Origin of the sequence: Thiomicrospira sp., assembly GCF_014859555.1 — a bacterium.
Classification (GTDB): domain Bacteria; phylum Pseudomonadota; class Gammaproteobacteria; order Thiomicrospirales; family Thiomicrospiraceae; genus Thiomicrospira.
The window spans coordinates 1-42,389 of sequence record NZ_JACUTY010000014.1 but is presented as its reverse complement, the minus strand read 5'-3'; the positions used below and the strand labels follow the sequence as shown (position 1 = coordinate 42,389).

Here is a 42,389-nt window from a genome sequence, read left to right as displayed (position 1 = left end):
AGCCGCGTTAGTTTATAAACAAGCCATGTTGCAGCTCGACCCCCCAACCAAGCCGTAATTTAAGTTAATCGAGCGGCCCCAATTACTAGTTTATTACGCATCATATTGGCAATAAGTGATATAAATTTTGGCGATACAAGGTAACTTAAAACCGCGCAATTTAAAGGAGTTTTTAAGTTTGAAGCTAAATTCCAACAGCCTTTTATACCGTTTTATTCTTGCGATTATATTGATGTTTATTGTAATCATGCTTGTAGTGGCGATAGTCGTAACCGAAAAAGTGAAAAAAGAAAGCCAACAATTACTCTTTGCCCAGCAAAAGGATCTGACTCAGATTGTTGTTCGTCGTTTAGAACGAAGTTTGACAGATGGTAAAAAAATCTTGATGTCGGCAAGTGAACATTTATTTCAAAACCATGACTTGGTTGAATTAGAGGGCATGCAACAGGTGCTAGATAGTCGTGTATTTCTACGTGACTTTTTTAACGGTGGACTGGTCGTATTAAATCTCGATGGTAAGGTAATTGCGGATTCCCCTAAGGTTCCTGATAGATTGAGAGTTCAAGGTGGTCATCTTTCGTATATAAAAACTTTAATAGAATCTAAACAAGCGGTTATAACCCGTCCTCAGCTTTTACCCATTTCAGGGTTACCCGTATTTATCATTAAAGCCCCCATTCTGAACGAGCAAAAAAAATTGCTTGGGTTTCTGTTTGGTATTACACATCTTTCTGAAGACAACATGATTCGTGATATTGCACTTGAGGTGTTTGGCTCTGGTGGGGATCTTTATATTTCTGATCCAAAAAATCGACGACTAGTTACCTCATCACGTCCAGAGCTAGATCATATTCGGTTTGAAGAAACAAGTATGCAACCCTTGTTTGACAAGGTTGCAAGCGGAAAAAGATATGGTATAGCAACTTATCAACATGGCGAAAAAGTCATGTACAACAGTACAAAGCTTGAGCTAATGGATTGGGATATTATTTATACACAACCCTATTCATTGGTAATAGCCAGCGTGAATACGGTGTTGTTGAATATTTTGATGCTGATTTTGATCTTGATACTACCATTGACCCTAGCGATGATTTTCTGGACTCGATTTTTGTTAAAACCATTACAACAAGCCGCTACTAGTATAGATTTGATGGTGGATGGTAAAGATGCAATGCATGCTTTGCCGATAAAGCACAAAGATGAAGTTGGCACACTTGTTAACGCGATTAATCTTTTAATGGAGAAGCAAGCATGCCAAGCTGAAGATTTACAAAAATCCAAACTATCTGCTGAAAAAGCTAACCAAGCTAAATCAGAGTTTTTAGCTAACATGAGCCACGAAATTCGTACGCCAATTAATGGCATTATTGGCTTATGCGAATTGAGCTTAACTGAAAAAAGTCCATATATTCTTAAAAATAACCTGTTCAAAGTTTATCGATCTAGCCGAATATTGTTGAACATAATCAATGACATACTTGACTTCTCAAAAATTGAATCTAGGAAAATGGAAATATATAGGCATCCATTTAATCTACAGGCATTATTTGACAACTTAGGCAGTCTTTACACTCAGATGGCGACAGATAAGGGATTAGTTTTGTCATTTAAATATGACCCCAGTCTTGATAATGTCTACATTGGTGACGAAACGCGTTTACGTCAGGTTTTAACAAACCTTATAAGTAATGCCGTTAAGTTCACCCACCAAGGTGGTGTGCAAGTAGAGGTTAGTAAGGTTAGTCATCCTTCCCACATGGCTTGGTTACGTTTCTCTGTAGTAGATACAGGTATTGGAATGGACACAATTCAACAAGCCAATTTATTCCAGGCTTTTAACCAAGCCGATACTTCTATTACACGTAAATACGGTGGCACAGGGCTTGGACTGGTTATTAGCCAAAGCTTAATACAAGCAATGGGTGGTGATGATATTTTAATTATTACCGAGCCAGGTAAGGGCTCAAGTTTTATTTTTGAACTACCAATGGATATAGCTTCGCGCGAGCAACAAGCCGAGCTACTTGAGCTAAATAATCGGGTTAAAGATCAACATTTAGCCTTCATTGGTGATGTGTTACTAGTAGAAGATAATAAAATAAATCAAGAAGTCGCTCAAAAACAATTAAAACAAATGGGTTTGAATGTCCATCTGGCTGAAAATGGTAAAAAAGCCGTAAATATAATAAAAGAAGGCCAAACTAAAATTGATTTGGTGTTGATGGATATACAGATGCCAGTTATGAGTGGCTATGAAGCTACTCGCATAATCCGCACATTTAATACGCAACTGCCCATTATTGCTCTAACGGCTGCAGCGATGGTAGAAGACCGTAAAAAAGCACTTGATGTTGGCATGAATGGGCATCTCGGTAAGCCGATTGATAAACAAGATTTATATATAGTATTAGCGAAATGGCTTGAGGTCGATGTAAATAAACCACTTGAAATCGAAAGTTTTGCTCAAAGCATACAACATCTTTCAAGTGATCAAATACTGGACAAGCAAGCGGGAGTTAATTTGCTTTGTGATGATCATGTGCACTACCATCAATTACTTGCCAGTTTTATTGATGACCTTAGGCAGGAATCTAATACATTGGACCATGACTTATTATCTTTACAAGCCGATTCTGATAGCCAGGCCTGGTCAGATTTAGAGCAAAAAATCCATGCTTTAAAAGGTATGGCAAGCAATCTGGCCGCTAAAAAATTAGCTAAAGTGTGCGGTGATTTAAGCCAGCACCTTAAACAAAAAAAACAGCCATCACCATCTCTTATTGACATGTTTACGCAGCAACGTCAGGAGCTGATCTCTCATGTTGATGATTATTTTGCTGATATTGACCATAAAATTCGTCAAATTAAAGTTCTGTTAGTAGAAGATAACAAGGTAAGCCAAATAGTAATGATGAAGTTACTTGAAAAGATTGGAGTGACGTTTGAGCTAGCTAAAGATGGATTGAAAGCTATTAATTTTTTAAAATCAAATCATTATGATTTAGTTTTGATGGATTTAAACTTGCCCGAGCAAGGTGGCATAGAGACTACACAGCAGCTCCGTAAACAAACAACATGGCACCAGCCTGTGGTTTTTGCGTTAACCGCGAGCAATGAAGGTGATCTTCGGCAGGTTTGTATTGATGCCGGTATGGATGATTTTGTTGAAAAGCCGTTAACTGAGGACAAGCTCAAGAACCTGCTAATGTCTTATTTCGTTGTGCCAATCAATTAATCGAGATGCCCAATAATTTAAGCCTCTAGAGCGGCTTTAAGAAGTTGTAAACTTTCGCCTGAAAACTGCTCAATTTGATTTATGCAATAGACTGCGTCAAGGGTTTGATTATCTTTTGCCCTATATTCAATACTTTCAAAGACAGCTGTTAATGCCAGAGCACCTACAACACGGGCGCTTCCTTTTAGAGAATGGGCCAGTGTTGCTAGAGAAGCCGTATCATTCCAGTTAACCTTACAATTAAACTCGGCTAATTCTTCTTCAAAGGCTTCAATAGCAAAACAAGTTGAGTCCTTACCAATTGATTCAACCAACTGTTTTAACACACTATTATCTATAACTGACGGCATTTCAGACCTCTAAGCGTTGAGTTGATGAACTATATACTAGGGCACCTAGATTAACCCCAGCTTGAATAACTCTTCCATCTCATAATTTATAAGGGTTCTCGGCCCTGTGTGTCAAGATAATTGTCGCCTAATAGAGTATTAAGAGTTGAGCATCTCGATTAACCTTTAAATTCCAACCTTAGTTTGCAAATAGCCTAAGGTGCCACTAATTAAATAGTTATGTGTTTTTGGTTAGTTTTGATAAAGTATCATTTACGCCTTATATATTAGGGCACCTCGATTAACCCAAATTAAGTTCTGCGTGACTACAGACTACATATTCTAGGCGTGCGTCGCCGAGCTTAGTCATTCTAAGGTCAAGGCGAACAGCAGCGAGTAAGTGGCCGGTAAGTCACGCCCGAAGGGCTTAGCCAAGCTTTGCCTCTCGGTGTTGTGAAGCTTTGCAAGGTCTAGACATTCTTTCAGGATCACGCCTTGATCTGTACGGAACGTGTCAACATACTTCGCGTGGTCATAATCAAACTGAGGTTAATAGAGCCGCCCATAAGTTGTTTATCAGGTTTATTTTTATGATCTCGGGAGAATTTCAATGCAACAGGGTCAAGAGTTCCAACTTTCACCAGACATGGTGATTTTATCCACGTCTGATTTAAAGGGTAATATCGTTGATTATAATGAGGGCTTTCGAGAGGCTTCGGGCTATTCAGATAAAGAGTTAGTTGGCAAACCACATAATATATTGCGCCATGAAGATATGCCTAAAGAGGCGTTTAAGGACTTCTGGCAAACTATACAAGCCGGCAGACCATGGTTTGGAATGGTTAAAAATAAACGAAAAAATGGCGATTATTATTGGGTCGCGGCTAATGCTAGCCCAATAATTGAAAACGGTCAAATAACAGGTTATTTATCGGTGCGTTACCCGGCAACCCAGGAACAAAAGCAATTTGCTCAAAGGTTGTATGCCGATGTTAAGGCAGGTCATAAATCATTTCCTTGGACGACCGCAGAGTCTAAAATAACAAAGTGGCTAAAAACTTTAGTGCCTTTGGGCTTGGCCGCAATGGGCTTTATTGGCTTACTGATTCAAGCTAGTGTAAGCATGGTATCTATAATAAGTACTTTTGTATTTTTAGTGGGCCTAGTCTGGCTTATCTTTAATCAACTTCAAAACCACAGAATTCCATTAATTTTGCGACGTGGGATTGAAGATCTCTCAAACGGCCATTTCAAGAAACCAATTAAATCAAATTCTGACTGGGGCTTTGCCCTCAATATGATTCGTTCAAGAGTTGCTGAGCGAGCCGCACGTAATTATGATGAATTAAAAGCCACTCAAGTTATGTCAACGGCTTTAAATGCAGCAAGTACAAATATAATGGTTGCGGATGCTGATTTTAATATTAAAAGCATGAACAAGTCTTTAGAGCAGATGTTTGCTAAAAACGAACATAAGCTACAACAGGCTTTAATAAACTTTAAAGCCAGTGAGGTGGTCGGGTCAAACATGGATGTGTTCCATAAAGATCGAGCACATCAACGTAAAATGGTGGCTCAAATGGTTGAGCCTTGGACCGGTGAGCTCAAGGTAGCAGGTCTGGTATTAAGATTAACGGTCGTGCCCATTTTGCATAAAAAAGAAAGATTAGGATATGTTGTTGAGTGGCTGGATCGTACGGAAGAAGCCAACATTACCCAAAACATTATAGAAGTAATGGAAATGATGAATGAAGGCTCGTTTGATAGTCGAGTAACAGCGGATGCCGAGGGTGTATTGTTGTTAATGAAAGATAATATCAACAGTTCTATGCAAAGGGTTGCAGAAGCGGTTAACGCAATTAGCGAAGTGGTAGAGGCGCAAGCGGCAGGCGATTTGACCCATGAATTGCCCAAAGACGTATTTAAAGGCCAACTTCATGATTTAAAAAATGCGATTAACTACTCCACTCAAAAAGTGAAGGAGATAGTCAATATTGCTATAGATGCTGCGATAGTGGTAAGCGAAGCTTCGTCTCAAGTATCCCAAGGGGCATCAGATTTGTCTGAGCGTGTGCAATCACAAGCGGCAGCACTCGAGCAAACTAGTGCAACTATGAATGAGATGGCCTCTGCGATTCAAAACAATAGTGAACATTCTCGCAAGGTAGCAGAGTTAGCTTATAAAGTTAAGTCAGACTCAATTGATAGTACAAAAGTCATGCAAGAAACGGTTGACGCAATGTCAGCGATTCAACGGTCTAGTCATCAAATTTCGGATATTGTAACTTTAATTGACAGTATTGCATTTCAAACCAATTTACTAGCATTAAATGCGGCTGTTGAAGCGGCCCGTGCAGGTGATCACGGACGTGGATTTGCGGTTGTAGCTGGTGAAGTTCGTGGACTTGCGCAAAAGTCTGCCGAAGCAGCAAAAGACATCCGTAATTTAATTGAAGACACGGTCAGCAGAGTAGAAAAAGGCACTAGTTTAGCTAAAAAATCGGGCGATAATTTAAATGGAATTACTCACGCTGTCGAAGAAGTAGCCGAGATGATTAACCAAATCGCTCACAGCTCGGCAGAGCAAAGCGAAGGTATTAATCAAGTACATCAAGCGATTGTGCAGATTGATGGTGTCACCCAACAGAATGCCGCCTTAGTTGAGGAAACCACGGCTGCAGCCGAAACCTTAAGTTCAGAAGCGAAGCATTTAAGAGAAACAATGTCTTATTTTAAAACTGAAACGGATCAAAATTGTAATAAATACATAGGGTTGTCGAGCTCAAAAGACAAGTCTAATAAATGACTGGAGATTCTTTAAAAATACTTTTGGTCGATGACAAGTTGATGATGCGTAAAATTCAAGGTGAAATTTTACAAAGTGTCGGCCATCATGTAAATGTCGTTAGTAGTGGTATTTCTGCGTTAGAACAGGTCAAATTGCATTGTTATGACCTGATCCTAATGGATATTCAAATGCCACTAATGGATGGCTTAGAAACAACCAAGCAAATACGAGATGGGGGTATTAACACCCCTATTGTTGCCTTAACAGGCAATGACTCAGTTGAAGAGCGGGAGCGCTGTCGCCATGCGGGTATGGATGGATTTTTAGCTAAACCCATAAACCTAAAACACTTTAACATTCAGATTCAACAGCTTAGCTAATACGCGGTTTCAAGTGATATTTTCTCTTAAATTCAATTAATATTTCAACACCCGCCCTTAAATTCCGAACCCTTAGGACTTCATAGGGCGATTTAAACCCTAATCGCTCTCGGGTGTTGAGTTTATGTTCAACCCACTGGATTTTTCCATCTAAATTTTAGCCCTAAATAACAATAATAGTCATTAACATTTGACATCTATTATTGCGTGCATTAATATGTGACCGTACAATTAAAACTGATTATTATTTGTATTATTGTTTATAACTTGGAGTCTCACATGTCATCATCTCAGCCTGCCAATGAGTCAGCTAACACTAAGGCAAATGCATCCAGTCGCGTTAGAACGCTGGACAGTCAGAGCATTTTAGCTGGCCAAACCCAGGTACGGATACAACATGGCGATATCCAATATCGCTTGTGTTTAACCAAAGAAAACAAATTGATTTTGACCAAGTAGCTCAAGCATGCATAAACAAAACAGCTTAATTAACCTATGGGCACCTCGATTAACCTCTGGTTGATTCTGCGGGACTTAAAGGTCACTTATTCTAGGCGTGCGTCGCCGACCTTAGTCATTCTAAGGTCAAGGCGGACAACAACGAAGAAGTGACCTTTAAGCCCCGCCCGCAGGGGCTTAGCCAAGTTTCTCAGCTCTGCGTTGTGAACCTTTGCAAGGTCTAGACATTCCTTCAGGTTCACGCCTTGATCTGAAAAACTTGGCGTTGCCAGAATAAATCAGGGGTTAATCGAGGTGCCCCTATCACTCTCCAAACAAAAATTAGCTGAGTTGTTTCGTCTTGGGGTGTTTTGTGCGGCCGATCTGAACTGTTCGGATACGCAAAGTCGTGATGCGATATAACGCCTGTGTTTGCAAACCTGCGTAAAAGGCTTGTGCTCACAATGTCCGCATCAAGCACAGGGCCAAAAATCGCGTCATAACTTGACGTTTATGGCGTCAAATATAATTTCGATTGCGCATCATTAAATTTTTATCTGTCACAAAAACACATTAGCCAGCTTTGAAGTCGCCAGCCAAGTGTTGAAAAATTTTCTTAAGGAAATTTATGTCAACTCAAAAACTTGCACTTAAAACCCTGTTTGTCAGTATGGCGGCGATTATGGCAACGCCTGCATACCCCGTCGAAAATAGTCTGCCGCGCATTGATGTCGTCGGTGAAGGCTATGCTGCCGTCGCCAAACAACCCGGCTCGGTCACGGTCATAACTAAAGAAGACCTGCAATTACAACAACCCCTTTCAACTGAAGATGCCTTGCGTCGTGTACCGGGGATTAATATTAAAACCGAAGAAGAGTCGGCGGTTGTCGCGAATATAGGTATGCGCGGCTTAAGTTCTGCGGAGCAGAAATCCCTGATTCTTGAGGATGGTGTGCCAGTCGCGCCAGGTTTATTTATTGGTAATGGTCGTTATTACAATCCCCGTATTCAACGTATGGAAAGTATTGAGGTCGTTAAAGGCGCGGCTTCGTTACGTTATGGCCCGAGCACGATTGGTGGCGTGATTAACTACAAAACTAAAACACCAGATGATGGTGTGTCGCTATCTGGCCGAGTCGGTTCTCATAATATGAAAGAAATCACATTAGAAGCAGGTGGTAGCTCGCCTTCTGGTGATGGGTTTGCGGGTGTGGTTATTACCAAAGCGCAAAGTGATGGTTTTATGGATAAGAGTTATGACATGGAAGATGTCATGATCAAAGCCGGTATGGCGATGGGCGATAACCAAATACTGGGTTTCAAGTTCTCACATAATGCCAATGACGCCAATATTTCGTATCGCGGTTTAATGTTGGATGATTTCAAGACAGGCAAAACCTACAACCCGGCACCAGATGATTGGTATTTACAAGAACGTAAAGCCTTTGATATTAACCACGAAATCCAGCTGAACGATAATGCCAAGTTGCGTACTTTGGTTTACTGGAGTGATGTCAGTCGTGATTATTGGCGTTATGATGTTGATACGGTGGCTTCAAATGCGGCTGGGCGTTGGGTATACGAGGACACGTTAACTGGCAATAACCGTTCTTTTGAACGCATTGGTTTAGATACCCGTTTAAACCTCGACTTTAACGCGTTTGGTATGCAGAACGAAAGTGAATTTGGTTTGCGCGTATTTACCGAAGAATCCAACGACACTCGTATTCGCGCCACACGAGATCAAGATAGAACCGGCGTAAACGATCGACATCGTCAAGATTCAGCCGTTAGCTATGCGGTTTATGGTCAAAACAAATTTATGATTAACGACAAGCTTGCTATAACCCCCGGTTTACGGGTTGAAAGTTATGAGCAAAAACGCATTGTGTTAACAGACAATAATAAAACAACATCGACATCGAATACTGAAGTCCTACCGGGTGTAGGCGCAACCTATCAATTAAATCCGATGGCGCAAGTGTATGGTGGCATGTATCAAGCCTTTTCACCTGCTGAAAACGGTACGTCCTTAACGGGTGATGTAGATCAGAAACTAGAAGCCGAACGTTCAACCAATATTGAGGTTGGCGTACGTGGTGCCAATAATCAAATGTATTATGAGTTAACCGCGTTCCAAATGGACTTTTCTAATCAGGTGGTAGATGGCAACTCTAACCCACTATTAGATAAAGAAAATGCCGGTAAAACACTTCACCAAGGTTTAGAAGCGGCGTTTGGGATTGAGCTTGATGGTGGGGTTAGCATAGATACCAATTTAACCTATATTCCAACTTCAAAATTTGAAGCGGGTGATGACAAGGGTAACCGTATTAGCTATTCACCAGAAATAATGGCTAATTTGATTTTGGGTTATAAAACTGGTGGTTTAAAAACTGGGTTGGTGATGCACCATACAGGAGCGCAGTATGGAGATAGTGCCAATACTAAAGACATTCCTACCGACGCTGCTGGGGGAATCTGGGGCGGTAAATTGGATGCTTATACCACCATGGATTTAAATGCGCACTATACGGTCAACAAACAGTTAAGCGTGTTTGGTGCGGTCAAAAACCTAACCGATGAGCGTTATATCGCTGGTTTACGTCAGGGTATTTATGTAGGTCCAGAGCGTTCATTTGAGCTAGGTGCGAAAGTTAAGTTTTAAACCGAGCTAACCCCTCTTGCGGCTCGGATTTGCATAGCCTGCTCCCCGAGTCGCGCTTTTTCATCTACAATGAACTTTCGGCCTTATGGCCAAGTTTCATTAAGGAGAGTCTCATGTTAAAACCAGAAATGATTGCCAAATTGAATGAACAGATTACGGCCGAAATGTATGCGTCTAATCTGTATTTGCAAATGTCGGCCTGGTGTGAAGATCAAGGTTTGGCTGGTGCGGCGGCGTTTTTTCGTCAACACGTGCCAGAAGAGTTGTTGCACCGCGACAAGTTTATTGATTACTTAATTGAATGTGATGCCCCGGTAACAGTCGGTGCAGTGGCGGCTCCGCCCACTGAGTTTAAAAACTTGGTGGATGTGATTAACAAGGCATTTGAACATGAACTGAAAGTGACGGCCTTGATTAATGCGATGGCAGAAATGGCGCTGGATTCAAAGGATTTTAATACTTTTAATATGCTGCAATTCTTTATCGCCGAACAGCGCGAAGAAGAGGTCTTGTTCCGCGGTATTCTTGATCAAGTTAAATTGGTGGCCTTTAAAGGCGAAACCGGCGAAGCCATGTATCTGATTAATCAGTATTTACAGCGCTTAGCCCAAACCCATAACCCGAACCCATAACCATTAAATTGGTTGGCGATTAGTCGCATCTAGTCCCGCAGAATCAACCAGAGGTTAATCGAGGTGCCCAGTTAGAATACGTTTTAGTGTCACCTCGTTTATCGTTAACAAATGCCGAACCAAATTTGGGTTCGGCTTTTTTGTTTTCATTCCTCTGCGGTAATCGTTTTGTATAATGCCGGTTAGCGTTTTTAAGGAGCACGAATGAAAACAGCTTATTTATCGAGTTTATTAATTTTATTACCAGGCCTGGTATTGGCGTCGGGGCGTCCTAGTTTTAAGCCAAAAATCGAAGTTGAGCATCGTTTTTTAAATTCGACTGGTTTGCAAAACGAGGGCGGCGAGTTTGCGTTTGGCGCAGATAAACTTGAGTTATCCAATGCCTTGGCTAGTTTGTCTTACGAACGTTGGCGTTTAAATTGGAAAGACCTAGACCAGTTACCTTTTGGAGATGGGCAAAATGCCCCCGTTGAACATATGCACTCGGTGCGTTTGGGCGCGCGTTATATGCATAAATGGAGCGATAATGTTCGTTGGTTAAACTCGGTGGGCTTAGGTATGACTTATGAAAAACAAACCCACGATTCAATGAGTTTAAGTTTATTCACTATGTGGATACAACAGCTGGAAGCTGGGTGGGCCGTAAGTTATGGTGTGGCGATGAGTTACCATCCGGTGCGTTCACGTTTTTTGCCGGTGGCGGGTTTTAGTTATCGCATGCATGCGCCATTAGGCTGGAGTGGTTTATTGGGTTATCCACGCAGTTATATTGGCTATGGTTTTACACCGCAATGGCAGTTAAGTGCTGGCTTGGTGAATAATGCGATTATGGCCAAATTAGCTGACGACAGTCGAATTTCGGCCGATGGTTATGGTGAAATTAATGCCTGGCAGGCGGATGTGGCTTTGAAGTATCAGCCGGCAAAACACTGGAGTGTGGCAACGAGTTTACGTTTTTCGCCACTGTATGAGTTTACGGTGTTTGATGCGGATGGGGGTAAACAAGATGTTTATGAGGTGCAATCTACCTGGGGTGCGGCTTTGGCTATCAGTTATCAGTTTTAATCGAGGTGCCCTAGGTTTAATTCAGCATTAAATAAATCGTTAAAACGAAACCGCTAAAGTAAATCAATAAACTAAGTTGTAACATACGCTTGTTGGCTATTTGGCTATTGAATTTATTAAAGCGTGGGCGTTTTCGAAGCTGGATAAATCCAAGCCATAGCAAACCAAGTCCACCAAAAGTCAGAAAGAATCCCCAAAATAAGGCGTTAAGCATCGTGATTGACTCCAAAATACATGATTGTAAATGATCTTAAATCGGCTTGGATGATAGAATTATGACATTAAACCCATCAGGCCTGGTGGGTTGCGAAACCTGAGGAGTTTGCTATGTCAGTGACCAAACCCATTGAACAAAGCCCATTGGGCAAAACCGCTCAATATTGCCAGCAGTATAACCCGGCATTGTTATTCCCAATAGCTCGCCAGCTCAAACGCGATGAACTGGGCTTGACTGGCGCAATGATGCCGTTTCATGGGGCGGATGTTTGGACGGCGTATGAGTTGTCCTGGTTAAATAACAAAGGCAAACCCATGGTGGCGATTGGCGAGTTTGCGTTTCCATCGGACACACCCAATATTATCGAATCTAAGTCTTTCAAACTGTATCTCAATTCGTTTAATGGCACCAAATTTGGTACTCAGGTAGATGTCAAATACCGCTTAGAGCAAGACCTGTCTCAAGCCAGTGGCGGCAAGGTTAAAGTCATTATTCACCCCATCGAGCAAACCCAAACTTTGGTGTCTGACCTGGAGGATGGCATTTGTTTAGATGATCAAGATATTGAGGTTTCTGATTACCAAGTGAACCCAGATCTCTTAACCACGATGGAGCAACAGGTAGAAGAATGTTTATACAGCCACCTGCTAAAATCCAATTGTTTGGTCACCGGCCAACCGGATTGGGCGACGGTGGTGATTCGATATCGCGGTAAACGCATCGAACGTGCGGCGTTGTTGCGCTATATTGTGTCGTTCCGTAATCATAATGAATTCCACGAGCAGTGTGTTGAACGCATCTTTACCGACATAGAAAAAATGTGCGAACCCGATGTGTTAACCGTGTATGCGCGTTACGTGCGCCGCGGTGGTTTGGACATCAATCCCTACCGTTCCAACTTCCAATCCCACTACGCCATGCCACGTTTCGTGCGCCAGTAAAGAGTGTCTCCCCCCTCCCAGCGGGAGGGGGTTAGGGGGAGGGAGAGCCTTATTTGTGGGGTTAAACTTCACCCTCACCCCAGCCCTCTCCCTAAGGGAGAGGGAGTAAAGCTTCGTGTCCTTCGTGGTTAAAAAAAGAAAAACTCATGACCTTACCGATTTCTGCCTTATTACCTCAGATTGTGTCGACCTTAGCCGAACAACCAGGCCTGGTGCTTCAAGCGGAGCCGGGGGCGGGTAAATCGACCGCCGTGCCTTTGGCTTTATTAAAAGCCGATTGGCTCGCAGGCAAGAAAATTGTCATGCTCGAACCTCGGCGGCTGGCGGTGCGTTCGATTGCGAATTATTTAGCCCGTCAATTGGGTGAGAAAGTCGGTCAAACCATTGGTTATCAAATTCGTAACGAACGTAAAATATCATCACAAACTCGGGTGGAAATTGTCACCGAAGGCATCTTAACTCGGCGTTTACAGCAAGACCCGGAACTATCGGATGTGGCATTGGTGATTTTTGATGAGTTTCACGAACGCTCAATTCATGCCGATTTGGCGCTGACCTTGTGTTTAGAAGTGCAATCCGCCTTGCGTGATGATTTAAAACTGCTGGTGATGTCGGCCACCATTGACACTGAACAGGTCAGCGCGTTTTTAAATCACGCACCGATTCTAAAGTCCGAAGGCCGAAGTTTTCCGGTCAACACTCATTATTTACCCCAGCCACTCAACTCTAGCCATCCTAATGATTGGTTGCCAGCGCTAAAACAGCTGATTAACCAAGCGCTCAAAACCACTAGCAAAGATGTGTTGGTGTTTTTGCCAGGACAGGGCGAAATCAAACGCGCGCAAACCTGGTTGCAAGAATCCTTTATTGAAAACAGTCAAGCACCAGGCCTGGTGCTGCGTCCTTTATACGGTCAATTATCCGCCGATCAACAAGAAATCGCCCTTGTGCCTGACCCACAAGGACGGCGCAAAATTGTATTAGCCACCAATATAGCCGAAACCAGTTTGACCATCGAAGGCATCGGCGCCGTCGTCGATTCGGGTTGGGCACGACAAGCAATTTATGATGTTTCCAGCGGTATGACACGTTTAGTCACCCTGCGGATTTCGCAAGCCGCCGCCGAACAACGTAAAGGTCGAGCAGGGCGATTAATGGCGGGGGGGTGTTATCGACTTTGGTCGGAATCCCAGCAACACCAAATGCGCGCATTTGAAACCGAAGAAATTAGCCAAACCGATTTATCGGATTTGTGTTTGGAGTTGGCGCAGTGGGGCGTGAGTTCCCCTGACGAATTACGCTGGATCACCTCGCCGCCGCAAGCGCATTATGCGGCGGCGAAAAACTTGCTAGTGCAGTTGGAATTGTTAACGCCGAATGGCGGCTTGACTGAGTTAGGCAAAGCGGCGCAGGGTTTAGGGCTGAACGCACGTTTGGCGCGCATGTTATTAAGTGTACAAAACCAGTCTGCCGAACAGCAAAGCTTGGCATTGGATATCGCCGCTTTATTAGCCGAAGCGGATATTTTACCGAGCGCGCAGAATGCCGATTTGGTGAAGCGTTTAATGGTGTTGCAAACCTACCGTCAGGATCGACAACAGGCCAAACGTGAATACAGCATTCATATTCCCGCGATCGAACAAGCCTTAAAAAATGCCGATAACTGGCGCAGACAGTTAAACTTTTCAAAGCCAATACGGCTTAGTTTGGCGCAAATGCAAACAAATAGCGGCACGTTAGTCGCTTTAGCCTTTCCGGATCGTATCGCGCAACGTCGACAAGGTGACGAGCCGCGTTATTTAATGAGCAATGGCAAAGGCGCGTTGTTAAAACCAGATGATCCCTTGCGCCACCAGGCCTGGTTGTCGATTGCGAACCTAGACGGACAACGTCAACAAGGCCGAATTTATTTGGCCGCTCCGTTGGATTTAGCCAGCTTGGAACAAACCTTTGCCACACAGATTAAAACCCAGGTAGGATTAAATTTTGACGCCAAAAAACGCGAATTGATCGCCAGTGAGCAGCGCTGCTTGGGTAAACTGGTTTTAAGCGAAAAGCCAGTCGACTCGATTACGCCCGACCAATTCCAAGCCGCGTTAATTGAGGTGTTGGCGGAGAACTTGGATTTATTGCCTTGGACAGAAAAAGCCGAGCATTGGTTAAGCCGTTTACGTTGGCTGGCGAGCTTTAACACCGATTGGCCGAGTTACAACCAGGCCTGGTTGTCAGCGAATATTGTGCATTGGCTATCGCCATATTTGTCGGGGATACGGTCGGTAAAAGCTTTGCAGAAGTTAAATATGCTGACGGTGGTGCAGTCGCTACTGGACTATGAACAACAGCAAGTATTGGAGCGCGAAGCGCCCGCTTTTTATAACGCGCCCTCACAAAAACCCGTGTCGATTATGTATAGCGCCAGCCACGATCCCAAAGTGTCGATTCAACTGCAAGAGGTGTTTGGAGAGCTGAGCTCACCTTTGTTGGCTTGGGGGCAAAAACCGCTCACGTTTGAACTGTTATCACCCGCACGTCGCCCAATTCAAACCACCGCCGACTTAGCGCATTTTTGGCGCAATTCGTATTTTGAGGTGATCAAAGATATGAAAGGCCGTTACCCCAAACACCGCTGGCCGGATAAACCGCTAGAGGAAAAGCCCGGGCGTTCGATTAAAGCGCGGCGTTAGAGTATGGTTTTTTTACCTTTTTACCATTCATATTGGCCAGCAATATAACCGAAGGCCGACATAAACGCGGTTTCTTGATATTTTTTAAGACCGGTTTCGTTAAACGAAATCGGTAAACCGTAGTTTTTCAGATTTAGCTTTTGTTCGCTGGAGGTTATTAAACTCACGTTTAAGTTGGGCGTGACTTGTAATACGCCTTCCAGTTTAAAACCATTTGCGCCACCGGCAAATTTGCCTTTTTTAAGTCGAGCGCGAATCACCACTTGGTCAACCTTGTAGTCTTCGACCAGCTTGGCGAAGGTTTTTTGAAAGTGTTTTAAATCCTCAGATTTGTCGGGGTCGGCGCATTGAATGCGTGTTGTACGACAATCGGGCATATGGAAAATGCCATCTTCAAATTTTAATAAGCAAATGATGGCTTCATTGCTACTTAGTTCTACACCACAAACAATCATGTCGGTTCCTTAGGTTTTTACAGATAAAAGGTTTTTACAGATAAAGTTAAGCTGGCGCAGGCTTACCAGCACCAGGCCTGCTGGTTATTCAAAATAGCCAATTTCGCCCAAAATGCGTTTGATTTGTTCAGCATTAGGACGCTGACTGTCTGGGAAGTCGATTGGATGGCCGTCACTCAGCGCACCAGCACAAACCAAACGCATCACATCCGGCTGGCGATCCGAGGCTAGCTGAAATTCAATTAATTCCATCATTTCAGGCGGGCCATCATTATTAAATGACATGGGAACACCAATATTTATGCCGATACCAAATCGAACATTGGACGCCAACATCACCGATGACTCGTTACGCGCAATGGGTTCAGAATCAAACCGCACGCGCGTGACCTCAAATCGATCCGGCTTAATGGTTTGTGCCGTGTTTTTTAAGCTACGAACCTCAATTCGACAATGTTGCTCTCGGCGCTCAAATTGAGCACGAGTGGTCAGCAGACCTTTTTGAATAAAGCGTCGAGTTTGATCGGGCAAAATTTCAATAGGCTGTTTAAGCACGAAAAATTGACCAGGCTGAATATCAGAGTCTTTTGCCGTTTGAAACTGGCTACAGCCACTTAAGATGGCACCTGCCAATAGCAAACCGAGTATTTTAAACATGTTGAATCCTCCTTGCCATCATCACTAACCCGCCGATCTATTATCTTACACTTGGGCGGGTTTCGCTTTGTGGTAAAATTTCGTTTTCTTGTAAATATTGAATTTTGAGTGATATGGAAGCAACCTTAACCCATTTTGATGTAATTGTTGTTGGTGGCGGACATGCCGGCACCGAAGCCGCCCTGGCTTCGGCGCGCATGGGCGTTAACACCCTGTTGCTAACGCATAATATTGACACTTTGGGGGCGATGTCCTGCAATCCGGCGATTGGCGGCATTGGCAAAGGCCACTTGGTGAAAGAAGTGGATGCCTTGGGCGGCGCGATGGCGCTCGCCACCGATGAAGCCGGTATTCAATTTCGTATCCTAAACGCCTCAAAAGGCCCAGCGGTTCGCGCTACGCGTGCCCAGGCGGATCGAATTTTGTATAAGCAAGCGATCCGTATGCGTTTAGAAAATCAGCCCAATTTGACGATTTTCCAACAGCCAGTTGAGGATTTATTGATTGAAGGCGACCAAGTAATTGGCGTCGCCACCAAAATGAACCTGAATTTTTATGCACGCCAAGTGGTGTTGACCGCCGGTACGTTTTTAGCCGGGCGCATTCATATTGGCTTAGAAAACTACGAAGGCGGCCGCGCGGGTGATGAGCCCGCTAATCGTTTAGCCGCTAAATTGCGTGAACTGGCTTTACCGGTTGGGCGTTTAAAAACCGGTACGCCGCCACGTATTGATGCACGCACGGTCGATTTTTCTAAAATGCAGGTGCAGCCGGGTGACGATCCGGCGCCGGTGTTTTCTTATATGGGATCGCGTGATATGCACCCCAAGCAATTGCCTTGTTATATCACCCACACTAACGAACAAACTCATGAAGCGATTCGTGGCTCGCTGGATCAATCGCCTATGTTTACTGGCGTAATTGAGGGTGTTGGGCCACGTTATTGTCCGTCGATTGAAGACAAGGTGATGCGTTTTGCGGATAAAAATTCGCATCAGGTCTTTATTGAACCGGAAGGTTTAACTACCAATGAGCTTTACCCAAATGGGATTTCGACCAGCTTGCCGTTTGCAACTCAGGTTAAAATTGTACAGTCAATGAAAGGCCTTGAAAACGCGCGTATTATGCGGCCGGGTTATGCGATTGAATACGATTATTTTGATCCACGCGGTTTGCAACCCAGCTTGCAAACCCAAGCAATTAAAGGCTTGTTTTTTGCCGGTCAAATTAACGGCACAACCGGCTATGAAGAAGCGGCCGCCCAAGGTTTGTTGGCCGGTTTAAATGCCGCGCGCCGCGCGCAAGAACAAGATCTTTGGTATCCACGTCGCGATGAAGCTTATATCGGTGTGTTAGTAGACGATTTAATTACGATGGGCACGTTAGAGCCTTACCGTATGTTTACCTCGCGCGCCGAATACCGTTTGTTATTGCGTGAAGACAATGCCGACCAGCGTTTGACGGAAATTGGTCGCTCAATGGGTTTGATCGACGATACACGTTGGGGGGCTTATGAAACCAAGCTTGAAAGTTTGGAGCAAGAGGTGCAACGTTTAAAAGATGTGTGGATTTATCCGGCGCATAAAGAAGCCAAACAAGCCGAAGCTTTGATGCAGTTGCCTTTAAGTAAAGAACACACTTTATTTGATTTATTGCGTCGTCCGAATGTGACTTATCACGCCTTGGCGGAGTTGGACGTATTTGGCGAGTCGGTGACAGATCCAGCGGTAGTTGAGCAAATCGAAATCGAAGCCAAATACGCCGGTTACATTGATCGTCAGTTGATCGAAATCCAAAAATCCAAACGCGAAGAAACCACGCCGATTCCCGATGATTTGGATTTAGATGTGATTTCCGGCTTATCCAATGAGGTAAAACAAAAACTGCGCGCGCATAAACCGGCGACCTTGGGCATGGCGGCACGTATTTCCGGAATTACACCGGCGGCCATCTCGTTGTTGGCGATTTTTATGAAAAAACACCGCGCCGCCAAAGCCAAGTTAGACGCTGAACAAGTATGAGCTTAGAAGCTGAGCTAAAAGCAGGCGCCAGCCAAATGGGCGTGCGCTTAGACCACCAGGCCTGCTCGCAATTGTTGGCGTATTTAGAGCTGTTGCAAAAATGGAATAAGGTCTATAACCTAAGTGCGATTCGTGATCCGCAAGAGATGTTGGTTAAGCATATTCTGGATAGCTTGGCGGTCGTACCTTATATTGAATCCGATGCCCCGGCGACCTTAATTGATGTTGGTACCGGCGGTGGTTTACCCGGCATTCCGTTGGCGATAGTATTCCCGCAAATGACGGTGAGTTTATTAGACAGTAACCAGAAAAAGACCCGTTTTTTAGTTCAGGTTAAAGCCCAGCTAGGTTTAAGCAATGTGCAGGTTTTGCATACACGAGTTGAAGATCATCAGCACCAGTATCAAGCGGTGATATCGCGCGCTTTTACTGCGTTGGATAATTTCGTGAATCTAACTCGCACTTTGTTGGCGCCAAATGGCACTTGGTGGGCGATGAAGTCGCAAAGTTTGCCGGAAGAAATGAAATCCCTACCTGATTGGGTAGAGGTAAAAAACATCTATGAACTGAGCGTACCAGGCCTGGTGGCTGAACGTCGTTTAGTCGCTATGCAACAACGAGGAGACAAGCTGAATGGGTAGAGTGATGGCGGTTGCCAATCAAAAAGGGGGCGTGGGTAAAACCACGACCAGTGTTAACCTGGCCGCCTGTTTAGCCCGTTTAGGTAAAAATGTATTATTAATTGATCTCGATCCACAAGGTAATACCACGGTAGGGCTGGGTGTCGATAAAGATCAGGTCAGACAATCCGCTTATGACATGTTAATGGATGAAGCCTGCGCACAAGATGTGGTGTTAAGCGCCGAGCAAGCTGGGATTGATTTAATTCCTGCCAATGGTGATTTAACCGCCGCAGAAGTGCAGTTGCTCGACGATGATGAAGGCGCCAAAAGCCTGCGTCAAGCGCTGCAAACCATTCGTCAGAACTACGATTTTGTGATTATTGATTGCCCACCAACGTTGAACATGTTGACGCTAAATGCCCTGGTGGCGTCCGATGGTGTGTTGGTGCCGGTGCAATGTGAATATTTTGCACTCGAAGGTTTGTCGGCTTTGATGGATACCCTGCAAACCGTGCAAAAAGAACTTAACCCAGATTTACATATTGATGGTTTATTGCGCACCATGCATGATCGCCGCAACAATTTAGCGAACGATGTATCCAACGAGTTGGTGGCGCACTTTGGCATGAAAGTGTTACAAACAATTATTCCGCGTAACATTCGTTTGGCCGAAGCACCTAGTCATGGTGAATCCATTTTAGACTATGATCCCGCATCAGCCGGTGCCGTGGCTTATTTAGCCTTGGCCAACGAACTGATCCGCAAGACGCGCATTTAAGAGGAAAACTCAGTGGTAAAGAAACGACATTCTGGACTAGGTAAACGCGGTGTTAATGTGCTGATTAGCAGCAAGCAAAAATCCGATGCGCACGTAAATGAGTGGCGGGTTGAAAAGCTCCCCATTGATCAAGTTATTTCAAGTCAATATCAGCCACGCCAACACTTTGATGAGCAAGCCTTGCAAGAGCTGGCGGACTCGATTAAAGCGCAAGGTTTAGTCCAGCCGATTATTGTGAAGTGGTTGGATAATCAGCGCTACGAATTGATTGCTGGTGAACGTCGCTGGCGTGCGGCGCAAATGGCCGGTTTAGAAACCTTGCCGGCGATTGTGCGTGAAGTCGATGATAAACAAACCTTGGCGATGGCCTTAATCGAAAACATTCAGCGAGAAGACTTGAACCCGTTGGAAGAAGCACGTTCGTTACAGCGTTTAATGCAAGAATTCGAATTAACCCAGCAAGAAGTGGCCGAAGCGGTTGGGCGTTCTAGAACAGCCGTGACCAACTTATTACGTTTGTTAAAACTGCCGGAATTGATTCAAGAGTGGTTGCATGAAGACATGTTAAGTATGGGGCATGTGCGCGCTCTATTGACTTTGAACGAAGCCGAGCAAATCAAGCTAGCGCAAAAAGCCATTGATCAGGCCTGGTCAGTGCGCCAGATGGAGCAGGCCGTGCAAACGCAACAATCGCCCTCAGCATCTTCGGTTAAAACATCGATACCCGTTGATCCGAATATCCAGGTGTTACAAAATCGCTTAGCCGATAAGTTGGGTGCCAAAGTAATGATTAATCACGGCGCTAAAGGCAGCGGTAAGCTCGAAATCCGCTATTCAAACCTAGATGAGTTGGATCAGATTCTGCAACGAATTGAACATTAAGCTAAATTAGCGTAAACGCGCCAACCAAAATTTTTAAACACTTTGTATAAAAATTTTGAATGCTGTGATCACAAAATATAGTGGTTGAGTCAAGCTAGTAACTATATATTGAAGTTGGCGGCTTAAATCTAGTAAATCTAACAACAAACGACGCTAGCAATTCGGCTTGTAACAGGATAATATGTGCAGGCTTTGTCGTATGGCTCTGGCTGACAACCCATAAAGTTAGGTTTAATAATGCAACAAGACGCAAACAAAAGTAAACCCAAAGTTGGCATGAATTTTTTGCTAATAGGCTCGGGTCAAATGTTCACCTCAATGGTCATTGCGGGCTTTATTGTGGGGTTTGCGATTGATTACCTGTTAGAAACCACGCCTATCTTTATGATGTTATGTGGTTTGTTAGGTTTAATCGGTGGCAGTCAGAAAGTGCATCGTTTACTGCAGCACATGGACAAAACGCAACAAAAAGAACAAAACAAGGACGCAGATGCAAACTAATATTCTGCGTCCTTTCGTGATACAAGGGTTAATTGGTGTGATAGCACTCAGTGTGTTTGCCTATTACGGCCACACGATTTCATCCTTGTATGGCGTCATGATTGGTTTGGCTAACGTGGCAATGCTTACATTCACGTTTAAACAAGCCAACAAAAGAGCCGCCCAAGATCCGAAGGGCGGCATACTGGTTTTATATATGAGTGCAGTTATACGCTTTGTGCTGTTAGCTGTGTTATTTGTTATTGGGCTGGCGCTCTTGAAATTGGACGCGATGCCAATGGTCATAACCTTTGTGTTAATGACGATTGGGCAAATGTTTAATCTTCAAGGTAAGCGTCGTTTGACTGACTAAGGAGAAGGCTCTTGAGTGCGGAAAAAATGGGTACTGTTGAATATATTCAACATCACTTGACAAACAACTCGGTCGGTAGTGGATTCTGGACATTCCATCTAGACACCATTATTGTGAGTGCGTTATTAGGTATGCTAATTATTGGCGTGGCCATGGTGGTTGGGCGTCAGTTGGAAACAGGCGTGCCTGGTGGTTTTCAAAACTTTATTGAATCGATTTTAGATTTCGTATCCACCAACGTTAGAGATGCCTTTCCTGGTCACAATCCTATTATTGCGCCTTTAGCTCTGACCGTATTTTTATGGATATGGTTAATGAACTTTATGGACTTGATCCCGGTTGATTTACTCCCTTATTTATTCCAGTTAGCGGTGGGCGATTCTCACGCTTATTTGAAAGTAGTACCAACCACGGATTTAAACACCACCTTAGCAATGGCCCTGGTCGTATTTGCTCTAGTTATCTATTACAGCATTAAAACGAAAGGTTTTGGTGGCTACCTAAAAATGTTCCTATTCCACCCTTTCGGTAAATTCTTTGTACCTGTCAACATTGTAATGACTTTCATTGAGGAAGTGGCAAAGCCAATTTCCTTGGCGTTACGTCTATTCGGTAACATGTTTGCAGGTGAACTCGTATTCCTACTAATCGCATTGATTGGTGGAACCTTGGCAGTGGGTGCCGCTGCTCTATTCTGGGCACCTTTACAAGCCATATTGGATCTTGGTTGGGCGATATTTCATATTTTGATTATCACTCTGCAAGCCTTTATCTTTATGGTGCTCACGATTGTTTACTTAGCGATGGCGCATGACGAAGGTCATTAATAAGTAGATAAGCAAGAACAGGTGTTCAGTTTAGGCTGAGCACTAAAAGGGTTTAAGCGCACCTACCACTGGGTAAAAAGCTTTTTTAACTTTAACTTTAAAACTTAGGAGAAAATCAATGGAAGTAACTGCTACTATGATTGCTGATATTTACGCCGCAACTGCGATTGGTGTAGGTGTAATTTTGGCAGCTGCAGGTCTTGGTTCTGCAATCGGTTGGGGTCTAATCTGTTCTAAAACTCTAGAAGGGATTGCTCGTCAACCAGAAATGCGTCCAGCATTAATGACAAACATGTTCATCTTCGCTGGTCTTATGGAATCTTTCCCATTCATTATTTTGGCATTCGCAATGTGGTTCTTGTTCGCTAACCCATTCGTAGGTGCATTGCAAGCTGCTATTGGCGCTTAATAAAGAGTCAATGATTGTAATTTTAACCAACGAATGACGAGGTAACCACTGTGAGTATTAATGCAACCCTAATCATCCAGATGATCGCATTTGTGCTATTAATCTGGTTTGTGAATAAGGTGCTGTGGGGGCCAATGTCTAAGCTAATGGAAGACCGTCAGAAGCGTATTGCTGACGGCCTTTCTGCAGCTGAAAAAGGCAAGCATGAGCTTGAATTGGCTGAAAAACGTGCTAAAGACGTTTTGAAAGACGCCAAACTTCAAGCTCAAAATGTGTTGAGCCAAGCTGAAAAACGCGGCACTGAAATCGTAGAAGATGCGAAAGTAAAAGCAGCGGAAGAGGCTGAACGCATTAAAGCGGCCGCCCAAGCAGATATTGAGCAAGAAATTAGCCGTGCAAGAGAGCACCTTCGTAAAGAAGTCGCCACTTTGGTTGTCTCAGGCGCTGAAAAGATCCTGAGCAAAGAAGTCGATGCTAAGGCTCATAATGAGATGCTTGAAACCTTAGTAAAACAAATCTAAGGAAAATGCTATGGCAGAATTAATCACAACCGCTCGACCTTACGCAGAAGCTGCTTTTAGTTTTGCTACTGAAAACAAGCAATTAGCTGAATGGTCTGAAACATTGAACAACTTGGCGTTAATCGCTGAAGATATTCAAATGAAAAAGTTTATTAGTAACCCAAGTCATTCTGATACTGACAAAGTCAGTATTTTTGAATCGGTGATGGGTTCAAAGCTTTCAGATTCAGTTAAAAACCTATTGGTCGCGCTTGCTGACAACGGACGTTTAAATGCGTTACCTGACGTTGCAAAATTGTTTGATCAATTAAAGGCAACCTCAGAAAAACGTATTAAAGCGACTATAACATCAGCAAGAAAGCCTACGGCTGAGCAAAAAAGTAAATTAAGTGCTGCTTTAAACACTAAGTTTGATGCCGAAGTGGATATTGACTTTGTTGTCGATGAATCTTTAATTTCCGGTATCCGTATTAAAGTCGGTGACTGGGTTGTAGAAAATACAGCTGTCACCCAATTACAAAAACTTGGCGCAGCAATAGCCTATTAATTGAGAGGAAGACACATGCAATTGAATCCCTCTGAAATCAGTGACTTAATCAAAGACCGTATCGCCGGTTTTAAAGTGACTGCAGAGTCTGGCAGTGAAGGCACAGTCGTTAGTATCGCTGACGGTATTGCGCTAATTCACGGCGTGTCAGATGTGATGTATGGTGAGATGGTTCAGTTCGACGAACAAACCTTTGGTATGGCGCTTAACCTTGAGCGCGATTCTGTTGGTGTAGTTGTTCTAGGTGAATATGAGCACATCTCGGAAGGTGATAAAGTAACCTGTACTGGCCGTATTTTAGAAGTACCGGTTGGCCCAGAAATGCTAGGTCGTGTGGTTGACGGTTTAGGTCGTCCAATCGATGGCAAAGGCCCAATCAACACGAAACTGACTTCACCAATCGAGCGTATTGCGCCTGGTGTTATTGATCGTAAATCGGTTGATGAACCTATGATGACGGGTATCAAGTCTATTGACTCGATGATTCCAGTTGGTCGTGGTCAGCGTGAGTTGATCATCGGTGACCGTCAGGTTGGTAAAACCGCTATCGCTATTGATGCCGTTATCAGTCAGAAAAACACCGGTATTAAATGTGTTTACGTAGCGATGGGCCAGAAGGCTTCTACTGTAAACAACATCGTACGTAAGTTAGAAGAATACGGCGCAATGGAAAACACCATTGTTGTTGCGGCTAATGCTTCTGATCCAGCCGCTCTACAGTTCCTAGCGGCTTACGCAGGTTGTTCGATGGGTGAATACTTCCGTGACCGTGGTGAAGACGCGTTGATCATCTATGATGATTTAACTAAGCAAGCGCAAGCTTACCGTCAGATCTCATTGTTGTTACGTCGTCCACCAGGACGTGAAGCTTTCCCAGGTGACGTATTCTATCTACACTCTCGTCTACTTGAGCGTGCCGCTCGCGTAAGCGAAGACTATGTAGAGAAGTTCACTAACGGTGAAGTAAAAGGTAAAACTGGTTCATTAACAGCCTTACCAATTATCGAAACCCAAGCGGGTGACGTTTCTGCATTCGTTCCGACCAACGTAATTTCGATTACCGATGGTCAGATCTTCTTAGAAACTGGTTTATTTGCTCAAGGTATCCGTCCTGCAATTAACGCTGGTTTGTCTGTATCACGTGTTGGTGGTGCGGCTCAAACTAAAGCGATTAAAAAGCTTGGTGGTGGTATTCGTCTTGATTTGGCTCAGTACCGTGAATTGGCGGCTTTCGCTCAGTTTGCATCTGACCTAGACGCAACAACTAAGGCTCAGTTAGAGCGTGGTAAGCGTGTAACCGAGTTGATGAAGCAAAAGCAATATTCTCCTTTGACTATTGCTGAAATGGCGACGTCTCTATACGCGGCTAACGAAGGCTATTTAGATGACGTTGAAGTCAATAAAATCGGTGATTTTGAAGCCGCACTCCACGCCTACATTAATTCTTCTCACGCTGATTTAGTTGCAAAACTAAATGAAAAAGGTGATTGGAATGATGAGATTATTACTGGCGTAAAAGCTGCGATTGAGTCTTTCAAATCAACCGGCGTTTACTAAGGGGATTTGGCCATGGCAGGCGGTAGTAAAGAAATACGTTCGCAAATAGCGTCCGTTAAAAATACCCAAAAGATCACCAAGGCCATGGAAATGGTGGCGGCGTCGAAAATGCGTAGAGCGCAAGCTCGCATGACGGCGACCCGTCCCTATGTAGAGAAGGTGAAACGTGTGATTGATCATGTTTCTGGTGCACACCATGAGTATAAGCATCCTTATACCATTGAGCGTCCAGTTAAACGTGTTGGTTTAATCGTAGTTTCATCTGATCGTGGTTTATGTGGTGGTTTAAATACCAACCTTTTCCGTAGAACTTTGAAAAAGCTACAAGCTTGGCAGAGTGAAAATGTAGAGGTTGAGCTGGCTTTAATTGGCAAGAAAGCTCAAACTTTCTTTAAACATTATGGCGGAAATGTAGTCGCGTCAAAATCCGACATCGGTGACAAACCGCATGTTAGCGATTTAGTTGGCACCATTAAGGTTATGTTAGATCATTTTGAGCAAGGGCAAGTTGATGCTGTTTATGTTGCCTCGAATCAATTTGAATCCGCTATGACTCAAGTGCCTACTATTGAGCAACTTATTCCTTTGCAATCTGAAGGGGATAAAGAAGCGAAATATTGGGATTATCTCTACGAGCCGGATGCGAAAGAAGCATTGGATACCTTAATGGTACGTTTTGTAGAGAGCACCGTGTTTGGTGCAGTTGTGGAAAACGTAGCTTGTGAGCAATCTGCGCGTATGGTGGCCATGAAAAGTGCTTCTGATAACGCAGGTAATATGATTAAAGAACTTAATCTAGCTTACAACAAAGCACGTCAAGCCGCGATTACCCAAGAGCTATCGGAAATTGTCGCAGGTGCTTCTGCGGTTTAGGTTCGTATTTGCAAAAAAAGGTTTAATATCATGAGTGGAAAAATAGTACAAATTATCGGCCCGGTTATCGACGTCGAGTTTAGTGGTGCTGAGTTACCTAAAGTTCATGATGCGTTGATCGTAGATGACGTTGCGCTTACTCTAGAAGTACAGCAGCAAATTGGTGATGGCGTGGTTCGTGCCATCGCGATGGGTTCATCTGATGGTTTAAAGCGTGGTATGCAAGTAACTAATACTGGTGCAGCGATTTCTGTACCCGTTGGTAAAGCCACACTTGGACGTATCTTTGACGTTTTAGGTAATACAATTGACAACGCGGGCCCAGTTGACACTGAGGAGCGTGCGGGTATTCACCGTAAAGCACCTAAGTTTGATGAACTAGCCGCGTCTCAAGAACTTCTTGAAACCGGTGTTAAAGTTATCGACTTGATTTGCCCTTTCGCAAAAGGTGGTAAAGTTGGTTTGTTCGGTGGTGCCGGTGTTGGTAAAACCGTAAACATGATGGAATTGATTCGTAACATCGCGATGGAACACGCAGGCTTCTCAGTATTTGCTGGTGTAGGTGAGCGTACTCGTGAAGGTAACGATTTCTATCACGAAATGGCTGAATCTGGCGTATTAGACAAGGTTGCCCTTGTTTATGGTCAGATGAACGAGCCACCCGGAAACCGTTTACGTGTGGCCCTAACCGGTCTAACCATGGCGGAATATTTCCGTGATGAAGGTCGTGACGTATTGTTCTTTGTTGATAACATTTACCGTTATACCCTAGCGGGTACTGAAGTATCGGCTCTATTGGGTCGTATGCCTTCTGCGGTAGGTTATCAGCCAACTTTGGCTCAGGAAATGGGTGAAGTTCAAGAGCGTATTACCTCTACCAAGACCGGTTCTATCACGTCTATCCAGGCCGTTTACGTTCCTGCGGATGACTTGACTGACCCGTCACCAGCTACAACTTTTGCTCACTTGGACGCAACGGTTGTATTGAACCGTTCGATCGCTGAAACAGGTATTTATCCTGCCATCGATCCGCTTGATTCTACTTCACGCCAGCTAGATCCTTTAGTTGTTGGTGTTGAGCATTATCAAGTAGCTAACGGTGTACAGCAAACATTACAGCGTTACAAAGAGCTAAAAGATATTATCGCTATCCTAGGGATGGATGAGCTTTCAGAAGAAGACCGTGCGTTAGTAGCGCGTGCTCGTAAGATGCAACGTTTCTTCTCTCAGCCTTACTTCGTTGCGAAAGTGTTTACAGGTGAAGATGGCCGTTACGTACCATTAGCTGAAACTATCCGTGGTTTCAAAATGATTCTTAACGGTGAAATGGATGACGTGCCTGAGCAAGCATTCATGTACTGTGGCGGGATCGATGAAGTTATCGAGAAAGCACAGAAATATAAGGGGTAATAAGTTATGGCAGTCTCTATGCAAGTAGATATCGTAAGTGCGGAAGGTGAGATTTTCTCTGGAAAAGCCGATATGCTTTTCGCGCAGGCTGCCAATGGAGAGGTAGGTATTTTGCCTTTCCATACCCAGTTTTTGAGTCAGTTAAGACCTGGCGAAGTACGTGTGAAAAGTGGTGACGAAGAAGATGCATTCTACGTCAACAGTGGCACAATTGAAGTCCAGCCACATGTGGTGACCATTTTGGCCGACACCTGTGTGCGTTCTAAAGACTTAGACGAAGCGCTAGCACTGGAAGCAAAACAACGTGCTGTAGAAGCAATGGACAACGCGAAAACTGATGTTGATATTGCGCGTGCGCAAATTGATTTAGCGGAAGCGGTGGCCCAAATTCAAACGATTACGAAACTACGTGATCGTTTGGAAAAAACTGGGATGGCTTAATTTAGTCCCCCGAAAAATGAAAGCGCCTACGGGCGCTTTTTTTATAACTAATTACCTTGATTAACTAAAAGTCCTGAACATTTTACTCACGAGTTTTATACTAGTTTTAGAATGTTGAGGATTTTTAGGAGACAGCATCAATGAATTTAAATCTTGTTATCTTGGCAGCGGGTAAAGGCACACGCATGCGTTCGAAATGGCCAAAAGTACTTCAACCTTTGGCAGCCAAACCTTTATTAGGTCATGTGTTAGATCGTGCCAGCCAGCTTAAACCTGCCAAAATTACGTTGGTAGTAGGACATGGATCAGACCAAGTTAAACAGGTTTTTAATTCACCTGCCATACGTTGGGTTGAACAAACCGAGCAACTCGGCACGGGCCATGCGGTACAACAAGCATTACCTTGTATTGATGACGAGGATCGTGTATTAATTTTGTATGGTGATGTGCCTTTAACTCGTCCCGAAACCTTACAAGATTTATTATCTCAACTTGATGCCAAACATCCGCTGGCTTTGTTAACCATTAACTTAGAAGATCCAACCGGTTATGGACGAATTTTGCGTGACAAACATCATTGTGTAACAGCGATAGTTGAGCAAAAAGATGCGAATACCGAGCAGCTAAAAATCAACGAAGTCAACACTGGCATTATGGCCGTGCAAGGTAAACAATTGCAGGCCTGGTTGTCGCGTTTACAAAATAATAATGCGCAAGGTGAATATTATCTAACTGATATTATTGCAATGGCAGTAGATGATGGATTTCAAGTGCGTAGCGCTTCGCCAGCTGATGAAATGGAAGTATTGGGCGTGAATAACAAAGCTCAGTTACAAGACTTAGAACGTCAATTGCAACGTCAACAAGCCCAAAACTTGATGGAACAAGGCGTGACTTTATTGGATGCTAATCGCTTGGATATTCGTGGTCAGATTGAAGTTGGGATGGATGTGGAACTGGATGTGGGTGTCATTATCGAAGGCCGAGTTAAGCTAGCTGATGGTGTTAAAGTTGGGGCTTATTGTGTGTTGAAGGATGTGGATATTGCCGCTGGCACCATTATCAAACCTTTCAGTCATCTAGATTCAGCTAAGTTAGGTGAAAATTGTAATATCGGGCCTTATGCACGCATTCGCCCCGGCACAAGCTTGGCCGATAAGGTGAATATTGGCAACTTTGTCGAACTTAAAAATGCACAGGTTGGTGTGGGCTCAAAAGTGAACCATCTTAGTTATGTTGGGGATACTGAAATGGGGTCGGGTGTAAATATTGGCGCGGGTACCATTACCTGTAATTATGATGGGGTAAATAAATACAAAACCATTATTGGCAACAATGTGTTTGTGGGGTCGGATAGCCAGTTGATTGCACCGGTAACCATTGAAGATGGTGCAACCATCGGCGCGGGTTCAACTATTACGAAAACCGCCCCAGCGCACGAACTAACCCTCAGCCGCGCCAAACAACTCACCCTCAAGGGCTGGCAAAAGCCAGTAAAAAAATAATTATGATGACCGAACAAGACTATCAAGCTATAAATGCTAAGCTCGCTGAAGAAGGCTGGCAAAGGGTCAGTTTTGATGGCGGTCAAAGTCACTTAATGGGCTGGACGATTGAAAGCGTCTGGCAAAAAGACGACGCGAAAATTACACTCAATCACAGTGAACGTTATAACGAAGTCAGTTTCGAAATTAGCGCTAGCCCAAAAGGCGTGGCGTGGATTAAACAACAGGGCTGGGCCCATGTTTTCGAAGATTAAACTCTATATAAATTTAATGCGGCTTAATAAGCCGGTGGGTATTTATTTAGTGCTGTGGCCGGCGCTGTGGGCTTTATGGCTGGCGGCGGAAGGCACACCACCAGGCCTGGTGCTTTTGGTCTTTATCCTAGGCGCAATTGTAGTTCGATCAGCTGGCTGTGTGATTAATGATTACGCCGACCGTCATTGGGACGGTGCCGTGGCTCGAACCTGTGATCGCCCTTTGGCGACCGGCGAAATTAAACCACGCGATGCGTTATTATTATTTGCCGCGTTGGGTTTAGTCGGGTTTGGTTTGGTTTTGCTACTTAATCCACTCACGATTATGTTAGCGATTGTGGCGCTTTTTTTGACCGGGCTATATCCTTATACCAAACGATTTACGCATTGGCCTCAAGTGTTTTTAGGGCTGGCGTTTGCTTGGGCGGTGCCAATGGGTTTCGCCGCCGTGCAAAATACCGTTCCCCACCAGGCCTGGTGGGTGTTTGCGATTACACTGTTGTGGACATTAATTTACGACACCATGTACGCCATGACGGATAAACCCGATGATTTAAAAGTTGGCATTAAATCCACCGCGATTCTATTTGGTGATTATGATCGCCTGATTATCGGTTTGTTGCAAATACTCATGCTAGGCATGTTGTTGGTAATGGCTAAGCTGTTTGATCTTAATGCGATTTATTATGTCAGTTTGATTTTGGTAGCGGTCTTGTTTGTGTATCACCAATGGCTGATTAAAGACCGTGATCGAGCCCTTTGTTTTAAAGCCTTTAAACATAACCACTGGGTAGGCCTGGTGGTTTTGTTAGGTTTGATATTAAACTACAGCGCGCCTTTTCAGCTACTGTAAGCGATGTGAACTCGCAAACCCCACCATCGGATCTAAATCTAATTGCCAATCGGCTTTAATAATCGCGCTGGCTAATTGGCTTTGTAACGCACGCACAAACGGCGGGTAAAGGTTCAATAAAATGCCCGATCCGCCTTTCGGTTCCAATGCTAAGCGCGGCATCGGCACATCTTGTTTGACAAATCGTAGGCTATTCAAAATAATCGGATCTTCGCCCAGTGGATATCGAGGGTTTTCGGGTTCGTTAAATTGGTTTTCCAATTTGTAGTTGAGGTCTTCACGCGATAAATTGTCAGTCATTTCGACTATCGGTTTAAGCGTTTCTGGATTTAAACCCTGTAACGCAGGCAACAAAATTTTGACATAACGACGTGTAATCCAAGCCTTCATAACCTGATTAGTGGGGGTCGCAATCGTGAGTAAAATCCGATCTTCGGTGTTGTGATAACGTAACTGAAGTTGTTTAATCGCTTGGCTCATATAGCTCTTTTTCGGTAAATAGTAACCCCTCATTATAGCCGATAAATTAAACCTAACGTGACGCTACAAAAAAGCCGGGACAAACCCCGGCTTTAAATCATGGCTCGTTCAAAATAAATTAACGACGGATGCCTTCTACATGAAGATCAAGATAAGCTTTAGCTGAAGCTGGACCTAAATCCATCTTAAAACCAAAGTCTTTCATCGTAATTTCAGCGGTGCCTTCAAAGCCCGCACGGTAACCACCCCATGGATCGTCGCCTTCACCCATCTTGTTGGCAACGATTTCAATCGGCTTGGTTACGCCATTTAAAGTAAAGTCACCTTTGATAAGCTTAGTGCCGTCTTTTTGGTTAGTTACGCTGGTGCTGACAAATTTGGCTTCTGGGTGTTTGCTTACATTTAAAAAGTCATCGCTGCGTAAGTGTTTATCACGTTCGGCGTGGTTAGAATTCACACTACGTGTATCAATCGTAACTTCAACCTTTTCATTTTTTGGGTTTTTGGCGTCATGTACAAAATGACCTTCAAACTTGTCAAAACGACCCACTAACCAGCTGTAACCTAAATGGTTAACTTTGAAGTTGATCGAAGCATGCATACCCGGTACATCAATATCATAAGTAACAGGTTTAGCCTGTGCGATCGGAAAAACTAAGGCTAAAGATAAGCCAGCTAATAAATATTTAAACGTTTTCATTTTACGCTCCTGAGTAGAAAAATAGTTATGGAAGCATGCGTTTTAGCGTGTTATCCCGGACCACAAAGTGGTGTTTTAATGCACCAGCAATATGTAACACGGCCAGCCCAATCAAACTCCAAGCAAAGATCTCATGCAAGTCACCCGCAATGTCTTCTTGATATTCGATGCCAAACGAAATCGCTGGAATCGAAAACCAATCAAATACCTGCAAGGCTTGGCCTTTAGCGGTGGTAATCATATAACCTGAAATACCCAATAGCAGGATTAACACATACATCAAAGCGTGCGTAACATGTGCCAGCTTTCGTTCCCAGGTTTTGTGGGTTGCAAGTGGCACAACCTTTGGATTGGCCAAACGCCATAACAAACGTAAGATCATCAAACTCACCACAATCACACCAATGCTGCGGTGTATATCTGGCGCGGTTAGATACCATGAACTATAGTAGGTTAACTCCACCATCCAAAGACCCAGGCCGAACAAACCGAATATTGTCAGCGCAATTAACCAATGCAGAGCAATCTGAACGACGCCGTATTGATTTGCTTGATTTGTTAACATAAAACGCCGCTTCCTTGTGTTGTCATGATTATCCTAACTATTTCTCATATGGATGATAATCCCTTGAATATAAAAATACTTTTTCCATAGGGAAACAACCCGGCCTGGTTGTTAGGTTGATATGACTTAACAGCGTTTTAATGCATCTAGTGCGGCGTCGTAATCCGGTTCTTGGGCAATTTCTGGTACTTGTTCGGTATAACAAACCTGGCCGTTGGCATCCACAATCACCACCGCACGCGACAATAAACCTTGTAATGGCCCCGTGCTAATAGTTAAGCCATAGCTTTCACCAAAGGTGGCATGACGAAAACTCGACAGGTTAATAACCTGCTCTAAACCTTCAGCACCACAAAAACGTTGTTGGGCAAAGGGTAGATCCGCCGAAATACATAATACATTCACATCCTTAACTTTGGAGGCAAGTTCATTAAAACGGCGAACTGAGGCTGCACATACACCGGTATCAATACTAGGGAAAATATTAAGAACCAGCTTTTTGCCAGCAAAATCGGCAAGATTGGTGTCGCTTAAATCGGATTTTGTGAGGGTGAAATTTGGGGCAAGAGTGCCCGTTGCAGGTAAGTCGCCAAGCGTTTTGATCGGTTGGCCTTTGAGGGTAATGCTCGCCATAATCTGCTCCTTATTTTTTCGAATAGGCTTATGGATTGTGTCACTAAACCTTAATTAAAACAAGCAAGGCATTAACCCGATAAAGAAGGGTTAATTAAACGAGGCGAATCAACAGGTTGGTTGAGTTGTGCAAAGTGTGCCTGGGCTAAATGTTGAAATAAAAATGCCTTTGCTTGCTCGACGGCTTTCTCTAAACTATTACCTTGTGAAAGATAAAAAGCGAGCGCAGAAGACAAAGCACAACCAGTGCCTTTTACATGCAAATTTGCGATACGAGGCGATGAAAAAGCTTGCGGCGCTTGATTGGGTAGTAACAAATAATCGACCGCCTGATCATCCAAACTGTGGCCGCCTTTAACCAATACCGCTTGCACACCCAGGGCAAAAAAAGCACGCCCAATATCGGCCATTTGATTGGCCAGCCCTTTAAAATCCGTGCCGAGCAAGGTATTCACCTCGGGGATATTGGGGGTAATGATGCTGGCTAACGGAAGTAGCTGTTTAATCAGGGTTGAATGTGCCGATTCGGATAATAAAGCTTGACCACTAGAACTGACTAAAACCGGGTCTAGCACAATCGGGCAATGCAGGCCTTGCAGTGATTGGCTAAGCACCTGAATAATTTTAGCACTCGCCAGTTGACCAATTTTAATGGCATCAATCTGAACATTGGATAACAAACTGTCTAATTGCGCCGCTACCTGATCGGACGGCAAGGGGTAAACTGCTTGTACACCCGCAAAATTCTGCGCCGTAATCGCGGTGGTCACCGTGACCGCATAGCCGCCGAGGGCATGAATGGTTTTTAAGTCGGCTTGAAGACCGGCCCCAGCTAAAGTGTCAGAGCCGGCAATGCTGAGAATAATCGGTTGCTTCATAATTTAGCCCAGTCAATAACGGGTGGAAATGCGAGTAAATTTTCATTACATTTAACATAGGCACTGTTATAAAAATGCACGCCGTTAAACGGTTTGTAGCTCAGCTTAATATTAGGTTGCTGATCCAGCGTTTCACGTAAACACTCACAGCCTAACGGCCTAAGTTGTGGGCTTCCCAAATCGAGCCGTAAAATCTCACTTGATTAATCACCACTTCGTCATCTTCAAGACCATGAATTCCCAACTCATTCAATGATTTTGATGCCAAAAAGGCGTGCCTAAAACGGGGGTGGAGGCGCTGGCGAAGTCTCGTTGCGGCATGGTGCCGGCTTCATAACCAAAACGACCAGCTTCGATGGCGTGTTTAAATGCAGTCGCCATTTTCACAGGATCATCCGCAAGAGCGACGGCAGAATTAAGCAAAACCCCATCAAAGCCCATTTCTAACGCTTGTGTCGCGTGTGACGGTTTGCCGATGCCGGCATCTACAATCAGGGTGGTGTTGGGCAGGCGTTGGCGAATCAATTCCATATTGTAAGGGTTCATAATACCTTTGCCCGAACCAATCGGTGACGCCCAAGGCATCACAATACGGCAACCGACATCAACTAATCGCTGACACAAAACCAGATCATCACTGGCGTAAGGGAACACTTCAAAGCCATCTTCAATTAACACCTGTGCGGCTTTTACCAAATCAAATGGATCCGGTTGTAGCGTGTAATCGTCACCGATGACTTCGAGCTTAATCCAGTGGGTGCCGAAAATCTCACGTGCCATTTGCGCAGTGGTAATGGCTTCTTGCGCGTTTCGACAACCGGCGGTATTGGGCAAAATATGACAACCGAGTGATTGGATAATCTGCCAAAAAGCCTGACCGCTTTGATCGCCCGAATTCTGTCGACGAATTGAGACCGTCACCACTTGGCTAGCGCTGGCTTGAATGGCTTGGCGCATAATATCGGGTGACGGATACAAGGCCGAACCGATTAATAATCGGCTGTTTATTTGTTTATCCGCAAGTAACCAGGCCTGGTTGTTTGTTGTCATGGTTTTATCCTGTTTTTATTCACCACTGAGACACGAAGACACAGAATATTTGTAGGTTGGATTAGGTCGAAGACCGTAATCCAACATGCTCTTGACGCATGATTGTCAGATTACGGCTTGCAGCCTAATCTGACCTACTTTGTATACTGTGTTTAAAACCAAATCAGCCGCCTTGCATGGGGGCGACGATTTCTATGCGGTCGTTTTCATTTATAAGTGTGTTGGCGTATTGGCTTTTGGGTACAAAGTTTTGATTTAACGCCAACGCAAAGGCGCCTTCAATATTCAACTCAACCACCAGGCCTGCTAAAGTCTGAGCCTTGGTTTCTGTAGGTTTATCGTTAATCAGTAAAATCATATTTCACCTGTCTTTGTGGTTCTCAAATAAATCAACCGCTTTGCAATGTCAGCATGGAGTAGGTCGGTTTAGCCTAGCGTAAACCGACAACGGCTGGCTGTCAGATTACGGCTTGCAGCCTAATCAGACCTACTAGGCTAAAACCTTCGTGTTCTTCGTGTTCTTCGTGTCTTCGTGGTTCAACTAAATCTTTAAATCAGCCAAGGCCTTTTCCACTATCGCGGGTGAGAATAAATAGCCGTGGCGATATAAACCATTGATGCGGGTTAAACCGTCCAGTTGTTCAATGCGCGGTAAATTATCACCTAAGGCTGGGCGGCAATTGGTGAGTTGATTAACGATGCGTGCTTCAGCAAACCCCGGATGAACACTGTAAGCCGCCGACAATAATTCCAAGCTGGAGCGCACCGACATCGGGCTGCGGTCTTCACTTTCGATTTCACTCGCACCAATCACATAACGTCCATTCGCGCGCGGCACAATATAAATACGATAACGCGGGTGCATTAAACGTACCGGCCGCGTGAGTTTTACTTCGGGCGCATCTAACCAAAACACCTCACCCCGTACACCGCGTAAATCTTTAATATCTGGCTTGGCACCTAAGCCTCGGCAATCGAACACCCAGTCAAAAACTTGGCCATTCATTTGGCGAGACGACAGTTGCTTCACCTCGGTGTTTTCGCACCACTCCACTAACACATGGTTTTTCAGCAGGCGTTCGCTTTGCTGAAAAAACTGGGTTGAATCTACCTGACCTTCATTTGGCAACCACCAGGCCTGGTGGTGATGCATTAATTCGGGTTCTAGCTCAGTTAAACGTGTGTTGTTTAGTTGTTCAACCTGATAACCGCTGGGCAATTTATCCATCAATTGACGCATAAAGTGTTGCAAGTCGGCGCGGTCATTATGATGCGCTAACACCAAACTGCCACGATGTTGAAAATCCACCGCACAGCCTTGTTCCGCCATCCAATCCACTAGGCCTGGCCAAAGTTCAATCGAGCGCACGCCGAGTTGAAATAACTCGGCATCCATCAACTCCAACTCGGCATAAGGCGAAAGCATACCGGCGGCGGTATAACCGGCGGCATTGGGCGCAGAGCCAGATGAATCACGTTCAAATAAAGTCACTTGAATGCCGCGTCGAATCAAATTTAACGCCAGCACGCGACCCACCAGGCCTGCTCCCGCGATGCCCACGTTTTTAACGGCGGACAAATCGTTCATGGTTTAAGCCTGCTTTTTCTTGTGGTTGTTAAGCTGGTCAACTGGCACCGAAATTTCGCTACCGAGTTCTTTAAAGGTTTGTGCTTGTTCGGCCATGCCTTGTTCTAACGCGGCTTTTTCATCCACGCCCATTTGAGCGGCATAATCACGCACTTCTTGGCTGATTTTCATCGAGCAGAATTTTGGCCCACACATCGAACAAAAGTGCGCCACTTTGGCCGAATCACGCGGTAAGGTTTCGTCGTGATAAGCCATGGCACGCTCGGGATCGAGGCCGATATTAAACTGATCCATCCAGCGGAATTCGAAGCGTGCTTTGCTCATTTCGTCATCACGCTGACGTGCACCTGGATGACCTTTGGCGACATCGGCGGCATGGGCGGCAATTTTATAGGCCATCAAACCTTCTTTTACATCTTCACGGTTTGGCAAGCCTAAATGTTCTTTGGGTGTGACATAACACAGCATCGCGGTGCCGTACCAACCGATCATCGCCGCGCCAATTGCCGAGGTGATATGGTCGTAACCTGGTGCAATATCGGTGGTCAATGGGCCAAGCGTATAAAACGGTGCTTCGTGACACAGCTTGAGTTGCAAATCCATATTCTCTTTAATTTTATGCATCGGCACATGACCGGGGCCTTCGATAATGGTTTGCACATCGTGTTTCCAGGCAATTTTGGTGAGTTCACCCAGGGTTTGCAGTTCTGATAATTGGGCTTCATCATTCGCATCCGCAATCGAACCCGGACGTAAACCATCACCCAGCGAAAAACTCACGTCGTAAGCTTTCATAATTTGGCAGATGTCTTCAAAGTGGGTATAAAGAAAGTTTTCTTTATGATGCGCCAAACACCATTTCGCCATAATCGAACCGCCGCGCGATACAATGCCAGTGACACGTTTAGCGGTCATCGGCACATAACGCAACAACACGCCGGCGTGAATCGTGAAATAGTCCACGCCTTGTTCAGCCTGTTCAATCAAGGTGTCGCGATAAACTTCCCAGGTTAGGTCTTCGGCCACGCCATTCACCTTTTCTAACGCTTGATACAAAGGCACGGTACCGATGGGTACGGGGGCGTTGCGGATAATCCAATCGCGCGTGGCGTGAATGTTTTTGCCGGTGGATAAATCCATCACGGTATCACCGCCCCAGCGAGTCGACCAGACCATTTTTTCGACTTCTTCGGCAATAGATGATGTAATCGCCGAGTTGCCGATATTGGCGTTAATTTTAACTAGGAAGTTGCGCCCAATAATCATCGGTTCCGATTCTGGGTGGTTGATATTGCACGGAATCACCGCACGCCCGGCCGCGACTTCATCTCGCACAAATTCGGGTGTAATCAGTTCCGGCAAATTCGCACCAAAGTTTTCACCAGCCAAACGCGCTTCGCGTTCCGCATCTATTACATCCATGCGGCGTTGGTTTTCGCGGATTGCGATAAATTCCATTTCCGGCGTAATAATGCCCTGGCGTGCATAATGCATTTGGGTCACGTTTTTGCCAGATTTGGCGCGCAGCGGAGTGCGTCTTAAACCTTGTTCGGCGGCTAACAGTTCGGCGGGCACATCGTTTTCACGTTTATAGCCGTTATCCACCGCCTTAAGTTGGCGGCCTTCATATTCCTCAACATCACCACGCGCCGCAATCCAGTCTTTACGAATCGCTTCGATCCCCTGGGTTAAATCAATTTTGGCATCCGGATCGGTATAAGGGCCGGAGGTATCATAAACCGTCAAGGTTTCGCCATTGGTCAGCGCAATCGCACGCATTGGCACCCGAATGTTAGGATGAATTTCGCCGTTGATATAAGTTTTGCTTGAAGCCGGTAACGGCTCGCGGGTGATTTCACTATGCGCGGCGGTGTGTTTGATATTGTGTGTCATGTTTTTCTCCGGTTATGGATTCACCACAGAGACACGAAGGCATTTTAGTCCCCCCTCCTAGCGGGAGGGGGCTAGGGGGCGGGAGAGCTGTTTTAGTCGCACCATCTCACCCTCACCCAACCCTCTCCCATCAAGGGAGAGGGCTTTTAAAATCTTCGTGTCTCTGTGGTTTAAATTCAAAGGCAGAAAAACAGCGTGAAAAGTCGGTTGAGTCGTGTTGAATGATCAGGATTGATGGGGATTTGCAACCACCAGGCCTGGTCATAGAACACGTAGGCACCGGAGGCATTCAGAAACGGCGAAGGATGGAAATAAAGCACGCCGATTAAGATGATTCTCTTCCCTACGCTGGTTCTAACCAGTTCAAGTTCAGCGGGTTAGGTCTAAGACCTTCTCAGCGTTCGCGAAACAAAATACACACAAACGCACCCCGAGAGATGTCATGCAGATTAAACTTGCTCGGCAAAATTGTCAAGCACCAGGCCTGGTGGTTTAAGTTTTAGAGATGGAATCTACGATTTAGGGGAGGTGTTTCGTTATATCCATTTGCTGATGAAGAATACGAATAACAGTGAGTGTTTCTGAAGCCTGTTTAAAGAAGATGACGTGGGAACCCGATTGTATTTTGTAATAATCGGCTCGAACAAAATCGATATTTTGTGAAGGGTTATAACTGCATTTCAAACTTTCAATGGCGTGCCAAATGTTGCGAACATAAATTTCAGCTTGCGCTGTACCCCATTGTTGATTGGTATAATCCCAAATATCGCTTAAATCCTCCTGCGCCTTGGGTGAAAGCTCAATCTTCATTGGGCGGTTTGTTTTTTGGCTTGGATAAACGCCTCCAAATCAAATTCACTTGCTGCACCAGAGTTTTCACCTTCGATTAAGGCTTGGCGTAACGCGGCCATTTTTTGATGATCCTGGCGAATCAAATCACGTACATAATCTGATGCATTGGCATAAAGCCCTGACTGAACCGACTCTTCAACCCAGCTTTTCATTTGATCTGGTAGGGAAATATTCATGGTCGCCATCATCTTCTCCAATAAAATTCACCATCTTACAGTATGGCAATCTTTGTCATAAGTCAAGGTTTGGCGGTTGAATGCGCAAACGCGAACACGATTTCGCCAACGATTTTGCGCTTTTCCGGCGGCAGGCTCATAAAGCTTTCCACAACCTGGCGTTCTTGTGGCGTCATATTCGCATCCCAGCGTTTGCGCTGTTGTTGCACCGACCCCGACAACTTCTCACCAAACCTTAGCCAATGCGGATCGACATTTAACCATTCAGCGAGAACTTGAAGTTTATCTTGCGTGGGAATGACTTCGCCCATTAACCATTTTCTGATGGCTTGCACGGAAACAGGTCGTCCCCAATATCGCTGGTTAAACTCGCGCTCTAAAACCACAGGACGGGGTTGATAACCCCCCTCTTTCATGGCTTCTGTTAAGCGTTGACTAAATAGTTCGGAGTCTTTTTTCATGCAACTGAAGTTACCTTTTGTATAAAAATTCGGTAACTAAAAGTTGTTTTTAAAAGTAACTATCGGTTACTTTTTTGTTAAACTTCGGGTTTTATTTTCAAGGCCTAAGTAGTATGCAGCATTTACCTTCCCCCGTTGCTTATCGCGAAGACATTAACGGCCTACGCGCTTGGGCGGTTGTCGCCGTGTTGTTATTCCACTTTCAACTACCAGGCCTGGGGGCTGGGTTTTTTGGGGTGGATATTTTCTTCGTGATTTCCGGTTTTTTAATGACCGCGATTATTGTTAAAGGGCTGGAGCGCGGAAACTTCTCGATTTGGAAGTTTTATATGGCGCGCGCAAGGCGCATTTTGCCGGCGCTCATGGTGGTGATAACGGTGCTTTTGGCTTTGGGTTGGTTTTTTCTGCCAACACCGGATTATCAAGCGCTGGGTTCACAGTCGGCGTATTCGCTTGGCTTTTTATCGAATATTCATTTTTGGCGTTCAACCGGTTATTTTGATGCCGCCGCGCACGAAAAATGGTTATTGCATACTTGGTCACTCGCGGTCGAAGCGCAGTTTTATCTGCTGTTCCCGATCTTTTTAATCATTCTTTGGAAAATTAAACCGCAACTTAAAACCCTGTTTTGGGGTTTAGGGCTGGTGTTTGTCGCTTCGTTGGCGTTGAGTATTGTGGCGAGTAGCTGGCAACCCACAGCGGCGTTTTATTTATTGCCGACTCGTGGTTGGGAATTGGCCGCCGGTGGTTTGGCGTTTTTAATTGGGCGTGAAGTGGTTGCGCTACAGCGTTTTGCCAAACCCATGCTTTGGAGTGGCTTTGCACTTTGGGTTATTGCGTTTGTTTTATTAGACAGCACCTACGCATGGCCGTCAGGCTGGGCACTGTTGCCGGTGCTGGGCACGGTGTTGATTATTCTCGCCAATCAAAGCCAAGCTAAATTCACGGTGAATCCGCTGGCGCAATGGTTGGGTGATCGTTCTTATTCATTATATTTATGGCACTGGCCGTTGGTGGTCGCGCTGTATTTTGCAGGCCTGCAAAACGACTGGTTGTGGGTCAGTGGCGCCATTGTATTGAGTTTAGTATTGGCGCATCTGTCCTACCACCTGGTCGAAGTACCCACCCGCTCTTATCTCTCCGCCTCCAGCTTGCGCAAAGAAATCTTTGCCATAACCCTAGCAGGCCTGGTGATTGGCTTGGCAGCGGTGAGTGTGCGATTATTTACTTTTGATAATCGTTTGCCACCAGCGGTAGAAATTGCGGCGGCTGAGGCGAATAATAAAAATCCCATGCAGACTGAATGCTACTCTGTTTCAAGTAAAACTAATGAGCCGATTGATTGCCAGTCTAGTTCAATAGTTGTTGGTGCTTATCTTGTTGGCGACTCACATGCTGATAGTGCTTTTTCTGGGGTCGCTGAAGCGGCAAAGAGACTTCAATATAGCGTGATGTACTGGGCAAAAGCAGCTTGTCCAACTCTAAAAAATGCAAAGTTTAATTCATTTGAGACAAATCAAGGGTGCTACGAATTTAACGAACAAGTATTTTCAAAACTAGAAATCAGAAATGACTTTAAACCTGTAATATTGTTTAGTAGGTTAACAAGAGCAGTTCTAAACGGTAATGAAGAACCAGTTGAGCTACAAGGGCGGACAAGGATATTTTTTGATAAGGAAATAAAATTTGGCGACGATTCTTTGTTTCAGGAGCAGTTTCGGAATTCAATGGTTAAAACGGCTTGCATGCTCTCTGGTCAAAGATCGGTTTATTTAGTTCGCCCGGTTCCCGAAATGGGTATTCATGTTCCAAAGACGTTGGCACGAAATTTAATGTTTGGCATTAAAGACGATATCAAAATCACCCTTGAAGAATATCATGAGCGCCATAAATTGGTGTGGGAGGCGCAAGACCAAGCGGCGGAACAGTGCGGGGTAAAAATCCTCGACCCATTGCCGTATTTGTGTGATGAGAAATATTGTTACGGTTCTCGCAACGGTCGCCCCTTGTATTACGACGATGACCACCTCAGCGAATACGGCAATAAATATCTGGTGCCGATGTTCGAGCAGGTGTTCCGCGATCAGTTAGCCAAAGACTAAGCCCGATTATTGTTGTCCAGCCCAGCACCAGGCCTGGTGGTTGGTGGTGTTAATTTTTAAGTTGTTGGTAAAGCAGAGTGGCGAGGTTTTTAAAACTTTCTGAAATCTGAGGGTGGTCAATGACCGTTTGCCAGAAATCGAGTGCCGCGATTTTGGCTTGGTGTT

At 44.6% G+C, this 42,389-nt stretch carries 42 protein-coding genes and 1 riboswitch; of the genes, 27 read left to right on the top strand and 15 right to left on the bottom strand.

Translation table 11 applies throughout. The annotated features are described in order from the left end of the window. Positions 1–178: 178 nt before the first annotated feature. Positions 179–3,238 carry a response regulator gene (locus IBX48_RS04160; RefSeq protein ID WP_296831088.1) on the top strand — a complete coding sequence of 1,020 codons (3,060 nt, stop codon included), beginning with the start codon at positions 179–181 and terminating at the stop codon, positions 3,236–3,238. Between the two features lie 17 nt (positions 3,239–3,255). On the opposite strand, the gene IBX48_RS04155 is transcribed toward IBX48_RS04160, so the two are convergent. Further along, complete coding sequence (locus tag IBX48_RS04155) at positions 3,256–3,564, bottom strand: Hpt domain-containing protein (RefSeq protein ID WP_296831085.1); 309 nt, start codon at positions 3,562–3,564, stop codon at positions 3,256–3,258. Positions 3,565–4,177: 613 nt separating this feature from the next. Here IBX48_RS04155 and IBX48_RS04150 point away from each other — a divergent pair. From IBX48_RS04150 to hrpB, 8 genes are all read left to right on the top strand, one after another. Then, a complete protein-coding gene (locus IBX48_RS04150) occupies positions 4,178–6,373 on the top strand; it encodes a methyl-accepting chemotaxis protein (RefSeq protein ID WP_296831083.1) in 2,196 nt (731 codons plus the stop codon). Further along, the gene (locus IBX48_RS04145; RefSeq protein ID WP_296831081.1) at positions 6,370–6,735 is read left to right on the top strand and encodes a response regulator; all 366 of its coding nucleotides are present in this window, start codon (positions 6,370–6,372) and stop codon (positions 6,733–6,735) included. The genes IBX48_RS04150 and IBX48_RS04145 overlap by 4 nt, the downstream gene beginning before the upstream one ends. 279 nt (positions 6,736–7,014) lie before the next feature. Next, positions 7,015–7,194 (top strand): hemin uptake protein HemP, encoded by a 180-nt coding sequence (locus tag IBX48_RS04140; protein ID WP_296831079.1) that lies wholly within the window; start codon positions 7,015–7,017, stop codon positions 7,192–7,194. 607 nt (positions 7,195–7,801) lie between these two features. Next, positions 7,802–9,841, top strand: a complete 2,040-nt coding sequence (locus tag IBX48_RS04135) for a TonB-dependent receptor (protein WP_296831077.1) — start codon at positions 7,802–7,804, stop codon at positions 9,839–9,841. Positions 9,842–9,954: 113 nt separating this feature from the next. Continuing rightward, positions 9,955–10,473, top strand: coding sequence for a ferritin (locus tag IBX48_RS04130; RefSeq protein WP_296831075.1), 519 nt, complete (start codon positions 9,955–9,957; stop codon positions 10,471–10,473). A gap of 204 nt (positions 10,474–10,677) precedes the next feature. Further along, complete coding sequence (locus IBX48_RS04125) at positions 10,678–11,538, top strand: hypothetical protein (protein ID WP_296831074.1); 861 nt, start codon at positions 10,678–10,680, stop codon at positions 11,536–11,538. Positions 11,539–11,865: 327 nt separating this feature from the next. After that, on the top strand, positions 11,866–12,696 hold the full coding sequence (queF, locus tag IBX48_RS04120) for an NADPH-dependent 7-cyano-7-deazaguanine reductase QueF (RefSeq protein WP_296831072.1): 831 nt from the start codon (positions 11,866–11,868) through the stop codon (positions 12,694–12,696). Between the two features lie 146 nt (positions 12,697–12,842). Continuing rightward, a complete protein-coding gene (gene hrpB / locus IBX48_RS04115) occupies positions 12,843–15,380 on the top strand; it encodes an ATP-dependent helicase HrpB (RefSeq protein WP_296831070.1) in 2,538 nt (845 codons plus the stop codon). Between the two features lie 20 nt (positions 15,381–15,400). On the opposite strand, the gene IBX48_RS04110 is transcribed toward hrpB, so the two are convergent. Together IBX48_RS04110 and IBX48_RS04105 are read right to left on the bottom strand one after the other, a co-directional pair. Beyond that, positions 15,401–15,835, bottom strand: coding sequence for a DUF3010 family protein (locus tag IBX48_RS04110; protein ID WP_296831068.1), 435 nt, complete (start codon positions 15,833–15,835; stop codon positions 15,401–15,403). Between the two features lie 84 nt (positions 15,836–15,919). After that, complete coding sequence (locus IBX48_RS04105; protein WP_296831066.1) at positions 15,920–16,492, bottom strand: hypothetical protein; 573 nt, start codon at positions 16,490–16,492, stop codon at positions 15,920–15,922. A gap of 113 nt (positions 16,493–16,605) precedes the next feature. On the opposite strand from IBX48_RS04105, the gene mnmG reads away from it, so the two are divergent. From mnmG to ubiA, 17 genes are all read left to right on the top strand, one after another. Further along, complete coding sequence (mnmG, locus tag IBX48_RS04100; RefSeq protein ID WP_296831064.1) at positions 16,606–18,513, top strand: tRNA uridine-5-carboxymethylaminomethyl(34) synthesis enzyme MnmG; 1,908 nt, start codon at positions 16,606–16,608, stop codon at positions 18,511–18,513. Then, the gene (rsmG, locus tag IBX48_RS04095; protein WP_296831062.1) at positions 18,510–19,154 is read left to right on the top strand and encodes a 16S rRNA (guanine(527)-N(7))-methyltransferase RsmG; all 645 of its coding nucleotides are present in this window, start codon (positions 18,510–18,512) and stop codon (positions 19,152–19,154) included. The genes mnmG and rsmG overlap by 4 nt, the downstream gene beginning before the upstream one ends. Beyond that, positions 19,147–19,914, top strand: a complete 768-nt coding sequence (locus IBX48_RS04090) for an AAA family ATPase (RefSeq protein ID WP_296831060.1) — start codon at positions 19,147–19,149, stop codon at positions 19,912–19,914. The genes rsmG and IBX48_RS04090 overlap by 8 nt, the downstream gene beginning before the upstream one ends. Positions 19,915–19,926: 12 nt before the next feature. Continuing rightward, complete coding sequence (locus IBX48_RS04085; protein WP_296831058.1) at positions 19,927–20,796, top strand: ParB/RepB/Spo0J family partition protein; 870 nt, start codon at positions 19,927–19,929, stop codon at positions 20,794–20,796. A 237-nt stretch (positions 20,797–21,033) separates the two neighbouring features. Then, complete coding sequence (locus IBX48_RS04080; protein WP_296831056.1) at positions 21,034–21,297, top strand: AtpZ/AtpI family protein; 264 nt, start codon at positions 21,034–21,036, stop codon at positions 21,295–21,297. Next, positions 21,287–21,649, top strand: a complete 363-nt coding sequence (locus tag IBX48_RS04075; protein ID WP_296831054.1) for an ATP synthase subunit I — start codon at positions 21,287–21,289, stop codon at positions 21,647–21,649. The genes IBX48_RS04080 and IBX48_RS04075 overlap by 11 nt, the downstream gene beginning before the upstream one ends. An 11-nt stretch (positions 21,650–21,660) precedes the next feature. Then, complete coding sequence (gene atpB, locus IBX48_RS04070; protein ID WP_296831052.1) at positions 21,661–22,476, top strand: F0F1 ATP synthase subunit A; 816 nt, start codon at positions 21,661–21,663, stop codon at positions 22,474–22,476. A 118-nt stretch (positions 22,477–22,594) separates the two neighbouring features. Beyond that, positions 22,595–22,885 (top strand): F0F1 ATP synthase subunit C, encoded by a 291-nt coding sequence (atpE, locus tag IBX48_RS04065; RefSeq protein WP_248850571.1) that lies wholly within the window; start codon positions 22,595–22,597, stop codon positions 22,883–22,885. A 50-nt stretch (positions 22,886–22,935) separates the two neighbouring features. After that, positions 22,936–23,406, top strand: coding sequence for a F0F1 ATP synthase subunit B (locus tag IBX48_RS04060; protein ID WP_296831048.1), 471 nt, complete (start codon positions 22,936–22,938; stop codon positions 23,404–23,406). A gap of 10 nt (positions 23,407–23,416) precedes the next feature. Beyond that, positions 23,417–23,953 (top strand): F0F1 ATP synthase subunit delta, encoded by a 537-nt coding sequence (locus IBX48_RS04055; protein ID WP_296831046.1) that lies wholly within the window; start codon positions 23,417–23,419, stop codon positions 23,951–23,953. A 15-nt stretch (positions 23,954–23,968) separates the two neighbouring features. Next, the gene (gene atpA, locus IBX48_RS04050; RefSeq protein ID WP_296831044.1) at positions 23,969–25,510 is read left to right on the top strand and encodes a F0F1 ATP synthase subunit alpha; all 1,542 of its coding nucleotides are present in this window, start codon (positions 23,969–23,971) and stop codon (positions 25,508–25,510) included. Positions 25,511–25,522: 12 nt separating this feature from the next. After that, positions 25,523–26,383, top strand: a complete 861-nt coding sequence (gene atpG, locus IBX48_RS04045) for a F0F1 ATP synthase subunit gamma (RefSeq protein ID WP_296831042.1) — start codon at positions 25,523–25,525, stop codon at positions 26,381–26,383. 27 nt (positions 26,384–26,410) lie between these two features. Next, complete coding sequence (atpD, locus tag IBX48_RS04040; protein ID WP_296831090.1) at positions 26,411–27,793, top strand: F0F1 ATP synthase subunit beta; 1,383 nt, start codon at positions 26,411–26,413, stop codon at positions 27,791–27,793. A 6-nt stretch (positions 27,794–27,799) separates the two neighbouring features. Further along, a complete protein-coding gene (locus tag IBX48_RS04035; protein WP_296831040.1) occupies positions 27,800–28,234 on the top strand; it encodes a F0F1 ATP synthase subunit epsilon in 435 nt (144 codons plus the stop codon). 140 nt (positions 28,235–28,374) lie between these two features. Then, positions 28,375–29,739 (top strand): bifunctional UDP-N-acetylglucosamine diphosphorylase/glucosamine-1-phosphate N-acetyltransferase GlmU, encoded by a 1,365-nt coding sequence (gene glmU / locus IBX48_RS04030; protein WP_296831038.1) that lies wholly within the window; start codon positions 28,375–28,377, stop codon positions 29,737–29,739. Positions 29,740–29,741: 2 nt separating this feature from the next. Further along, complete coding sequence (locus IBX48_RS04025) at positions 29,742–29,993, top strand: hypothetical protein (protein WP_296831036.1); 252 nt, start codon at positions 29,742–29,744, stop codon at positions 29,991–29,993. Then, on the top strand, positions 29,977–30,846 hold the full coding sequence (gene ubiA, locus IBX48_RS04020) for a 4-hydroxybenzoate octaprenyltransferase (protein ID WP_296831034.1): 870 nt from the start codon (positions 29,977–29,979) through the stop codon (positions 30,844–30,846). The genes IBX48_RS04025 and ubiA overlap by 17 nt, the downstream gene beginning before the upstream one ends. Here the strand turns inward: ubiA and IBX48_RS04015 are convergent. From IBX48_RS04015 to IBX48_RS03960, 12 genes are all read right to left on the bottom strand, one after another. Beyond that, positions 30,838–31,326: a hypothetical protein gene (locus IBX48_RS04015; RefSeq protein WP_296831032.1), complete on the bottom strand. Its 489-nt coding sequence runs from the start codon at positions 31,324–31,326 to the stop codon at positions 30,838–30,840. The two genes, ubiA and IBX48_RS04015, sit on opposite strands and share 9 nt — an antisense overlap. 118 nt (positions 31,327–31,444) lie before the next feature. After that, positions 31,445–32,026 (bottom strand): YceI family protein, encoded by a 582-nt coding sequence (locus IBX48_RS04010; protein WP_296831029.1) that lies wholly within the window; start codon positions 32,024–32,026, stop codon positions 31,445–31,447. A gap of 25 nt (positions 32,027–32,051) precedes the next feature. Continuing rightward, on the bottom strand, positions 32,052–32,591 hold the full coding sequence (locus tag IBX48_RS04005) for a cytochrome b (protein WP_296831027.1): 540 nt from the start codon (positions 32,589–32,591) through the stop codon (positions 32,052–32,054). A gap of 126 nt (positions 32,592–32,717) precedes the next feature. Then, a complete protein-coding gene (tpx, locus tag IBX48_RS04000; RefSeq protein ID WP_296831025.1) occupies positions 32,718–33,224 on the bottom strand; it encodes a thiol peroxidase in 507 nt (168 codons plus the stop codon). Positions 33,225–33,295: 71 nt separating this feature from the next. Further along, entirely contained in the window at positions 33,296–34,102 is an 807-nt protein-coding gene (gene thiD / locus IBX48_RS03995) for a bifunctional hydroxymethylpyrimidine kinase/phosphomethylpyrimidine kinase (protein ID WP_296831023.1), read from the bottom strand. Positions 34,103–34,351: 249 nt separating this feature from the next. Next, positions 34,352–35,152 carry a thiazole synthase gene (locus IBX48_RS03990; protein ID WP_296831021.1) on the bottom strand — a complete coding sequence of 267 codons (801 nt, stop codon included), beginning with the start codon at positions 35,150–35,152 and terminating at the stop codon, positions 34,352–34,354. A 163-nt stretch (positions 35,153–35,315) separates the two neighbouring features. Further along, positions 35,316–35,510, bottom strand: a complete 195-nt coding sequence (thiS, locus tag IBX48_RS03985; protein WP_296831019.1) for a sulfur carrier protein ThiS — start codon at positions 35,508–35,510, stop codon at positions 35,316–35,318. 183 nt (positions 35,511–35,693) lie between these two features. Next, positions 35,694–36,740: an FAD-dependent oxidoreductase gene (locus tag IBX48_RS03980; protein ID WP_296831017.1), complete on the bottom strand. Its 1,047-nt coding sequence runs from the start codon at positions 36,738–36,740 to the stop codon at positions 35,694–35,696. A 3-nt stretch (positions 36,741–36,743) separates the two neighbouring features. Further along, positions 36,744–38,633 (bottom strand): phosphomethylpyrimidine synthase ThiC, encoded by a 1,890-nt coding sequence (gene thiC, locus IBX48_RS03975; RefSeq protein ID WP_296831015.1) that lies wholly within the window; start codon positions 38,631–38,633, stop codon positions 36,744–36,746. A gap of 323 nt (positions 38,634–38,956) precedes the next feature. Next, positions 38,957–39,076: riboswitch (TPP riboswitch) on the bottom strand. 76 nt (positions 39,077–39,152) lie between these two features. Next, complete coding sequence (locus tag IBX48_RS03970) at positions 39,153–39,443, bottom strand: type II toxin-antitoxin system RelE/ParE family toxin (RefSeq protein WP_296831012.1); 291 nt, start codon at positions 39,441–39,443, stop codon at positions 39,153–39,155. Beyond that, complete coding sequence (locus IBX48_RS03965; protein WP_296831010.1) at positions 39,440–39,661, bottom strand: type II toxin-antitoxin system ParD family antitoxin; 222 nt, start codon at positions 39,659–39,661, stop codon at positions 39,440–39,442. The genes IBX48_RS03970 and IBX48_RS03965 overlap by 4 nt, the downstream gene beginning before the upstream one ends. A gap of 62 nt (positions 39,662–39,723) precedes the next feature. Continuing rightward, positions 39,724–40,122, bottom strand: a complete 399-nt coding sequence (locus IBX48_RS03960; RefSeq protein WP_296831008.1) for a transcriptional regulator — start codon at positions 40,120–40,122, stop codon at positions 39,724–39,726. Positions 40,123–40,235: 113 nt separating this feature from the next. On the opposite strand from IBX48_RS03960, the gene IBX48_RS03955 reads away from it, so the two are divergent. Next, positions 40,236–42,224: an acyltransferase family protein gene (locus IBX48_RS03955; RefSeq protein WP_296831005.1), complete on the top strand. Its 1,989-nt coding sequence runs from the start codon at positions 40,236–40,238 to the stop codon at positions 42,222–42,224. Positions 42,225–42,389: the final 165 nt, after the last annotated feature.

Coding starts and splice junctions, on each gene's coding strand:
- IBX48_RS04035 (WP_296831040.1), top strand. CDS start 27,800: ATGGCAGTCTCTATGCAAGTAGATATCGTAAGTGCGGAAGGTGAGATT.
- atpE (WP_248850571.1), top strand. CDS start 22,595: ATGGAAGTAACTGCTACTATGATTGCTGATATTTACGCCGCAACTGCG.
- IBX48_RS04135 (WP_296831077.1), top strand. CDS start 7,802: ATGTCAACTCAAAAACTTGCACTTAAAACCCTGTTTGTCAGTATGGCG.
- IBX48_RS04015 (WP_296831032.1), bottom strand. CDS start 31,326: ATGAGCCAAGCGATTAAACAACTTCAGTTACGTTATCACAACACCGAA.
- IBX48_RS04080 (WP_296831056.1), top strand. CDS start 21,034: ATGCAACAAGACGCAAACAAAAGTAAACCCAAAGTTGGCATGAATTTT.
- IBX48_RS04055 (WP_296831046.1), top strand. CDS start 23,417: ATGGCAGAATTAATCACAACCGCTCGACCTTACGCAGAAGCTGCTTTT.
- IBX48_RS04130 (WP_296831075.1), top strand. CDS start 9,955: ATGTTAAAACCAGAAATGATTGCCAAATTGAATGAACAGATTACGGCC.
- thiC (WP_296831015.1), bottom strand. CDS start 38,633: ATGACACACAATATCAAACACACCGCCGCGCATAGTGAAATCACCCGC.
- ubiA (WP_296831034.1), top strand. CDS start 29,977: ATGTTTTCGAAGATTAAACTCTATATAAATTTAATGCGGCTTAATAAG.
- atpA (WP_296831044.1), top strand. CDS start 23,969: ATGCAATTGAATCCCTCTGAAATCAGTGACTTAATCAAAGACCGTATC.
- IBX48_RS04005 (WP_296831027.1), bottom strand. CDS start 32,591: ATGTTAACAAATCAAGCAAATCAATACGGCGTCGTTCAGATTGCTCTG.
- IBX48_RS03955 (WP_296831005.1), top strand. CDS start 40,236: ATGCAGCATTTACCTTCCCCCGTTGCTTATCGCGAAGACATTAACGGC.
- mnmG (WP_296831064.1), top strand. CDS start 16,606: ATGGAAGCAACCTTAACCCATTTTGATGTAATTGTTGTTGGTGGCGGA.
- tpx (WP_296831025.1), bottom strand. CDS start 33,224: ATGGCGAGCATTACCCTCAAAGGCCAACCGATCAAAACGCTTGGCGAC.
- IBX48_RS03970 (WP_296831012.1), bottom strand. CDS start 39,443: ATGAAGATTGAGCTTTCACCCAAGGCGCAGGAGGATTTAAGCGATATT.
- IBX48_RS04010 (WP_296831029.1), bottom strand. CDS start 32,026: ATGAAAACGTTTAAATATTTATTAGCTGGCTTATCTTTAGCCTTAGTT.
- queF (WP_296831072.1), top strand. CDS start 11,866: ATGTCAGTGACCAAACCCATTGAACAAAGCCCATTGGGCAAAACCGCT.
- atpG (WP_296831042.1), top strand. CDS start 25,523: ATGGCAGGCGGTAGTAAAGAAATACGTTCGCAAATAGCGTCCGTTAAA.
- IBX48_RS03980 (WP_296831017.1), bottom strand. CDS start 36,740: ATGAACGATTTGTCCGCCGTTAAAAACGTGGGCATCGCGGGAGCAGGC.
- glmU (WP_296831038.1), top strand. CDS start 28,375: ATGAATTTAAATCTTGTTATCTTGGCAGCGGGTAAAGGCACACGCATG.
- IBX48_RS03960 (WP_296831008.1), bottom strand. CDS start 40,122: ATGAAAAAAGACTCCGAACTATTTAGTCAACGCTTAACAGAAGCCATG.
- IBX48_RS04150 (WP_296831083.1), top strand. CDS start 4,178: ATGCAACAGGGTCAAGAGTTCCAACTTTCACCAGACATGGTGATTTTA.
- thiS (WP_296831019.1), bottom strand. CDS start 35,510: ATGATTTTACTGATTAACGATAAACCTACAGAAACCAAGGCTCAGACT.
- IBX48_RS03965 (WP_296831010.1), bottom strand. CDS start 39,661: ATGAATATTTCCCTACCAGATCAAATGAAAAGCTGGGTTGAAGAGTCG.
- IBX48_RS04125 (WP_296831074.1), top strand. CDS start 10,678: ATGAAAACAGCTTATTTATCGAGTTTATTAATTTTATTACCAGGCCTG.
- rsmG (WP_296831062.1), top strand. CDS start 18,510: ATGAGCTTAGAAGCTGAGCTAAAAGCAGGCGCCAGCCAAATGGGCGTG.
- IBX48_RS04140 (WP_296831079.1), top strand. CDS start 7,015: ATGTCATCATCTCAGCCTGCCAATGAGTCAGCTAACACTAAGGCAAAT.
- IBX48_RS03990 (WP_296831021.1), bottom strand. CDS start 35,152: ATGACAACAAACAACCAGGCCTGGTTACTTGCGGATAAACAAATAAAC.
- thiD (WP_296831023.1), bottom strand. CDS start 34,102: ATGAAGCAACCGATTATTCTCAGCATTGCCGGCTCTGACACTTTAGCT.
- IBX48_RS04145 (WP_296831081.1), top strand. CDS start 6,370: ATGACTGGAGATTCTTTAAAAATACTTTTGGTCGATGACAAGTTGATG.
- IBX48_RS04105 (WP_296831066.1), bottom strand. CDS start 16,492: ATGTTTAAAATACTCGGTTTGCTATTGGCAGGTGCCATCTTAAGTGGC.
- IBX48_RS04090 (WP_296831060.1), top strand. CDS start 19,147: ATGGGTAGAGTGATGGCGGTTGCCAATCAAAAAGGGGGCGTGGGTAAA.
- IBX48_RS04110 (WP_296831068.1), bottom strand. CDS start 15,835: ATGATTGTTTGTGGTGTAGAACTAAGTAGCAATGAAGCCATCATTTGC.
- IBX48_RS04075 (WP_296831054.1), top strand. CDS start 21,287: ATGCAAACTAATATTCTGCGTCCTTTCGTGATACAAGGGTTAATTGGT.
- hrpB (WP_296831070.1), top strand. CDS start 12,843: ATGACCTTACCGATTTCTGCCTTATTACCTCAGATTGTGTCGACCTTA.
- IBX48_RS04025 (WP_296831036.1), top strand. CDS start 29,742: ATGATGACCGAACAAGACTATCAAGCTATAAATGCTAAGCTCGCTGAA.